Raw genomic sequence first — 57,671 nt, forward strand, 5'->3', positions numbered from 1 at the left:
AAAAGCCATCGCCATGGTTGTGCGGGCTGGGACCGCCTGGGAATAGCAGTTAATAGTTTACTGTTAATAGTTCACTGTTGATTTTGTAGTAATTGGCTGATAACTTGCAGATTTCTTGTGATTTTCTTGGTGGATTCAAGAAAAAAGCGTAATTTTGGCGGCATCTAACATAAAATACAAAAGTATGGAAGGAAATAAATATAAAATAACAGAAGATAATGCTGAGGCTGGTATGGTTGCTGAGCCAACTCCAGTCGTAAGGCCTCCTTTGTCTGTTCAGGAAATGAGACATTGTCTTATGGATGCAATATATTCTTCTAAGGATATTGATAAATTATACACCTGCTTAGTTATTCTTAATGGTAAGCCGGTAAAAGAATATCGTAGTAAATATCGTACTAAGACGGATGCAGAACTTTCCGCAGAGTTGTCACAATTCCCATCTTGGGATGAAATGGAACGTCCTGATTTGTCGAATATTGATTATCGGCAGTATAAACATAAGAAATCTCCAAGAACAATTAAAGCAATATCAAAATGGCTGTAACTAGAGTGCTCGTTACTTTGATTATGTTGTTGATGAAATTATCAAGAATGTAATTGGTGGAAAAGATGAATAATTGATATGTAATGGTGGAATTTTCTCTGTTTATGATAAATAATAGGAGATAAGATTATGGCAATAGCTATTAAAACAATTCCAGTATTGACTGGTGATGTTGCTGAGCGTTTTATAGAGATTGCAGAGAGTAGTAGAAATACGCCTACAACTGTAACCCCTGAAGGTGCACAAGATGCAATCCGTCGTATGATGGAACGCTCAAAAAATGCAAAGATTAAACTTCCTCTTTAATACCTAATATATGAGAAACACAAAAGGATAAGACTTTAGATTTTTAATTATATACAATAAGATGGGCTGAGCTTTGAATAAAAGATCTGCTCATCCTGTTGGCTTATTTGCTTTTTAAATAAGGTAATGGACTGATTAACACAGATGATGGTACTGATTAGCAGATACTACCATCCATTTATAATATTTAATTTATGAATTCAGAGAGTAAAAGTAAATTCAATCTTTGGCTGTCTGAACATCCGGAGTCGTTTCATCCTAGTGATGAGGCCCGAATGTTCGACTTGGTCAATACCCTTTATGAAACGGAGGAAAGTGTTTGTATTGATGAAATTTTCAGTGGTTTTACCAAAAGTCATCCTGCTTATAACAAGGAGGAGGCGATGAGATTGAGCGACAAGTGGGAGGACCAGATCTCGCTCATCCTGAGATTCCTGGATTGGAAAAAACGAATCAATAAATAACAAATTTAAAAGAGAGTAACGGAATTATGTGTGGAATTGTTGGATATATTGGTCAGAATGATGCTTATCCTGTCCTTATCGATGGCTTGAAGAAGCTGGAATATCGTGGATATGACAGCGCTGGTGTGGCATTGATTAATAGTCAGAATCAACTGAATATTTACAAGACAAAGGGTAAGGTGATTAACCTGGAGGCGATGGCTGCCGAGAAGGATTGCAGTGGTCATGTAGGTATCGCTCATACCCGTTGGGCTACCCATGGTGAGCCTTCTGCTACCAATGCGCATCCTCATGTGAGCATGAGTGGTGACTTGGCGATGGTGCATAATGGCATCATCGAGAACTATCAGGTTTTGAAGGAACAGCTTATTGAGAAGGGCTATGAGTTTAAGAGTACTACCGATACCGAGGTGCTGGTGCAGCTGATTGATTTCTACTACCAACAGAATGGCAAGGACTTGGTTTCTGCCGTTTGTCAGGCGCTGAACGGTGCCATCGGTGCTTACGCCATTGCTGTTGTCGAGAAGAATAACCCTAGCCATCTGGTGGCTGCTCGCCAGTCTAGTCCGCTGGTAGTTGGTGTGGGGATGGATAATATGGATTTCTATATCGCCAGTGATGCGACTCCTATCGTGGAGCATACGGATAAAGTGGTGTATCTGGAAGATGGTCAGATTGCTGACGTCAGGGTAGGTGAGGAGTTGAATATCATCAACCTGGAGCATTCGGCATGTCATTATGATATCAAGACCGTGGATCTGGATATCAGCAAACTGAGCAAGGGTGGTTTTGATCACTTTATGCTGAAGGAAATTTATGACCAGCCTAACTGTCTGAAGGATTGTATGAGTGGTCGCCTCTTTGCTGACAAGGAACATCCTGAGAATAATCGCATTGTTCTTTCTGCGCTTCGTGATTATCGTGGCCGACTGGTTCAGGCGAAGCATATCATCATCGTGGCATGTGGTACCAGCTGGCATGCCGGACTGATTGGTAAGCAGCTGATTGAGAAGATGTGCCGCAAGAGAGTGGAGGTGGTGTATGCCAGTGAGTTCCGCTATGGCGACCCTGTGATTGAGCCGGAGGATGTGGTGATTGCAATCAGTCAGAGTGGTGAGACGGCGGATACCTTGGCGGCGATTAAGCTGGCGAAGGAGAAGGGTGCGCTGATATTCGGTATTGTGAATGGTGTTGGTTCTTCCATCGCCCGTGAAACGGATACGGGTATCTATATCCATGTGGGTCCAGAGATTGGTGTGGCAAGTACGAAGGCATTCACCGGTCAGGTAACGGTTCTTACACTTCTAGCCCTGGCCTTGGGACATGAGTTGGGAACCCTAAACAATGCTGACTACTATCAGATGATAGAGGAACTTTCTGAGATTCCGCAGAAGATGGAGAAGGTGTTGGAGCAGGCTCCGATGATCAAGGATATTTCGAGAATGTTTACCTATGCGCACAACTTCCTGTACTTGGGGCGTGGCGTAAACTATCCTGTGGCAATGGAGGGTGCGTTGAAATTGAAGGAAATCAGTTACATCCATGCCGAGGGCTATCCTGCTGCCGAAATGAAGCATGGTCCTATTGCTCTGGTAGATCAGGATATGCCGATTGTGTTCCTCGCAACCCATCATCAGCTATATGAGAAGATTATCTCGAACATGCAGGAGGTGAAGTCGAGAAACGGCCGCATCCTTGCCGTGGTAACGGAGGGTGACCAGCAGGTGAAGAAGATTGCGGATAATGTACTGGAGATTCCAAGAACCCTGAATGCGCTGGTTCCGCTGCTGAGCGTGGTTCCGCTGCAGCTGCTCGCATATTATGTGGCTGTGGATAAGGGACTGGATGTGGATATGCCGAGAAATCTGGCGAAGAGTGTGACGGTGGAATAAGGTTAATCTGTTACTCAGATATTTCCTGTAGTCTTAGTTTACTTGGACTTAATTGGTAAAATGTGTACTAGGTATGGAGGCTACTGTGGATTTCTCTATCTTGGATGATTCTCTCGGTATCGATTGGCGCATTCCTATGGAACACTCTAATCTTTCGGAAAAGGATACGAAACATGAGGTGCTGAAGGACTTTGAAAGTCCTTTCGAAAACTAAAAGGATTTTTTCCAAAAAATATTGAGGTGATATTTTTCGAATCCCTCCGTCTCCCTTTGGCCAAAAGGAGGTTTTTCTAAAATCATCCCGTCCTTCTTTACCATTAAAGAAGGCTCCACCTTTCTCACCAAGCCTCTCTTCAATAGTCTTTACGCCCCCTTCGGTTCCCCCAGTTCTGGGGGACAGAAACCCTCTGGGACGAGAGGATGTAACCGCCCTCCGGTGCTCAGAACCGCTACGCTATAAGGTTGGCGGGGCATCAAAGCCCTGCGCCATATTTTGCGGGATGGGACCGCCTGGGGATAACTTTATTTAGTGATATTTTGCTGGTAACTTGCAGATTTTTGGCATTTTCCTTGGTGGTTTCGCAGAAAATGCATAATTTTGCAACATAAGTTTAATCATTTAAAATGAAAGGTTATGGCATTAGAGATAAGAAGTATTCCTGTTTTGACAGGTGAGACCGCTAAACGATTTGTTCGTGAGGCAGAGGAGAATGAACGTAATCCGCAAAGAAAGGCTTTGCGAATGTCATTTGCTGATGTGGAGAAAATATTGGTTCGTTCAACTGCTAATTTGAAAGCGCATGGAGGAAAGAGTCCTTTTGCAAAGTAATTGCTCGCTTTATCGTGTTACGACAAAAAATGAGCTTGATTCTTTCTGTTGTGGCGATGAAGACCTTGATGATTTCTTTCATCAAGAGGCTTGTCTCTATGATGGACAATTATTGGGGAAAACATATTTCTTTGCTACAGAAAGAAGTGGTAGGAATGAAATAGTCTGTGCCTTTACTCTGGCTAACGACAGTATCAAGGCTGCTTTAATTCCAAATGCTTCAAGAAACAAAATACAAAGGAAAATTCCGAATTCCAAAAGAACAAGAAGTTATCCGGCGGTATTGATAGGAAGACTTGGAGTTGCGAAGAATTTTCAAGATACTAACGATGGTATTGGCTCACAAGCAATAGACTATATCATATCTTGGTTTTTGTTACCTGATAATAAGACTGGTTGCCGTTTTATTGTGGTTGATGCCTATAACAAGGAAAATGTATTACGTTTTTATGGAAAGAATGGCTTCAAATTCTTGTACTCAACAGAAGAATTAGAGAAAGAAGCAAATCATATTCCTGAAGATGAACACTTGGAGTCAAGGATGATGTATCTTGACTTGTTGGGCTATATAAGATAAAAGTTGTGCGGGATGGGACCGCCTTACTATAGCTTGCTGAGGTAGGGAACAGCTGTTTATAGTTTACAGTTAATAGTTAATAGTTTACGATTGATTTCTTGGTTATTTGCTGATAACTTGCAGATTTCTTGTGATTTTCTTGGTGGTTTCGAAGAAAAAAGCGTAACTTTGGTGGCAAGTTATAATATAAAAGATAATTTATCCTAAAAAGAAAGGACTTTTAACTAGTTATTGAATTAAATATATTATATTTGCACCATGATGGATAAGAATGAAATTTCACTAAGAATTATTGGCAAGAATGGGGATGAGCCGCTTTCTCCTGCCAATTTTGACATCGGGCAAATTCGTTTTCTGCTCGATGAAGTGGAGAATTTGTTGTATCCAGACAAGAAAAAACGAAAGGATCGCCCGACTATTTCCTATGAAATGAAGGCCGGTTCTGTCGTAAATATCTTTAGAACTTCCATGCAAAATGTACTCTTGGTCTCTTCTATGCTAGGTGTAATAGAAGAGGGAAATGGGTATATTGATAAGTTGGAGGTGGCAAGTGCGCAAGCTATAGAAAACCTACAGTCTTTTGCCTTGCGCTATAATTATAATATAGAGATTGGAACTTCCGACAAGCCAGATCGCATTTTTAAAATAACTCCTACTACTCATTATGTTCGTCATGAGAATATCATGGTGGATGTAGAGTGCTATTATTATGGGACTTTGACTGATGCTGGTGGTAAGGATAAGGCTAACATTCATTTGGATACTAAGGAGGCTGGTTCTTTGACCATTCGTACAGATAAGGAATATTTGGCAGGTTATCAGGGGAATCCTCTTTATAAGAAGTTTGGCGTGCGTGTTCGTGCCAAGAAGAATATTCTTACGGGCGACATTGATAAATCTACTTTATCTTTGGTGGAGTTATTGGATTATCAGCCGAAGTTCGATGAAGATTATCTTATGGGCTTGATTCATAAGGCCACTCCAAAATGGAGGGGTATCAATGCTGATGAATGGTTGAATGATGGAAGGGGAGGAATTGCCTAATGACACAAAAATGTTCGCACAGGCTGATGTAGAGTCTGATATCAATTTCTATGGTACAGCAGATGTGGAATGTAAGAAAGTTTATGATATGATAAAGAATGCTGAAGGTAATTTGTCTTTCAGCTTTATAGACATAACTATACCTCACTATCAATTCTTTGGAGAATTACACTTCGAAGACTAGAAAACAACAAGTTATCGTAAGTCGGTGAATGCCATATTGTGCGCCTAGATAAAGATTGGGTTATCTGTGGTCATAAGTTTGCTGACCCTGGCAGAAAGGATACCATTAAGGCTTGCATCTATGTAAAGGAGCTTGTCCGTTTTCTTTTGTGGAAAACGGAAGTGACTGGTTTGAGGATAATGACAGGATGGGGCTGAAATAAGGAGTAGCAATGGTATTGGTACTATGCTATCGCTGCAATCGGTACCATCGTATTGTTCCTTTAGGCAATATGCTTTCTCATCATAAAGGTATTGTTCTAAAATCATCCCGTCCTTCTTTACCATTAAAGAAGGCTCCACCTCTCTCACCAAGCCTCTCTCTTGCCCGAAGAGAGAGGATGTAACCGCCCTACAGTGCTGACTTTTCTACCTCTCCGTCTCTCCTGCAAGGAGAGCTCTACATCCTAACCAAGCCTTCCCTTCTCGAAAAGGGAAGGATGTAACCGCCCTACAGTGCTATATTTGCCCCACCTGTCTTCAATAGTCTTTACGACCCTTTCGGTTCCCCTTGTAGGGGACAGAAACCCCTGCGGGAGGGTCCTTACCCTATACCCAAGCCCTAAATCCCTACCATAGGGATTAGGGATGTAACCGCCCTCTGGAGCTCGGAACCGCTACGCTCTAAGGTTGGCGGGGCATCAAAGCCCTGCGCCATTTTGTGCGGGATGGGACCGCCGGGGGAATAGCAGTTTATAGTTTACAGTTAATAGTTTATAGTTTTCTGATTTTTGTGGTAATTTGCTGATGAGTTGCAGATTTCTTTCGATTTTCTTGGTGGTTTCGAGGAAAAAGCGTATATTTGCTGCAAAAAAAGATTATGTATTATATTTGGTTCGATGAAAGTGATAAAGAGGGGGCGTATTACTCCAATTTCTATGGCGGCATTCTCGTAGATTCTAAAAACTACGAGAATGTGTTAGCTATGTCTAAAACTTTTGTTGAAGAGTTTGGTATAACGGAGGAAATCAAATGGCAAAAAGTAAATGAATATTGGTATGAGAAGTATTTGACTCTGGTTGATTTCATCTTTGATTTGTTGGCTCAAGGTTATATCAAAATACGAATTTTTTTTCGTAATAACCAGTATACGGCTCCCTATTTAACAAGAGAACAAAGACATAAGGCTTATCCTTTGTTATACTATCAATTTATCAAGCATGCTTTTGGTTTCCAATATTCTAATCCTGAGAACAAACCTCAGTACTTAAAAATAATGTTGGATGATATTCCTTTGAAGGGTGAGGATAAGAAGGAGTTTAAGAAATTTATCTATGGACTCAACTATGATAAGGGATTTCAAAAGGCTAATATACATATTCGTGAGTCTGATATTTGTGAAATTGATTCTTCAGAACATCTTATGTTGCAATTTATGGACTTAATCTTGGGATCGATTTGCTTTCGTCTCAATAATAAGCATAAAATCAAGGATGGTACAACCAATCGCAGAGGTAAAAGAACTATTGTCAAGGAAAAGCTTTATAAATATATTAATTCCAAGATACGGGAATTGCATCCAGGATTTAATATTGGGGAAAGTACTGGCATCAGCCAAATTGAGGAAAGATGGACTTTGCCATACAGCCATTGGAGCTTCAAACCAAGTAATTATGTCCGTGATACTTCGAAAGCAAAAAAATAACTCCTGCGTATCTACACGAGTGAGCTACGACACACGTAGCCTTTCAATACGTCAAGAGTTATTTTTCTACTGCAAAGATAATACAAATATTTATATGTTGCAAATATTCAACTTGATTTTGGGGTAAGTTTAATCAAGATTAACAAAAATCCCTATCTATTAATGTATTTGCATAGTTTTTTGAAGGGAGTTCAAAAAAGATTTTAAAAGCATGTGAGGATTTCTTACATACTACCGCAGAACTTGTAAGGAAGCAGAATCATTTTGTGTGTTGTAAGAATGTAAAAATTAGATTTAGTCAGGATTAATAGTTGTGCACCATATTAATTAATGCATTTTTTCTCATTCGAGTGGCGACAAGCGCAGAGCGATACTGCGGTGGGGAGCAAATATAATTTTTTTCAAAAAACTGATAGGTGTAACTATTTGTAACTGAACTTCCTGATATGCGAAAGTTCAGTAAAAAATATAATGCAAAGGATAAATGATTAAAGCAAAGGTCGTATAGCAACCTGCTATACGACCTCGTAACTCCTTTAACAACTTGGTCAATGAGCTGCAGCAAAGTTACGGGTATTTTTTTTCTTAAACAAATTTATCCCATTGATTTTTACATATTTAAGACCAATTAACGAATAATTTACAATATTTATATGATATTTGTAGGCATTTTTGGCTTCCAAACGTTGCATGCTGTATCTTTTTAGTTGATGCATTACCGCAGCGAGGCAATCATGGAACAATTTGTTCTGTATCATAATGCTTAAATTTCAAAGGTTGCACTTTCTATGTCTGTTATCATATTCTTTTCAATGGTAATGAGCGTAATATACAATGAAAATCAAAATCAATGAACACAAACACTCAAATAGACAAGATAGATAAAGTACTCTCGAAAATATCGGGCAAGGAGATTAAAGCTTTTGTGTGGCAGTATGCAGCTACGCATGAGGACTTTGCTACCGCTTTAGTGGAAAAGTATTGGAAGCCGGAGCGTGGTAACTACAAGGAGCAGGTGGAGGCTTGCTTTGCTCATGCTGGTGTGTTGGGTAAGAGATTTGGGCAACCGCAATTGGACTGGAGGAAGATAGAGCAAGACCTGGGGGCAATGCTGAGGAAAGCCAAGGGCATGAAGAAGAAAGGGAATCTGATTGATGCTGCCTTGATAGCTGGATATGTGATGACCATCACTTGCCGAGAGTTCAAGCACGACCATCTGGCAACCGCTTCGCTTTATGGTTGGCGGACCAAAGCGGTCTGCGCCAGGTTGTGCGGGATGGGACCGCCGGGGGAAAGGGGGAGACTGAAGAATATAATTATTCTTTGTCTATTCGCTTAAGATCTGTTTTCATCTTTTTTCCATAGGCTTCGCCTCGTGGAGAAAGATATTGAAAGAATATAGTATTGCCAGAAAACTCGATTTCTAGAGTAAATAGTGCTCTATAGTCTCCTAAACGAATTCTATATATATTACGATACCCAACAAGTTTCTTGCAGTCAGTGATATCTTGAATGTCTTTGGCTGCTTTAACTTCTGCTATCGTACGTCTTAAAGAATCGAGCATCTTACCGGAAAGATGTTTGGAAGCTTTGATAAAGGCTTTAGAAAATTCGACTTTCATACGCCTAACCACTTTTCAAAATCTTCTTGTTCTTCTTTGTTGGCACGGATGAGGCCCTCTGGCTGCTCTTTTCTTAATTTGGCATAGAGCTTTGCATCTTCGTAATCCTCGGCTATACCATTAAGTATATCCTCAATATAGTTTTTGAGGTTGGTTCCCTTCTGAATAGCCATAATGGATAGGGTCTTAAAAGTTTCATCTTTTAAGTCGATGATCTTTCTTTTGGAAGGTGTTACTGAAACTGTACTCATAAATGTATTTATTTAAATGGTTCTACTTTTTTGCAAAGATACATAATATATTCTATATATATGATATATCTCTATGTAAAATTAACAAAGATTTAAAGTTGAAGGAATTTCTTGCCGTTTTAGAATATGTTTATTAGCATAGACCAATCAATGGGCTATGCTGATGAGTTTACTACCTAGAGCTGTAGTCATGGCATTCTCAAAGAGAATCTATTGGTATCGCTGATATTATCCGGAGTAGGCAACCAATATGGCGAAAATATAACAATATTTAATTATAATTTGAAAATATGAATGTAATCAAGCTTTTTGATTACCAAGAGGATATGAAGGAACGGATTGAGAAGGCGTTGCGCCTTCATCGGTCCGTGATGGCACAAATGCCAACGGGTACGGGTAAAACGGTTCTACTCGCTTCGGTCGTAGAATCGTTTTTGAGGGAACATTCCAATTGCAATGTTTGGATTGTTGCCCATAGAAGTGAGTTGGTGTCGCAGATAAAAGACACTTTGAATAAGTTTCTTTTGAATTTCAGTTTTTCGAATCACCCCGTCCCTCTTTCCAAAGAGGGCTCCACCTCCACCCCAAGCCCCTCCTCCTCAGAAGGAGGGGATGTAACCGCCCTCCGGTGCTCAGAACCGCTTCGCTCTAAGGTTGGCGGACCATCAAAGGTCTCGCCAGATTGTGCGGGATGGGACCGCCTGGGGATGAGTGGAGCATCAAAGGTCTCGCCAGATTGTGCGGGATGGGACCGCCTGGGGATGAGTGGAGCATCAAAGGTCTCGCCAGATTGTTTGTCGGCTAGCGCATTCAATGTTCCTATCAAGGCGGTGTCGATACAATGGTTGGCTAAACACTATGACGAGATAGAGGAAGAACCGGGGATGATAGTGATTGACGAGGCGCACCATGCGCTTGCCAAGACCTATAAGGAGATGTGGGAGAGATTCCCGAAGGCTAAGTTCCTGGGACTGACGGCTACTCCTTGCCGATTGAACGGTAAGGGTTTTACTGACCTGTTTGATGTCTTGGTGCAGTCATGGGATATTCCCGAGTTTATCAGCAAGGGAAGATTGGCGACATACGATTTCGTGAGCATCAAATCGGATGGTGTGACGCAACGGCTCATCGACTCCTTGCAGAAGCGAGGGGCAGATGGTGACTACCAGAACAAGGAAATGGATATGCTGCTGAATAAGAAGCCGAGTATCGAAAGGCTCTATCGGAGCTTGGAAGAATTTGGTAAAGACAGAAAGGGCATCGTGTATGCTATCAATATCAGTCATGCTAATGCTATTGCCGAGTTCTACAGAGAAAACGGCATAGCGGCTGTTGCTATTGACAGTAAAACGCCAAGTTCTTTACGAAAAGAACTTATTGAAAGGTTTAAATCTTCTAATACTTCTCAAAATTTTTCGAAAATCACCCCGTCTCTCTTTACCCTTAAAGAAGGAGATTTTTCGAATCACCCCGTCCCTCTTTCCAAAGAGGGCTCCACTTTCTCCCCAAGCCCCTCTTCCTCAGGAAGCGGGGATGTAACCGCTCCTCCTCGTCGCTCGGAACCGCTACGCTCTAAGGTTGGCGGACCATCAAAGGTCTCGCCAGATTGTGCGGGATGGGACCGCCTGGGGATGAGTGGAGCATCAAAGGTCTCGCCAGATTGTTTGTCGGCTAGCGCATCAAAGGATGTATCAGGTTATTCGCCAGATTGTTTGTGCGGTGTAAACCGCCTTGGCGATGGACTTGCTCCTATCCAAGTACTCGTGAATGTGGACATCTTCTCGGAGGGATTTGACTGTCCGGATGTGGAGTTTGTACAGTTGGCTCGACCTACCTTGTCGCTTGCCAAGTATCTGCAGATGGTGGGACGTGGACTGCGAGTGGCTAAGGGGAAGAAGAACTGCTTGATTATAGATAATGTGGGACTGTATCGGGTGTTTGGATTGCCTTCGCAAGTATGGAACTGGAATGCTATGTTCGAGGGAAAGCTGAAAGTTGGCAAGAAAAAGGAGACTCCTAAGGAAAGAGAGTTTTTCCTGATGTACGGAAAGCAAGAAACTATGCCTGTTGGTCAAGACTCTGAAATGATGATGGTAATGAGCCATGAGGAACTGATGCAGTCGCTAAAGTATCGGGAGTTTGTGGATTGCAATGATGATTTTGCCATTGTCAAGTTGAATGATGGAAAGATGACGGTGGTAAACCGGCAAGGCGAACAGGTGATAGAATCAGGCAACTATTATGACATGAAGTTCTTGCAAGGTAATATCTTATCCTATCGACCTCGCAGAAAGACGGTATGTTACTACGACCTCTTGGCGAGAGTTGTCATAGACGAGGACATTCATGCGAAAGATGCTCCAGAGGTAATCACCATCAATAAATGGGAATTTATCGAATATAATGGTCTCTTCAGATCTCGTACCTACGAGTACTTTGCTTTACCTTTTCTCCCTTCCCAATATGACCTATGGAATTATGGATATTATTTGATATACAACTTTCAACGCTCTACAGCCAGTGGTTGTCAGGAATGGATATATAAAGTGGAGGATGGCGGCTCTATGCGTATGTATAAAGAAAACAGTGAAAAGGCTTGTTTTTTACGTGGCGACCATACTCATGTATATTGGCTGTGCGCCGACCTATACGACAGTGGCATAGTGGTCATGGACAGCCATGAGGATTATTACTTCGTTGACTCCAGCTTGAAAAAGACCTATATAGGTTGCAATCAACCCAAAACAGAAAGCGAGAATTTGATGGTTGCGATGCCTCGGCTTGGCAAGCATATTTATGACATGGAAATGCAGCGCAGGAAAAAGCAAGAGGAACAGGAGTTATTGCTAATGCAAGAGAAGTCGGAGGCAGGGCATGTAGAATTGTATCAAGCAGGAAAGAAATGGGGTGTGAAGGTAGATGGCAAAGTTATCGTGCCACCTCTCTACCACAGTATAGCGCAACCTGTCGGTGCTTATTGCGCCTTTGAACAGATACCCCAACATTGGGGTGTTATGACATTGAAAGGAAAAGTGATTGTTGATGCCAAATATGAGAAGGTGGAGATTCGTGACAATGGAATCGCCGTGGTAACAGGCATTACGGGAAAAACACAGACAATCAAACTTTTAAAGGTAAAAGAGTAAAAAGGTAAAAGAGTAAAAGGGATTTTTGCTTTTTACTCAATTTGACGGCGAGGACTTGAAAATGACCCAAGAAGGATTTCCTTATACACCACTTGTGATAAAAACGTATAAAAGAAGTAGGTGGTTATGACAAAAACAGACCGATGTGAACGAGAGTTCATGTCGGTCTGTTTTTTGTTTATGTATGTTTCTTCGTAGAAGGATAGAACAGATGGTCTTTGTCCAAGAATACAGGATAGAATACAGATTCTATGATGTAACCTGCAAGCCTTGGCTTTTGACCGCCAATTTTCCGAATCGTCCCCCAAGAAACCTTGCCCTTGATATGCGGAGGAATTTTGAAGTGGCTGTTTTCAGGAAAATCACCATATACCTTCAAGAGTCCCTGCTGTACAGCTTCTTGTCTTGTAAAAGAGCATACTTCAACAAATCGCCCTACAAGTTTATCAAGCATTTTCTCTTCTTGCCATTTTTCAAGAGTCTGTCCTGGAGGGCATTGGTTGAAATCGAAATCCTTGAAGTTGAAAGATAACTTGGGCTGTTCATCTTTCACCTTACGCTCATCTCTTACATTGGCAGTACGGCTTTCGGAAGCAGCAGTGCTTCTGAACTTGTTCTCAAACTTACTTTTCTTTTTTGCTGCCATACTCCATGATGAATTTATCAATATTGCCGAAATAAGGAATAGCACCATAGCGTCCCAGCAGATAATCCTTAGAGAAAGACGCATCGTTACGGACGCTATTAGCCTGATTGATTTTGTATTCCACCAGAGAGTACAAATCAGATGCACCCTCAGAAGATTTCTCAGCGAACCATATCTGATCACGACGAAGCAAATCCTTACGCAAGAGGTTTGTATCGTGAGTTGTTATAATCAACTGTGCCCCCAAGGTATTCATCACACTATAGAATAGTTTGAGCAATTCTACCGACAACTGTGTATGAAGGCTTGCGCCAAACTCGTCAATCACAAGCACACCACCATTTTGGATGGTGTCGAAGAATGGTCCAAGAAGAGCAAACAGTTTGGTTGTACCCAAGGACTCAAATTTGAAATTCAACTGCTCCTTACCAATTACCGACCCATTGTCATACAGATCATGGGTTGAAAGAATTTCCAACTCATGTTGCTCTATCCGTTGGTTGGAATCTGTAGTGAAATGGATGCCCAAACGAGACAATATTTCAAAAGGAGTATCTTGCGTGTCAACTTCCTTGACATTCTCTTTAACGTTCATATCCTTGATGCAATTATCCACTATGCCAATCATGTTGAGGATTTGCTCACGAATCAAAGGATTGTGTATAAAAGTCCTTGCAGTATAAGCCAAGGTGTTATCGTCTAAACCTGAAAGAATATTGAAACGCTTGCGAAACCATTCTTTTACCTTCATTGCCACTTCCACATTGAATTGAGCTGCTGTGGAAAGGTATAGGGCATTACTTCTGGTTTTTGTGCCAACTCCTCTTGCACCCTTTACCACTTTTGAGTTGACCTTGATATTTTGTCCTTCACGCTTAAAACAATAGCTCTCTTTTGTACTCCCTTCAAGTAACACGAAGAGCCATTCGGTCAGCACTTTGTTCTGACAGACCTCAAATCCATATCTGTATCTTTCTCCATTGCAGATGAATCTCATTTGCATAGAAATAGGCTCTTTTGTACTTTCCACATCAAAACGATAATGAAGAAGAGAGAGACGCTTAACGATGCTCTCATCGACAAATGACCGTAGCACCATAGACTTGAAAATATCCATGGCTGCAATTACAGAACTCTTACCCGAACCATTTGCACCATAGATGGCGGCAGACCTTAAATAACGCTTGCCGTTATCCATGATGGAAACATTCGAGTAACCATCATTGCTCTCGCACTCCTTGACAGTAGTGCTAGCAACCATACTAAGCGAAACCTCATCCCTATATGACATAAAGTTTCTTATCGTAAATTCTATCAGCATTTGTTCATATGTTCTTGTTTGTTACGGATGCAAAAATACGAACAAATCTCCATATAACCATAAAATTTGAGATTATTTCACAAAAATCATAATAATATGTACAAGAAAACTACTTTTGATGACTTTTGATGTAACAAAAAAGAATTTTGGGATTGAAAATAATTCCTTTATGTTTGGTCACGATATGCAGATGCTCGCCTATAGCACGTCCTGTGGAGCCTGAACTACCAATAATGGTGCCGGCAAAAACAAGAATTTGCCAGAGCGAGCATCGTAGAGGAATAAGGCGTACAATGCTCAGAAATGGGTTTTGTACGCCTTTTTTGTTTCATTATGTTTTTTTATATCCCAATAGTTTGCTAATTCGCTGAAAATTATGTATATTTGCAAATTATGGGAGAAAAACATCCCCGAAAGAGATAGACAGTTTAGGGTAAATATAAAAGAAAGGAGAACGAGATATGACAAAGAAGAGACCAAAGGTAGCACTGGTTTATGATTTCGACGGCACACTGTCGCCGGGCAATATGCAGGAGTTTGGATTCATACAGGCTACAGGCAAGACAAAAGACGAGTTCTGGGAGAAAAACAGAAAGTTTGCAGAGGGTAAGGATGCCAATGGCATTTTGACCTATATGTATCTGATGCTCGACGAAGCCAAGAAGAACAATATCTCGCTCACCCGGGAATCTTTTCAGAAATTCGGCAAGGATGTGGAACTGTTCCGCGGCGTAAAACAATGGTTTTCGCTCGTGAATGAATATGGCAACAGTATCGGACTGGACGTAAAGCACTACATCAACTCCTCGGGACTGAAGGAGATGATAGAGGGCACACCTATCGCCCACGAATTTGAGAACATCTACGCCTGCTCCTTTCTCTACAACAAGGAGGGAATCGCCTACTGGCCAGCCGTAGCCGTAGACTATACTACCAAAACGCAATTCCTCTTCAAAATCAACAAAGGTATCAAACAGGTGAGCGACAACAGAAGAGTGAACCAGTATATCCCCGACGAAAAGCGCCCTATCCCTTTCCCCCGAATGATATACTTCGGAGATGGAGAAACCGATGTGCCTTGCATGAAGATGGTAAAGGAACATGGCGGTCACTCGATTGCTGTATATGATAACGAGGATAAACAGAAAACAGCCTGCCAGCTTGTCAAGGAGGGACGAGTAAACTTCATGTGCTCTGCCAACTACAGCAAAGGAAGCGTGATGAATATCATCGTAAAGAGAATATTGGATAAAATAAAAGCCGATTTTGAATTCGACCGTCTGATAGAGCTGAACCAGAAGAAGGCATGGAAGTGATTTAAAGGTAAAAGGGTAAAAAGGTAAAAGGGTAAAAGGGGAAAAAGGTAAAAGGGTAAAAAAGTAAAAGGGTAAAAAGGGAAAAGGGGAAAAAAGTAAAAAGGTAAAAGGGTAAAAGGGTAAAAAAGGTAAAAGGGTAAAAAGGGCAAAAAGTAAAAGGATAAAGGGACTCTTTTGTGAATTCCTTGAAACTTTTCTTGGTTTTATCGAGGATTATGCTTAATTTTGCACACAGAAATAATAATATCAAATCATATTAATGGGAAGAAATAAATACTCAGCAGGAGAAATCAAAGAAATCGGCAAGTTGCTGCGACTCAAGAACGCAGGCAACCGTTTACAACAGAAAATGATACGCCACGACCTTCGCGTGGATTATGAATTCAATATCTCTGACTTCAATGAGCCTGGCAAGGCTTTCGGCGAGGAGGAACTGCAGGATGCCATCAAGCGTGGAGCTATCCAGATTCTCGACGATGCCACCATCGAGGCTATGAAGGCAAAACGTGCAAGAGACAAGGCTCGCGACGAGGCTGAGAGACAGAAGGAAGCTGTAGCCTGCGGTGAACAGACCGACTGGCAGGAGGCTATGAAGCAGTGGAATGAGTATTATGAAAAGTAAAAAGGTAAAAAAGTAAAAAGGTAAAAAAGTAAAAAAGTAAAAAGGTAAAAAGAACATACTGATTACGACATATACTGATTACGACATATACCGATTACGACATATACCGATTACAACATATACCGATTAATAAAATATACTGATTATAAATTATTATGGCTAAAGTATTGATAAAGACATCAGAGGGCGATATCAAGGTTCGCCTCTACGACGAGACACCTCAGCATCGTGACAACTTCATCAAGTTGGCAAAGGAGGGATATTTCGATGGCACACTCTTCCACCGTGTCATCAAGGATTTTATGATCCAGGGCGGTGACCCAGAGAGCAAGGGCGCTCCTAAAGGCAAAATGCTGGGCACGGGAGGACCTGATTACACCATCCCTGCCGAGTTCGTTTATCCACAACTTTTCCACAAGCGTGGTGCCTTGAGCGCTGCACGCCTTGGCGACGAGGTGAACCCTAACCGTGAGAGCTGCGGCAGCCAGTTTTATATTGTATGGGGAAAGACCTACAAGCAGAACGAACTGAAACAAATGGAGAAGCAGATGGGCATGCAGATGGAGCAGAATATCTTCAACCAGCTTGCCAAGGAGCATCATGATGAAATTATGAACTTCCGCCGCAACCGCGACCGCGAAGGCTTAATGAAACTACAGGATAAACTGGTGGATGAAACCAAGAAGCGCTGCAAGGAGCAGGGCTACCCAAAGTTTACCGAGGAGCAGCAGAAGGCTTACACTGAAGTAGGCGGAACCCCATTCCTCGATAACCAATATACCGTATTTGGAGAGGTGGAAGAAGGCCTTGATGTCGTGGAGAAAATCCAGAACTGTGAAACCATGCGTGGTGATAGACCTAAGGAGGATATCAGCATGGATATCTCCGTTATAGAAGAATAAAAGGCATTTCTCGCAGTTCTTTCTACAAAACTGCGAGAAATCTTTATTCTGTATCTACAACTATTCATCCGTATTAAACAAAAACAAACAAATCAAAATGAAAAAGATTCATGGAAAAATGATGAAGGGCACCACGGCCAAGAGCCTGATGATGCTCCTGGCTTTGGCAGCTTCTAACTACTGCCATGCTCAGCAAGCCACTATCGTGGTAAGCAATCCTACTTCCGCATCACGCACAGAGCTTATCTCCCTCAGCATGAACGAGGTGAAGGAGAAACTGGGCAATGCTGCCCCTAAAAAGGGAGAGGCTTACATCGTGAAGAACAAACGAGGACAGCAGATTGGCTCGCAGATTACCCACGATGGCCTTCTGCTCATAGATGCAAGCATACGTCCTCACGGCTCTGCCACTTACTACGTGAGCATCGGCAAGCCTTACCAGCAGAAGGTTTATGCCACCGGCGCTCTCTATAAGATAAGAAAGGATGATATCGCATGGGAGAACGACCGATGCGCCTACCGCGTATATGGCCCTACCCTTCAGAAGACCGGCGAGCGTTCCTTCGGTACCGACATCTGGGTGAAGAATACTCCGGATACCGTGGTTTACGATCGATACATCAAGGATATGAACGGCAATATCAAGGGCGACAAGATTGATGCCAGGGTAAGAACTATGCAAAAGCAGGAAAAGGCAGAGAAGAACACAGCAAAGGCTGCTGCTCTTGCCAAGCAAATCAAGGCTCTGCAGGCAGAATCGCGCGAAATGGATATCCTCACCTCCTTCCATCTCGACCACGGAAACGGATTGGATCCTTATCGTGTGGGCGCTACCCTGGGATTGGGTGCACCAAGCCTCATGGTGGGCAAGAACCAGGTTCTGCCTTACTGCTACAAGGATTACAGGATATTGGATAACGGTCCGCTCCGCTTCACCGTAGAACTGACTTACAACCCATCTGCCGTAGGCGATATGAAGAACGTGGTGGAGCACCGCATCATCTCGCTCGACAAGGGCAGCAACTTCAACCGGATGACCGTATGGTACGACGGCTTGACCACTCCTACCGATTTCGCCACCGGTTTCCCTATCCACGAGGAGGATACCGAGAGCAAGACCTTCGCCAAGGATTACGTAAGCTATGCTGACCCTACGGACAATATCGAGGTAAACCATTCTCAAGTATATGTGGGAGTTCTCTTTCCGGAAGGCATCGACCATACCTACTATCAGCTCTTCGATAAGAAGCACGATGGTGCTACCGGTCATGCCCTCGGCTTGAAGCGTGGCTTGAAGAATGGGGAGAAATACAGCTACTACTTCGGTGCAGCATGGAGCAAATATGATGTAAGAAGCTATGCCGAATGGCAAATCCGCATCAAGGATTATCTGGATGCATTGAAGAATCCGCTCCTGATTGAGGTGAAATAGGAAATATATTAAACCGCAAAAGCGATAAGCCAAGATATAAAAATCGAAACAAAAAGCCGCCCTCATATCATTAGAAGAGGACGGCTTTATTGTTTTTTAAATAAAGATTATATTACTTTGTCATCTCGAAACCTACACGCATACCATCATAATTGTTGGCGATACTGCCTACGGCGCTCAATGTAGAGCTGCCCTTGAAGGCACTGAGGGCCTTGATGAGATTGAGCAGCTTCTTCTGGTCGAAGAGAAGACTGATGCCATTGGTTGTCTTGGTGGCATAGCCCGAAGCACTCAGCAGAAGGCCCTTCAGCTGGATGGCATGAGTCTTCTCATCAAAGGTATAGGTGCCATTCCATGCCTTGCCGTCAATCTTGGCAGAGAAAGTACCATCGGTATTAAAGGTGAAGTAGGTATTGGAACTGCTGAATCCAAACTTCTTGTAATAACCTTCCAGCTTATTCTCAACCTTGCTGGCAGCAATCTCGCCACCCGCCTTAGCCAGCAGGTTCTCTGAGGTGAAGGCGCACCCTGGCTTGCTGTATTTCCAGGTATGGCAGAGATCTGCCTGCTTAAATGTACCCGAACCGATTACATTGTTCAGGATTCCGTTGATTATACTTCCTGCATTACTGCTTGAGTTGCTGCCATTACCAGCATTACTACCACCCAGGATAGCGCCCAATACGCCTGCTACGGTTGCTGCAGAATTGACGGTAGCAGAAGTATTATTAGCGGTAGTAGTGGTTGCTGCAGATGCAGAAGAAGAAGTAGTAGTAGGAGCTGCAGATGCTGTAGACGCAGAAGCAGTAGATTTCTTAGCTGTCGTCTTCTTGGAAGAAGTTTTTTTAGTAGTCTTCTTGGTTGACTTCTTAGTAGTCTTCTTAGTTGACTTCTTAACCGGCATCAACTCAGAATTGGAAGCATTCAGCGCAGCTTCGTTCATAGCGCTAGCATTGCTGCCAGCTGTGCATGCAAGCACAAGGGCAGCGAAAAGAAATACCTTTTTCATTTTTACTTTCTATTTATTTGTTTAAATCTAATTCTCTTATATCATTCGCTTTCTTCACTTTCATATTTCCCATCATAAATGAGGAAAAACTATTATAATAGATGAAAAACAGGAGAAAAGGTTTAATTTGTTGCATAAATGTTTCATAAAACGAATGAAATGTGACGATTTTGTGTCAACGATTGCACATTTTTTTGACATAAATCAAAAAAGAACGAAAAATAGACATATTTTTTCAAAAAGTATCCCCGAAAATGAACAGAATATCCTATCTTTGCAACGTTTTAAAAATCACAATAGGTTATGAATGATTTAATTAAGGTAAATTCAGAGAATCAGAATCAGGCAATCGACAGATGCCAGCAGATTCTTAATGAACGCCGCGAGGCGCTTGCCTCTAAGGCAAGAAGAAGAGATTAAGTCTTTTGATTTTTAGCGAACAAGAGACAAGATTCTTCTTAGAAAGAGATTATTTTCAGAATGACATTCGGTTGAGAGATTCTGCTGAATCTATTTTTCCCAACAGGGAGAAAGAATGATTCAGGGAAACAGAACCCCGAAAACTGAAAATGAGAGAGATTTTTCAGAACGACTCTTAAATTTTAAGAGGAACTGAAATTTTTGGGAAAAACAAAAGTTAAAATCCCGTTGTCGTCCATCTTGCATGGTACGTACAACGGGATTTTTTCATTTTCTATCTAATATCCAGATATCCAAATCAGAATTATTTGTTCTTCTCGCCCTTCATGATAACCTCTACATGATTGCCACTCTTCAAGATAACATTCTTGAGGAAGTCTGAAATCTGAGCGCCATCGATTGACTTCACGAGATTCTTATAGTTGCTGTAATTATCAACCTTGTGAAGGTCGAACATACCCAAGGTCTGAATCCAGTAACCGTTGGTCTTCTCATCCACGCCAGCCTGCTTCAAGAGAATCTCCTTTACTTTCTGCAAATCGTCAGCATCAACCTTGGCAATCACCTCGTCCATACCCTTGAAGAAGCATGGGATGGCAACATCTGCCTTCTCTGGATTCAGCTGAGCCATACCGTTGATGGTAATCTGCACCTTGTTGTCTGCGTCAAAGAAAACGCCATAGATGGCACCTGCAGAATAAGCAGCACTCAACTCCTCGCGGATGCTGCGCAGATACTTCATCTCCAGGAGGCGTGCTGCCATATCTGCCAGCACACTGCTCTTCTGGGTATAAGGCATCTTGGCAAACCACATCTCGCGAGCCTGGCTCTGAGGATTCTCCATAGCCTTAGTGAATACATTGCTCACCTTGCCTGTAGCACAAGGCATTGGCTGGTTCTTGATCTTGATCTTCATGCCCTGGTTAGGGAGAGAGGCAATATACTGCTCGATGAGTGGGAGGAGCACCTTCTCATCATAGTTGCCTACAAAGTAGAAAGTGAAATCCTTGGCATTACTGTAGAGCTGATGCCACATTTCGAGACAGGCATCATAATCGATGCTCTGGATGTCGGAAGCCTCAGGAATGCGAGCCAGTTTGCTACCCAGGTAAAGGGTGCTCTGTACTGAGTCCTGATATACAAGCCTAGGGTTATTGCTCTTGTTGGCAAGAACTGTAGTATAGGTATTCTTCATGTTGTCGAATGCCTTCTGATCCTTAGTAACATTGGTCATATTGAGATAAACCAGCTGCATCATCGTCTCAAGATCCTTAGGAGTGGTAGTACCGCTCAAACCGTGACGGAAGGTAGAGAAAGAGAAATCTACACCACATTGCTTGCCGGCAAGTGCCTTCTCCAAATCATTGCTAGAGAATTCGCCCAAACCGCTCAATCCCCATACGGCACTGGCATTCTGCGCATTGATAGGGTCATTCTGATAAGCTGCATAACCGATGTTGGCAGAAGCAGCAAACTGAATCTCATCGTCCTTGAAGTCTGTCTTCTTGATAATTACTTTGGCTCCGTTGGAGAGGGTAAGCTTCTTGAAGCCCAACTGCTTGTTCTCCTCAGTCTTCTTGATTTTGCCTGCCTTAGGTGCCTGAGCCATCAGCGGCTCCTGCTTCACATTGTCCACATAAGCCTCAAGCTTCTCGCTGCGCACCTGCTTCACGATGTCGGCAAGTTCCTGTTCGGTTGGATAAACGGCACCCTCTGCCTCGTGCATGAACACCATGCTTACAAGGTTGGTATCGGTAGTACAGATCAACTGCTTCACGGCACTGTTAACCACATCTACAGAAAGGCGTGGCACTACCATCTTATAGATCTGAGTTTCATCCTCTACAGAAGGAATTGGCTCGTTAGAGATGAAATGGTCAACATACTGAGTGGTAAACTGCTCATTCTTCATCTTGGCACGGTTCTCGTAAGTCTTGTCAACATGACTCATGAATTCGTCCTTGGCACGCTGATATTCAGAAGCCGTAAAGCCGAAATCATGCACGCGCTTAGCTTCGCGCATCAAGGCAGCATATGCCTCCTTCACCTTGCCCGGCTTAGCCACGCCTACCACTGAGAAAGCATCCTTTGTACTGGAAACCAGATAGTTGCCAATATCACTACCTCCCTGCAGGAATGGACAATCTGCCTCACGGGCCATCTCAGAAAAACGAGCATTGAGCATAGAGGTTGCCACATTCTTCAAGTAACCCTCAAGCAGATATGGCAAAGTACCTTTCAATGAATCAGGAGTTGTCTCGTTCTTCATCATGATGTTGATGATGTCATACTGCTGCTCCTTGTTCTTATCCACTACGTAGATGGCAGTATCGTTATCAGCTACAGGAACAGGAATCACCTTAGCAGCATCCTTAGGCACCTTAATGCCTGAGAAAAGCTCCTTGATCTTGCCCTCAATATGGTTAACGTCTACATCACCAACAACGATAATAGCCTGATTATCCGGGCGATACCACTTACGATAGTAAGCACGGAGTGTTTCAGGCTTACATCCGTCGATAACGCTCATCAAACCGATAGGCAAACGATAGCCATACTTCTCGCCTTGATAGAGTTTAGGGAGAGCACGCTCCAACATGAGCTGCTGACCTACCATACGCATGCGATACTCGTTGTGAACCACATCGCGCTCATCCTCGATGGCCTTGGTGGTAAGCGAGATGCCATTGCTCCAATCCTTCAGGATGAGCATACATGAATCTACGGCAGAAACACGGGCAGTAGGCACATCGGTGAAGTAATAAACGGTCTTGTCAACACTGGTATAAGCGTTCAGATTACGACCATACTCCACACCGATGCTCTGCAGATAGCTCTGGAGGGTATTGTCCTTGAAGTGCTCAGTACCATTGAAGGCAAGGTGCTCAAGGAGGTGAGCCAAACCGCGCTGGTCATCGTTCTCATTAATAGAACCTACTTTCTGGGCGATATAGAAGCTGGCTACATGCTCAGGATAACTGTTGTGGCGAATGTAATAGGTCAATCCATTGTCAAGATGACCAATCTTCACATTCTTATCCACTGGGATAGGTGGCATCTGCTGCGCCATCGCTGTTCCCACAGAGAGCAGCAACAGTGCTGCTGCGAAAATTTTTCTTAATCTCATTCTTCTCTGTTTATTAATAAATATGTAATTATTAGCTATTTCTGCTGCAAAATTACATAAAAATTAAAAGATTTGCAAGCATTTGGAAGATTATCTTTCCAAATGCCTGCAATCTTAACATAAAACTAACATTGGAAGCTCTTCATCCATGAGCCACGGAAGAGGCGGATAAGAAAGAGGATGCCACGGAAGGTAAGCTCCGTAGCCATAGCTATCCAAACTCCCTCCAAGCCATAGCTTTTCGAAAGCCCATAAGCCAGGGTAAGGCGCACCAGCCACATCGTGCTCAAGTTGATGGCGGCAGGCTTCATCGTATCGCCCGCACCCACGCAAACGCTATAGGTCACGATACTCGCAGCAAAGAAAGGCTCTGCAAATGCCTCGATTCGGAGGCAGACTGTACCCAGTTCCCGAATACTCTCCACCGGTGACAGCACCCCTATCATCTCCGGCGCAAAGACATACATCACTACGCCCATCAATGCCATCACTCCCATGCCCAATCCTACCGTCATATAAGCAAAATTCTTGCAGAGATTCATGCGTCCGGCACCATGCGTCTGCCCCACAAGCGTAGATGCTGCGTCGCCGATACCGTAACCCGGCATATAACAAAGGCTCTCAGCAGTGATGGCAAACGAATGGGCAGCAATGGCAATATTGCCCAATGGTGCCACAATCATGGTGCTCACTATCTGCGCACCGCTCATCAGGATATTCTGTATGGCTATCGGGATACTTATCTTGCAGGCGTGCCTTACATATTCCTCTACCCATCTGAACGGTACCCTATCCTGACGGAAATTGAGCAGACGGTTTCTGAATGCCGAAAGATAGAGATTGGGCAAAGAGATGCTGATATACGCCAAAGCCGTACCCATCGCTGCTCCCACCACACCCATCTTCATAATATAAATGAAGAGATAATTGAAAGCCACGTCACACAGGCATATCAATACAGCCATGATGCTGGGCGTATGCATATTGCCTGCCGACTTGAGCATCATCTCGGAAATATGATACAGGAACACAAACGGCAATACTAGACTGTAAATCAGGAAATAGCGAGAGGAATTGGGAGCGATGTCCTCACCTCCACCCAGCCAATAAGGCAGATGGGAATGAATGCCTACACCGATAAGCGTAACGAAGAGGCTGAAAGCCACTCCACATATCAGGGCATGACGATATACCTGGCGAGCCTTCACCAGGTCGTTGGCACCAATGAAATGAGCTACCTGCACCGAGAAACCGGTGGCTGCTGCACTCAGCAAGCTACCTATCAACCAGGTTGTTGACTCGATAATTCCTATACTTGCCGAAGCCTCAGCGCCTAGATGCCCCACCATCGAAGCATCAATAAAAAACATCAGCACGGTAGAAATCTGTGCCAGCATGGAGGGTACACTCAAACCAGCGATGAGATTCAGCTTCTCACCGCCTGTCATCGGGCGCCCTAAGCGGATAGACTCCATCAGATAATCTGTCTTATTCTTGAATAGCATTTTTCTTCTATTTATGAATTTACACAATCTATTTATGAGTAAAACGTAAAATCTATCAATTTATGATTTAAACGTCACCTATTTATAATTTAAACGCAAAAAAAGGCGACTCCAAAAAGGAATCGCCATTTTTATTTTTTTAATACATGTTTCGTACCTTTGTTTTTCCCAAAACTTATCTCCCACTGAAGCGGGACAGTACTGTCATTAACCTAGAATAAACAACCTATTTAACCTAACAAACTAAATACCTGTCGTCCTTGAATAAACAATCTTTCTTTACCTTAACTAACACCTAATATAAAAAAACTAACAACCTTAAACCTAAAAACTAAACCTATAAAATCTATTACCTAACTAAAAACCTAAAACTCATTTTTTCTGATGCAAAGGTACAACTATTTTTTGAAACTGCAATACTTTTTCCCATAAAAATGCATGAATCCAACATTTTTTGACGTAAATCAAAGATTTGTGTGCGAACACGAACACTTGTTAACACATCAGAAAGGTCTCTTAACACAAAAAAGAAACGTTCCTGAGAATGCCATATCATGCAATCTCAGGAACGCTCCTCTTTATTTCCCTATATAAATAATTAAGGTATGAACTCCCATATATAATAGATATGAGCCCTATATATAAATAAGGTGTAATTTATGAAATCCTTACTCAGTAATCCAAGTACCCTGCTTCTTGCCTGCTTCTACTGCTCTCGAACCAGGTACTACCTGACCAATGCGGTAGTAGCTGTCCAATACTATCTCAAAGCGAAGCATTGAATAGGCAGGAATTGTGCTACTCGAACTCTGGGTTGTGCCATAAGCCAACTGATATGGCATGTAAACCATCCAGCGGTCGCCTATATGCATATTGAGCAATGCAGTGGTAAAACCATCCACAAGGCTATTTACCGCATAAGTTGCAACCTGAGCAGTCGTCTTATCGTATGTGCCATCAAAGGTCTTATCAAATACATAACCAGCAGGATAAGTATCTGTACCCAGCATTCTACCACGATAGCTCACCTTCACCGAATCGGTATACATCGGACAGCCGCTACCCTTGCCCTTATCCAGAACATGAACAACGATATAATCAACATCCTTGTAAGTAAGAGAAACTGTATTACCGTTGGCATCCTTGTTAGGCGTCTGGTTTTGCAACGACCAGTTGAGTATCACCTTCCATTCATCGCTGCCGTTGGCTATCTGCTGACGGGCATACGCCAAAGTATCGGCAAAAGCCTTCTCGTTACGCTCCTGCCAGTTTGCATACTCATCTACGGTGTTGTCATCCTCGCTACATGATGACAGTGCGAATACTGCCATCATGAGCAAGAAGAGATATTTAGAAATTCTTAATTTCATTACCAAGTTTCTTTAATACGCTAGTAATACTTACGCGTTCCTCGATGATGCTGCGGAGATCAGAGATTGCAACACGCTCCTGCTCCATGGTATCACGATAACGGAGAGTTACCTTATGATCATTTGGAGTCTCGTGGTCAACGGTAATACAGAATGGAGTACCGATGGCATCCTGACGGCGATAACGCTTACCGATGGAATCCTTAGGATCGCCATAGTGAGTGTTGAAGTGGAACTTCAACTCGTCAACAATCTCATGTGCCAACTCTGGCAAACCATACTTCTTATCCAATGGGAACACAGCACACTTAACAGGTGCCAAAGCCTCTGGCAAACGCAAAACAACACGTGTCTCGCCATTCTCCAGTTTCTCCTCGCAGTAAGAGTGGCACATTACGCTGAGGAACATACGGTCTACACCGATAGATGTCTCTACATCGTAAGGCACATAGCTCTCGTTCTTCTCTGGATCGAAGTACTTGATAGAGCGGCCGCTGTACTTCTCGTGCTGAGAAAGGTCGAAATTGGTACGGCTGTGGATACCCTCCACTTCCTTGAAGCCGAATGGCATCTTGAACTCGATGTCGGTAGCAGCATTAGCATAGTGAGCCAGCTTCTCGTGATCATGATAACGGTAGTTCTCGTTACCCATGCCCAGTGCCTCATGCCAAGCCAGACGAACCTTCTTCCAATACTCAAACCACTTCATCTCAGTACCAGGCTGGCAGAAGAACTGCATCTCCATCTGCTCGAACTCACGCATACGGAATACGAACTGACGGGCAACAACCTCGTTACGGAAAGCCTTACCAATCTGGCAGATACCGAATGGCAACTTCATACGACCGGTCTTCTGAACGCTCAAGTAATCTACGAAGATACCCTGAGCAGTCTCAGGACGGAGATATACCTTGCTTGTAGCATCGCTGGCAGCACCCATCTGGGTAGAGAACATCAGGTTGAACTGGCGAACGTCTGTCCAGTTCTTGGTACCGCTGATAGGGCAAACGATACCCTCGTCCTCGATAATCTGCTTCAGCATCTCCAGGTTAGGACCCTGCATAGCCTCAGTATAGCGGGCATGGAGATCATCAAACTTCTTCTGGTTCTCCAGAACGCGAGGATTAGTTGCACGGAACTGAGCCTCATCAAAGCTATCGCCGAAACGCTTCTGAGCCTTGGCAATCTCCTTGGCAATCTTCTCCTCATACTTAGCCATGTGATCCTCGATGAGCACATCGGCACGATAACGCTTCTTTGAATCGCGGTTATCAATCAATGGGTCGTTGAAAGCATCTACGTGTCCAGATGCCTTCCATACTGTAGGGTGCATGAAGATAGCTGCATCGAGACCAACAATGTTCTCGTGCAACAACACCATACTCTGCCACCAGTACTGCTTGATATTGTTCTTGAGCTCAACACCATTCTGACCATAGTCATAAACGGCAGCCAAGCCATCATAAATTTCACTACTTGGGAACACGAAGCCATATTCCTTGCAATGGCTTACAATTTTCTTAAAAACATCTTCCTGTGCCATGATTAAATCTTATTTTTTTCAAATTTTCGGCAAAGATACTCTTTTTTCTCGAAAAAAAGTTGTATTTTTGCCATAAATTAATAAAATAAGTATTAAAAGCTACATATGAGCGACGAAATTAAAGATAAAAACGAGATAAATGAGGAAAATACGCCTCAAGAACACTCCGATTACAAACCGGTGAACCGTTTTGATGCTTCTGCCGTACATCACCTCAGCGGAATGTATCAGAACTGGTTCCTCGACTATGCATCGTATGTGATCCTGGAGCGAGCCGTACCTCATATCGAAGACGGATTGAAACCCGTACAGCGACGCATCCTCCACTCCATGAAGCGCATGGATGACGGAAGATACAACAAGGTGGCTAACATCGTGGGACATACGATGCAGTTCCACCCTCACGGAGATGCATCTATCGGAGATGCCCTCGTACAAATGGGACAGAAAGACCTGCTCATCGACACACAGGGTAACTGGGGCAATATCCTCACGGGCGACCGTGCAGCCGCTCCCCGATACATCGAGGCACGACTCTCTAAATTCGCCCTGGATGTAGTATTCAACCCTAAAACTACCGATTGGCAACTCTCCTACGACGGAAGAAACAAAGAACCTATCACCCTGCCAGCCAAATTTCCACTGCTTTTGGCACAAGGTGCAGAGGGTATCGCCGTGGGATTGAGCAGCAAGGTATTGCCGCATAACTTCAACGACCTTTGCGATGCAGCCATCCACTATCTCAAGGGAGAACCTTTCAGTATCTACCCCGATTTCCCTACTGGTGGTGCCATCGACGTAAGCAAATACAACGATGGGCAGAGAGGTGGTGTTCTGAAGGTAAGAGCCAAGATTGACAAACTCGACAACAAGACGCTCGTCATCAGCGAGATACCATACAGCAAAACCACGGTAAGCCTCATCGAAAGCATTACCAAGGCAGTAGAAAAGGGAAAAATCAAGGCTCGTAAGATAGAAGACGTCACATCGGCGAATGTAGAAATCCTCGTACATCTTACTCCTGGTACTTCTTCGGATAAGACGATGGATGCACTCTATGCCTTCAGCGATTGCGAAATCAACATTTCGCCCAACTGCTGCGTCATAGAGGACAACAAACCAAAGTTCCTCACCGTGAGCGATGTACTCAGACATAGCGTTGACCGCACAATGGGATTGCTCCGCCGCGAATTGATGATACGTAAGGGTGAGCTGGAAGAGCAGCTCTTCTTCTCTTCGCTTGAACGCATCTTCATCGAGGAACGCATCTACAAGGAGCGCAAATTCGAGCAGAGCAAGAGTCAGGATGAGGTAGTGGCATTCATCGATTCAAAACTGGAGCCTTTCAAGGACCAGATCTTCACTGCAGAGGTTGATGGCAAGGGAAATGTGGAATACTCCTTCCACCGTGACATCACAAGGGAAGACATCCTCAAACTCCTGGAAATCAAAATGCAGCGCATCCTGAAATACAACAAGGATAAGGCTGATGAACTCCTGATGAAAATCAAGGCAGAATTGGCAGAAATCGAAAACGACCTCGCCCACATGACCGATGTTACCATCAACTGGTTTGAATATCTCAAGGGCAAGTACGGAAAGATGCATCCAAGAAGAACCGAAATCAGAAACTTCGATACCATAGAGGTAACCAAGGTGGTGGAAGCCAACCAGAAGCTCTACATCAACCGACAGGAAGGCTTCGTTGGTACAGGATTGAAGAAGGATGAATTCGTATGCAACTGCTCTGACCTCGACGACATCATCATCTTCTACAAGGATGGAAAATTCAAGGTAACCAAGGTTGCCGACAAGATATTCGTGGGCAAAAACATCCTCCACGTTCAGGTGTTCAAGAAGAACGACAAGCGAACCATCTACAACTGCGTATATCGTGATGGCAAGCAGGGCGACTACTTCATCAAGCGATTCAACGTAACCGCTATGACGCGCGACAAGCTCTACGACATCACGCAGGGAACTCCGGGAAGCCGCATTATCTACTTCACCGCCAATCCAAATGGCGAAGCAGAAATCATCAAGGTAACGATGGAACCGGATCTGAGCAAGAAACGCCAAAGCATCTTCCTGGAGAAAGATTTCTCTGAAATCCTCATCAAGGGACGTGCTGCCAAGGGCAACCTGCTCACCAAGCGCACCATCCGCCGCATCGGATTGAAGAGCCACGGACACAGCACCCTGGGAGGAAGGAAGGTATGGTTCGACCCTGATGTAAACCGCATCAATTATGATGAGAACGGCAGATTCCTGGGAGAATTCAACGATGATGACTCAATCCTTGTAGCATTAGACAATGGCGAATTCTACATCACCAACTTCGATGTGAATAACCATTACGAGGACAACATCCTGAGATTGGAGAAATGGGATGAGCACAAGATATGGACAGCCATCCTCTATGATGCCGACAATCAGGGTTATCCATACATCAAGCGATTTACGATGGATGCCACCAAGCGCCATCAGAATTTCATGGGTGAGAACCCTAACTGCAAGCTCATCCTCCTCACCGATACCCCATTCCCTCGTATCAAGGTCACCTATGGCGGTGTAGACGCCATTCGTCCTGCCGAGGAAATCGATGCCGAGCAATTCATCGCCCAGAAGAGCTTCAAGGCAAAGGGTAAGCGCCTGACGACATTCAAGCTGGAGAGCATAGAAGAACTGGAGCCGACAAGATTCCCGGAGCCATCACCAGCCGATGATGATTCATCGAATGATGACTCTAATGCATCTTCCTCTTCAGAAGTCTCAGAAGAAAATCTCGACCCTGATGCTGGCAAAAGCGAACAGCAGGTTATTGATGAGTTAACTGGTCAAACCAACCTCTTCTCCGAAAAGGATTTCGAAGAAGAAAAAAAAGACAAAGATTGGTTATCAAAGCAATAGAGACTCAAAAAAATTCCCGTAAAGGATTTCGATGTATAAAAAAAGGGAGCTTAAAGCATCAATTGCCTTAAGTTCCCCTTTTTTTCTTTATATATGATATATACGCTGCAGCAAAGAAAGCGCCTTTTACTTCTTATATTCCTGCAGCTTCCCCAGGCAATAAGCCTTGAAATCACTCCAGTGATAATAAGGTGCTATATCGCTCTTGATAGGAAGTGTTGCCTCATCCTCGCAAAGCAAAACCTTCACCAGCACATCGTTCGCCTTGTTGCGATAGAACACAAACTGAAGGTTAGTAGCCATCGGAGTAATCTTATAATCAAACCACTGGGTAGCCACCTTCTCCGGATCCTTGATCTCCTCGCCATATCCGTTCAGGTTCAGAAGACAAGTGAGCGGAGTGACCATCGTATCATGACCATATCTCAAGGTTGCACCCGGATGCTGAAGAGCAATACAGCTATCAGCCTTCTCGATGATATCCATGAGAAGATTACGCTGAGAGAATGGCTGAACATTGCCCGTATAAGGCGAATTGCCATAAGATACCTGCCATCCTAAATTGCTCTGCAACCAATTCTGATAAAGCTCCTCCTCTGTAAAGAGATCATAGAGAGATACCTTACCTCTCAACTCTGTACCCTGAATAGAGCTTGCCATCTCATAGAGACGCCAGTTAAGATCACTTTGGTCGATATTCTGCTTCACCCAAACAGGGTCGTTGAAAAGTTCCTGCATCACTCGGCTATAGCAGGCATGCTTTCGGGCAAAATCCTCTCTTACCACTCTTCTTCCCACACTATGCTTCAAGCTATCCAGATATCTATCGCCCTGATTCATGTAATACATGTCGTGGTCGCTGGCATCATGGAAGATATGGAGTTTCGGATTCATGCGAAGCATCTGATGTAAACCGTTCTCCATAGAAAGGATGCATCGGATAACCAATGTGCTTCGAGCCTCAATATTCGCATTACCGGCAAAAATCTCAGGGAATCGCTCCATCATTCTTCGGGTAATACCCTGATGCTGCAAAGCACCAAGTGGAGTCAACTCGCCATCGCGTCCCTTCGCCTCTTCACGAATCATCTTCACCTTTGCTAATGTCTCCTCACCTTTGGCGGTCAATTTACCCTCCTGCTTCGCCTTCAACAGAGAGAAATAAGGCACATCATACGCCTTTTTGCCAATCATGAATCGGGAGCCATGACGGCCATAGTGGCTCAGATAGAAAGGTTTGTATCCTTTAGGAGCAGGAGTCAACTGCTTCTGAGGTCCGCGATAAGCCACATAGTTACTACCTGAGAGCGTAATGTCTCTCTTAAAATCCTCCTGAGGAGTCTGGGCCGTCATAGGCATCGCAAAAGCAAGAGATGCCCACAATAATAGATTCTTTGCGTTCATTGTTACTACTTAATTTTATCTGTTATTTTCCTTCTTACCAGTTCATCAAATTCTTTAGGAATGGCAACAATTCCTTTGCCATCTTTTGATGCTGCAACTTGCTAGGATGCCAGCTGGCACCATATCCCAAGTCGCCTTTCTGAAAAGTGAAGTCAAAGCGATAAATCTCCTTATCCCCCAGCTTCTTCGCCTTCTTTATCTTGCCTTTTTTATCCACTACCGTCTGATTCACCAAAGTGAAACCGCTCTTGTTGGCATCTGCGCAGATTCTGTCAAGGGCAGCTCTCTGCTCGCTACTCTCCTTCTTCCCGAGCATAGGTCCTGTCAGGAGCACAATCTTGGCATCAGGATATTTACTTCTCACGGTAGTAAGGAACATGCGGTAATTCTTCTCATAAATCTGAATATCATAATTATCCGTAGAAAGGTCATTGGTACCTAGGTTGATGCAAACCAGTTGTGGCTGATACTTGGCAAAATCCCATTTCTCATCATGCTTATTAAATAAGGTATATTCATACTGCCAAGGCATATTCTCTGCAGAACCTGTCTTAGGACCATCATAGTTGCGATATACACCGATACCACTGCGGGAGATCGAAGTATGCTGCGCCTTCAGGCTATCGCTTACGATATTGGCATAAGTCAGCCAATGGTTCTCCGTCTCATCCTCAAAAGGATCGCTCATCTCGATGCTCTCTACACCATATCCGCAAGTGATAGAATTACCGATGAACTCTATCTTTCGCTCAGACAAAGCTGGAGCCTCAACGAGTTTACAACCCTTATCCAACACGAATCCACGGAACTCTGGGTTGCGGAACAATCCCTCTATCACATACATCACCTTCACATGATGCACGCCCTTTGGCAAGGCTGTAGCCAGCGTAACCACCGAATCACGTTCTGCATTGAATCCTACCTTAAAAGGTTCACTGCCATCAACTTGTGCCATGAAATATCCCGTCATCGGACGGCACATCATCTTCAAGGAAGCCCCCTGGAAGTTTGCCTCAATGGTAGTACCTGGGAAATTGAAGCTAGCCACATCCGGATTCTTCCCGAAGCTCACACGTCCCATGTATTGAATCATGGGATGAGATGCCTTCACCACCTCTCCCTCGACAGGAAGCGTGGTAGAAGTCTTTCCATTACCAGCGAAGGCAGCAGCGCTCAGCATTATTGCCATCAATAACAAATTCATTTTTTTCATCATGATTATTTTTAGTTTGCCTGCAAAAGTACCATTATTTCTTGTAAAAAACGAACAAAACCGCTTTTTTCTGCTCATTTCTTCTTTTTATTCATTTTTTTGTTGTACCTTTGCACTCACGAATGCGCTTGTGGCGAAATTGGTAGACGCGCTAGACTTAGGATCTAGTGGTTCAGGCCGTGTAGGTTCGAGTCCTATCAGGCGCACCCAAGAAAACCCTAACTGCTTGATAATAAGCAGTTAGGATTTTTTGTTTCTAGAAATTGCCAACATTTTGCCAACATAATTCCAAACTAAATTGAATCGGTTGGCAAAAGCAAGGCTTCATTTTACATACTTTCACACTATTTCTTGCGATTACACACACCACTTTAGTTTATCCCCATACATAGAGTTTTTCGCCCAAAACTGAAAAAATCACTAAGAAAATACATTTTCCTCCCAAAGATATGCCCTACTTTCAAAGAAAAATATTATCTTTGTATCAAAATAAACATTTTATTCATAATGGAGTATATTGATTTCAAAAGACTGATAGATGCTCTGACCGCCAAGCCAAAAGAGACGGAGTGGTTAGAGTTCAAACATAATTTTCATTCTAAGGAAGAGATTGGCGAAAGAATCTCTGCCCTGTCAAACAGTGCCTATTTGAGCAATATGCCGTTTGGTTACATAGTATTTGGCATTGATGACGAAAGCCATGACGTAATTGGCACAGACTTATATGGTAAACAGAAAATGGTTGGCAACGAAGAACTGGAATCCTGGTTATCAACCCGTCTGAATCCCCGTATTGACTTCGAAATAATCGATGATTTTGATTATGAAGCCAACGGGCATGTCTGCATCTTCAAAATACCAGCTACAACAAACCGCCCTGTAAGTTTCCTGCATGAGTCTTATATCAGAGTGGGTACCATTACCCGAAAGTTGAAAGACTTTCCGGCTAAAGAAGCCAAGATATGGAAAGGTGGTCAGAAGCCATTGGAAAAGATAGTCTTGAAAAAGGGCTTGTCAGGACAGGATGTGTTTTCTTTTCTCAGTGCAGAAGTGTACTTTGACATGATGAACTTGCCACTTCCACAAGATATCAATGGTATCTTAGATCGATTCCTGTCAGAGAACCTGATTACCAAAGATGAAATCGGATATGGAATTACCGAACTTGGCGCAATTCTGTTTGCCAAACACCTTTCCGACTTCGATGGCTTGAAAAGAAAAATGGTTAGGGTCATTGTCTATAAAGGTAAGGGAAAGATTGAAACAATTCGCGAAAAATCATTCGACAAAGGTTATGCCATTAGCTTCGAGGAAATGATTGCCTGGATAAACAGCCAACTTCCTGCCAACGAAGAAATCGGTCAAGCTCTAAGAAAAGATACGCGTATGTACCCAGAGATTGCGATACGTGAGCTAACTGCAAATATGATTATCCACCAGGATTTTGCAGAACAGGGATTTCCTATGATTGAAATATACTCCGACCGCATTGCGTTCTCCAATCCTGGGCAACCGCTTATCAGCGTAGAGCGTTTCATCGATGAGTATCAATCCCGAAACGACTCTCTTGCCGACATCATGCGCCGCATAGGTATCTGTGAAGAGAAGGGAAGCGGTTTGGATAAGACAATCTTCTATGTAGAATTATACCAGTTACCTCCTATCCGCATCCAACTTCAAGAAACCCGAACGGAAGCTACTGTATTCACCTACCGTAAGTTTGCCGATTTGGATAAGTCTGAAAGAGTGATGGCCTGCTATCAACACGCTTGCCTCAGGTATGTTTCAAACGAGAAGATGAACAACCAATCTCTCCGAGGTCGCTTGGGCATTGAAGACAAGAACTACCCGATGGCTTCCAGAATCATAAAGGATGCCTTGGAAGCAAAGATGATAAAAGAAGAAAACGCCGAGGGTAATAACCGACATAATTACATCCCGTATTGGGCATAACTCATGTAACTGGCATGTAACTGGGCGACTCGAAACAGCCCTTAAACAGAGCAAAAGCCCTTTAAAACAGTGCTTGGTGCATGTAACTGACATGTAACTGGCATGTAACTGAATAAAAAAAACTCGTATGGATTATACTAGTATTCATATATATGGTCATCTTCTCTCTGATGACATCTTACATCATATAGAGCGTGAAAACACGCTCAACGGCAACCGTGACCTTTCGGGCAACCTTTTGCCTTGAAGCAAAGTAAAGACCGTTTTTCCCCAGCATCTGTATTTTTTATATGAATTAATTTCACCTTTACGATATTTTTTTGTACTTTTGTCCAAAATTTGAATTTGGAAACAAAACAAGAAACAATATGAGTAAGAAAATATTCATCATACTTCTAGTTTGCTCTTTTTTCTTCAGGCTTCAAGCCCAAGAAAAAAGAGCACTACTAGTGGGCATATCCAAATATGACACAGCCCTGACAGGTTATCAGTGGAACAATATCAATGGAGCTAATGATGTAAAGTTGCTCGCACCTATTCTGAAAGCTAAGGGATTTAAGGTAACAACTCTCACAGATGAAAAAGCTACCCATAAGAACATCATAGAGGGTATCAATAAACTAATCGCAACATCCCAAAAAGGAGACATCGTCTATTTTCATTTCTCCGGCCATGGACAACCGGTTGAGGACATCAATGGAGATGAAGCTGATGGATGGGACGAAGCTATCATTCCTGTAGATGCTAGAAAGGTGTATAAAAAGGGTGTTTATGAAGGCCATAAACATATCCTGGATGATGACCTTGCCCCGTTGATTACCAGACTCAGAACTAAAATAGGACCAAAGGGAGTAGTCTATGCTGTTCTCGACGCATGCCATGCCGGTACGGCTTCCAAAGGTCTGGACGACGATGAAGATGAATGCCCTTCCAGAGGAACTATGCAGGGATTCACCTATACTAGAGGCAAATATTTCAAACCCAAGAAACTGGAGACGGCCAACTACTATAAAGTTCAAAAGACAAGACAGATCTCTCATGTCGTTTTCTTTGAAGCATGCCGTCCCTATCAGTTGAATCGAGAAATCAAGGCAAACAATAAGATCTACGGTCCCCTATCCTTCCATATGGCACAAGTGATTAAGAAGTTTGGACTTTCAACCAACGCAAGTACGGTTATCAACCAACTCAACAAGGAAATCACAAAAGAAGGACTATGGCCTATGAATCAGAATTTAGTAATCGAAAAAAGTTTTTAAATATGAACGTACCATCAGACAATACAGAACTTATCAGAATCGCAATCGAGCTAAGACCCAAAGTAATCAAAGCTCTAGCTTCGAAGTTTGAGCATACTCTAACTAAAGAAGACATTGATGATGTCTTCTATGAGTCATGTACAAGAGTGTGGGAAAAACTCATGCACGTAGAAAACAACTATCTGGAAGAGTTGGCCAGCAAAAGTGGAAACTTTGAAAGCTATTTTTTCGGAATCTGCAACTACACTGCCATGAACATGATCAGGAAGAGACAGATGACGATTCCAAAATCCAAGCACAAAGATGAAAATGGTAAAATCGTGGTGGATAAGACAGCCAGAGAAGTCTCTATGAGTTCTATGATCCAGGAAAACGAAGATGGTAGCGTTAACATGGACAAGCTGTCCTATTTGATGTCAGCCGCCATCGATGGACACGAAGGTGAAATTGAATTGAGCAAGATGGAAGAAGCCGTGAAAGAGATCATCACCCAACTTCCTGACAACTGCAAAAAAATCTTCCATGGCATATACTGGGATAACATGGAGAATCTGACAGCAGTAGCAGAGAAATATAATTTCAGCAATGCCAATTCTGTAAAGACAACCAAATCGCGCTGTGTCAAGAAGTTCAAGGATAAACTTGAATCCTTATTTCCAGAAGTATTCAAAATTTTAAAGAAGTAGCATCATGGAGCAGGACAATATACAAGAAGCTATCTTGCAAGACGAACTGATAGACAAGTTCATCAGAAACAAGATGACGCCAGAAGAGGAAGAAGCTTTCAAGACAAACCTGGCCAATGACCCTGGTTTGCGAGAAAGAGCTTTCGCTACAGCCATCATGGCTAAATGTATGAGAGAAAAGCGCCAGAAAGAAGAGAAGGCATTCATAGAGCAGCTGAACGAATCTGTTGCCATAGATCAGGATGACCGAATCGAACGCTTCATCCGAGACAACATGACACCGGAAGAAGAAGCAGAGTTCAAAGATGATCTTAACTATGATTCAAGCTTGAAAGAACGTGCCTTGGCTACCTCACTCATGGCAAAATCGATGAAAGAGAAGCGACAGAAAGAAGAGAAAGCCTTCACAGAACAGCTAAATTCTGCGGTAAAAGCCTCTTCACAGCGTGCAAGAATCATAAGTCTCAAAGAGTTTATGGCAATTGCTGCATCTTTGCTCATCTACATGGGATTCGGAGGCTATCTCCGCTTTACAGAATATGGCTACCAGCAGCGTAATAGCATTGTAGCTGAAAACATCAGCATGGGAGGTGCTCTAACTGAACGAGGAGAAGGCGATGAAGCCATGCTCAGCAAACTTGATTCCATAGCAACAACGATCAAGAAAGACCGCGACATGACAAAGGTTATCGCTGAACTCCAAGCTTTATATGACAAACGCCTCACAGACGTTGACTGTGCTCAAAATTCAGCAACCATTGGATGGTATCTTGCTCTGGCATATATCAAGGATGACCAGAAAGACAATGCCAAGGATGTGCTCATCATTCTGAAGAAAGAACAGCCACAGATGGCTACCCGTATCAATAAGCTGTTGAAAAGTATGGAATGATACACCATCAGATTAAAAGCTTTGCATGAATGGTAAAGCATCACTTAACAATAGTATACGCCCATGAAAATCATCATGGACGTATACTTCCTATATGATACTGGAACTAATCTATAATTACGAATGGTGCCCATAAAAGAGGATCTTGATATTTGAGTCTCAACCTTTTTTGAGCTATTCGGAAAGCTTCATGATATTCCAATCCTTCCTTAATCTGACCATAAAATTCACACATAAATTCTTTTGTTACAAGATCATTAACCTTCCACAACGTCATGACTATAGTATGAGCACCCGCAATTTTAAATGCCCTACTTAAACCATATACTCCATCTATAGATTCACAATCTCCCAAGCCTGTGTCACAAGCAGAGAGAACCACAAGTTCCGTATTGGATAAATCCATTTTTTCAACTTCAGCCGCTGTCAATATGCAATCTTCTTCAACATCTTGAGCGTAAATACCATTCCAGGCATTGTTTGCTCCAGAAAACAACAAACCACATTTAGACATTTTATACGTAATTTTAGAACTCAGCGACAAATTCTTGAAAAAAGGAGCTTTCAAGCCTTTACCTTTTAAATAAAATCCATGCGTTGAAATATGTATCACACTTGGTGAATGTCTTGACAGAAGCTTAAATTGAGACTCTGTAGCTTTTTGCCCCGAATAAACTGTCGTATTCATGACACCGCCAAGCAGATCAGATATATCAGTGACCTCATTAAGAGTTTCTGGTAAATAATCAAAACCGCTTCGGTCCAACTTTGTTTTCGAAGTGTCCTGAACATTCTTTTTATTGACAGAAATAGAAGCATCATAGTCTATACCACCAAAAAGAGCAATACTTTTCTTTGCACTATCTTTAACGCAATCCCTTTGAAATAAACTGTTTAAAGTTGAAATTGAAGCCAATTGATAAACATCACCTAATCTCTTTGCTCCACAAGAAATTGCTCCAAAGTTCACTTTATTCAAATTCAAGGTCGGAGATATCAATATCTTCTTTTTCTTTGAGATATACCGTTCTATCTTTTTCCAAATTTCTGAATAGAAAACAAGATTCTTAGCATCATACAGCTTACTATTGCGTAATAACTCGTCTATTTGTTCTAAACGACATAACTTCAAGAATTTAGGAACCTGAGACTCTTTTGTTGTAATAGATACCGCATAGTATACATGATATGTGTCGTAAGAGATGAACTCATAATATGGAAAAAAATCCAACATCACCTCATCTTCCCTCAAATTTTGCTTTAAAGAGACAAAAGTAGGAAAAGATACTGTACTAAAACCGGAAAGACTATTTGAAACAAGAGATTTCATTTTCTTGTCCAACAATCTTAACTGATTTTTTATACCTCCGACACTATCTTTAGAAAGGTGAGGATCATTCAATTCTTGATACAAACCTGATGCCTGAGAAGATAAAGCAGCTGCTTCTGTATCATTCTTTATCCTCTCAGAAATGGCCAGTTTATTGACAAGTACAAAATTTTTCAAAAACAACAAATAGTTGTAAGTATCTATAATCCCTTTGTTATCTATAGTTCCTTTGTTTCCTTGAAAAAAAGAATTTACCAATATTCCATTTACCGACAATGAAACAGAAGAAAGTGAAGCCCAATAGTCCTCAAATTCAATATCCGCAAAATGACTTGCCAATGAATAAGATTGCCTCATCATCTTATTGTTATAATCCTGTATATATTGAGAAACGTTTCCTTTGTTCAATAAATACGAAAGAGAAGCCTTCAATTCATACAGCCAAAGATTATCCCCATATTCAATATCAGATAATAAATCATAGGCCTGTTGATATTTTCCATCTAAAGTGTAAAAATAGGCAAGCTCTATCTTGATTTGCAAAATAGCACTTTGAGGAACATTCGGCGTTAAATTCTGTAATTCACGTTCCAATAGAGATATTGCGTTTTCTCTTTTACCAATCTCTTCATACAAATTTGCCAACGTAATACTGTAAGCACCCAAAGATGAACTTTTTGAAGTTTTTGAAAGAATATCATTTGCTTCATCTATATAGAGCTTAGCCTTAAGTTTCTGACCTAAAGCCAGTTTGACACCAGCCAATGAGAACAAGACGTTAACATACACATCATCAAAACGACTTTCGTAGTCAAAGTAAGACTTAGACGACATTAGCAATTGATTTGCTCCATTAAAATTATTCATGCATTGATATAAGTCTCCTTTTAAATAATCCAATGAAGCCAAATTTTCGTTTCGTTGTTTTGATGGTTCCCAAGAAATAATCTGATTAGATAATTTAGAAATGAAAGTATCAGCTACATCATAATCAGAAAGTGCAACATGGCAATAAGCTTTATAATAAGCAATCCCAAATAAATCTTGATTATTATTTTGCACTATATCTATATTTCCACACTCTTTCTCTATTTCATCAAGAGCAAGTTGATACCTACCTTGCAACACAAGGGTATTTACCTTGCGTTGCAAATCTTTCAAGTTCTGACTATACAATGAAGTACAAATACTTAACATTATGAAAAGGAAAACGAAGCGTCTCATTATTTCATGCATTCATTTATATAATTTGTAGTATTTTCCATCACATTACCAAACTGCTCTTTCTGAAGCTTTTCAGACATTTTTAATAGTTTAAGAGCATTTTGTTTATCATTAGTCAACATTACAGCTCTGCCCAAATTATGATAATAGAGATAAAGATTTCTTTCCTGTTTGGTAGAATCAGCAATACTTATAGCTTCCTTAAACTCAGCAATTGCTTCATTCAATTTGCCATCCCAAAGATATGCCAAACCAAGTTCATTGAGAAAATCCAAATAATACGGGTGATTCATACCTAAAGTACTTCTAATAAGAGGCATTTTATTAGTAAAAATATCAACCGCTAAATCATATTGCTGTAATGCTAAACAAGCCAACCCTTTCTGATAAGAACATAAAATATTACATAGAGTATCTTTGGGAGTAAGTATTTCTTCCAAGACCTGTACTATTTCTAATGTACGGGATGTCTCTTGCATGGCAGTCGTTGCTTGTGCCATACGTATCAAGCATGATTTCTCTATTTCTATCATATTACCCGGTTTATCATTTTCTAGCATATATTGATATGCTAAATTATAGAAAGTATATGCCTGCTGAGGATTATTTTCTTGTGCAAAAAAAGTTCCCAAATTCATATAAACATGAGGAGCCTGATATTTCAAGTTATCATCATCATCCTTAAAATAATCAGTAAGTGCTGGCAAAAATCCAATGAGTCCCTGATAATTCTGACTAAAAAGATAATACTGATATAATCCTTCATAAGCAGGTTTCAACTCTGGGATTTGCTGATTAAAATATTTATTTGCCTTATAAAAGGCACAATCAAGTTCATATTTTGCTTCATCAAACACATAAATATTTGACAGAGCCAAACCTAAGGCACTTAATTTCGCAATGTAATTTACAGAAATCGTATCTTTATCAAATTCCAGTCTTTGAACCTCCTCTAAAATATCATTGTAATCCTCTACATTTTGCTTCATATCTGGATGACCTTCTAAACAAAAAGCAGCCCACCATTTTTGAGCTTCTCTATGCACATCCCTAACTAAATCAACATCTCCTTTTTTTACATAGACATTAATTAGATTTTTGTATAGTTCATACTTGTCGAAAATGCCAATACTGCCCTTCAATCCATCAAAATATACGATACCTTGCCGACAATATTTTTCTGCTAAATTCAATGAGTCTAAACTTAAATAGCAGTTACCTAAAGCAGAATAAGCCTCCATCAAATCCACATCAATCTGATGGAGTTTTTGTTTCAAAGGAATATACTCTTTCAAATATGGAATTGCTTCTTTAAATTTTTCCAAGTTATAAAGAGAAGAACCATATAAATAAATATAACGACTCTTCTCTAAATCTTCCGTTAGACGTTTACTGGCATTCTTATTCATATAATATAATATTGCCTGATAATCCAAATCATGATGAAGAGAAATTTGTTCAATGCTATCTGCATAATGTACCCAATCTACTTGAGCAAAAGTAGAATTACAAACAAAGATAAACAATATATTTGAAAACAGTTGCTTCATACGATATTCTAACATTTTATTAAATACAAAGTTACTCGTTTTGTCTTTAAAAATAGGCAATTTTACAGTATTTAACCATTCAATAAGCATCAATAACTCAGTATATCTCCTTATTAAGGATGTTCTCATCAAAAACTGACCATTGGTCAAAAGAGAACATCCTTAATAATAAAATCACAATCAGCAATGAATCCACACTATTCAAAAACAAGCCTAGACTTAGTTACGTATCCTTTTCCTGCACAAGTAGGACATAATTCAGTATTTCCTAGCGATCCTTTGCATCGGGTACATTCTGCATATTCTTGCCTACCGGAACCACCACAATAAATGCACTTTGACCTTACTACACCAGTTCCCCCACACAAAGAACAGCCACCAGCCATACTTGGTCCTCCACAGATACAGCTTCTCTCAGTATATCCCCTTCCAAAACACTGAGGACAATTATGGGGACAATATGCTCTTCCTGTACCATGACAAACCTTACATGGAATTACTCCCTCGCCCTTGCAGGTAGTACATACTTCCTCACATTCCTCTGTCCTGTATGATGGAGTTGACTTAGCAGGCTCTGAAGAAACAGAAGTGTTGGAAGAATTCCCCTTTGGGGCATCACTGCTTATAGAAAAATCAGAAGCGGCATTATTTACATCCTGATAAGTAGAAGGAACATCCTGAGGGGTGGAAGTGCTTGAAGAACCATTTGTATCAGAACATGCCTGATAACAAATAAAGGCAAATGCACAACCTACCACAATCAGCACAAATAAGCTAATAAAAGATAAACACCCTCCAGGATCATCGCTCCCCAGAGAAGGAGATGGAGATGATGATGGTCTGCTTGGCTGGCTGCTTGCAGATGTGGTATGACTTCTCACTGTAGATGGTTTGTGTCCCCTATTCTCCTCTTCAAATTCTCCAGTCCTATCGTTATATTTCATTCCCATTGTCAATTCAGTTCAAAATCAATGTCTGTCAATTCAATCTGTCCTTCCAGTTTTGCCTCAATATCCTCCCCCAAGTCTAAGACGCTCATCGCAGGAGAACATACAGCACAAGAAGGATTCCTATCTATCCTGGCTCCATACCATCGCATAATGGTTGGCATATTACCTGCCCCAGGCAGAGCAGCCCAATTGGCATAGTGACGTTCTCGACGGTTTGCCCACATATAGTAGTCATAAACTAGCTCGTCTTCCAAAGAGGAGATTCCTGATTCACTACCTCTAGAAAGTTCCACAAGAGCCAACTTGACCATCATAGTGCAAATTGGCTGGATATCAGAAGACAAACCCACTTGTACCACAGCATCAGCATCTTCCGATGACATATATGCCGGAATGGCACCTGAGCGACGAGCAGACCTCTCATCAGCAATCTCTTCATTATGCGAGTTGAACCAATGATTGCCAATCAGACAGCAATAGCAAGGACCACCAGGGCGATATCTGAACACATCACCTCCCTCAGCCCGGGTAATCGCTCTACCAAAGATTCCAACCTTCTGATAATCAACGAGCGCTTTCGACAAGATGAAACGACTTGCATTATTATCTGTGGCACAGATAACCAGATCAGCCTTGCCCACTTCCTCTCTCATCAACTCTTCCTGCTGACTGATATCATAAGCGAACTTGTCAACCCGGGCATAAGGATTCTTGGCCAAGATAGCATCCTGGATGGCATTGGTCTTCAAACGACCCAATTCCTGGATACCACAGGTATGACGAGCCAAATTGTGCAACTCCACCCTATCAAAATCCCAAAGAGAATAACTCCCCACTCCAGCCTTGGCCAGTTCTATGGCTATCTGAGAGCCAAAACTACCCAAGCCAACAATCATCACCCGCTTCCCCTCCAATACATTCACTTCCAGAATACCTTTGCTTCTAGAGTAGAGTTCATCTTTAGCAGGGATATATTCAAAAGCTCTCGGTATCAGCTCTCCATTCACTTTTTCATATACATGGACATCATCTTCTGCCCTTACGATGAGGAAGAACTTTCCAGTGTAATCCTCATTCACCGCAGCAGTAGAAGTCGCAAAAAGAATGTGGCCGGCATCTCCATAAGCATGCAAGGCTTTCTTCAGGGAAAGATGAACCACCTGCTCACCCTCCCACTCATAAGAATAACCTTCAGCAACCTCGCCCCCTTCAGAAGCGAATTCAAGCACATCCTGCTTGCTCAGGTAAATGACAGGAGAACAGGCAAAGCCGTTCTCCGTCATATCTGTAACAATCTCACCAGTGAGAGGTTGGGTTCCCCGGGTAATCTGTCGGAACTCTCCTGTTTGTGAATCATAAACCAACTGTGTCATTGAAGCTTCCTGCTTCAATCCCTGTTCACGAACACTGTCTGCCAGTGCGCTCAACTCATTATCATTCATTCTCATATTGCTTGTCTTTTTAAATTTGACTAATGTAACAGTAAAAACTATGCCTGATGGTTCAAGAAAAAATCTATATTCTTGCCAGTACGAAGATGTGCTTCATACATTTCCAACCAAAGACGGCACTTGATATATATCTTGTATATAGAAACCATTGGCGTCCATGAGTTATACCCATAATGACAAATTCGCGTAAAACCATGTTCACTGCTCAATGTATGCATAGTAGCACTCGCAGAGTCCATCCGGCTACCAGTCTTTGTCAATAGCATCTTGGTAACAAAAGCCTTTGGCACCTCATTAGGAAACTGATCCAAGTCTATTCTAATGGTATAGATATTCTTACTGTTGGTGACAGCTCCTAACAGAATATAGGGCTTTGATGTATTCATATCCTGGAAAACATAGGCAGAGGCAGGCAACTTGCGAGCCAACACCTGCTTTTCCAATTGAAGTCTCTGATAATCCATCATATCATTCTCAATTTATAAGTTACTAACCAATTCCTGAGGCAAACTCATACCATAATAATAGGTGAAAGATCGATAAATATCACCATTATAGTTCCATTGTGCCTTCATCACTCTATCCTGCAGCTTCACCACAGGGGCTTCTTGCGGAAAACCTCCAGGAAAGTAAATTTCCTCAATGCTTCCATCCTGCTTATCCAGAAAAAGATGCACATGCCCTCTCCCATCCAATTTCACATCACATCCCCGGTTGTCGGCATACTGGTTAAGAAAATCAATAATCTTCTTCAATACAAGATTGTTCTGCTTGTCACGAAGCCAGTATTCCTGACTGAAGACAGGCTTTTCCTCACCCAATACTTTCAAGCCAACCATGTTAGGCTCCTGACAACAAGGATGTAGGAGAATGTCGTGAAGTTCCCGGTCCACGAGCTGACGGTATGGACTATCCATCTCTTTGATGAGCCATGAAGCATGCTGATAGTCTTGATGTCCCTCCAAGAAAGAGAAAGCATTCAGCGTAGAAGCATGCGCATCACAGTTGCCAATGCAAAGAAGGAACCTGCCAAGATGCTTCTGGTCAATTACCATCTGCATGTTGGAAGCATCATGACCGCTTGGATGAGCCAGTCCCAACTGATGATGAGAATGCCACTCACCGATATGCTGCAATCCATATCTCTGCAGAAGCATGTTTCCTACCTTTACCAGATAATCAACATCCTGATTAAAGAAGGTACACTGATGATTGGCGTGTGGTCCTGGACCAATGGCATAGAGTACAACAGGAATCCCTGTAGAAGTCCAGAAGCCAAAGAGCTGCCCACCCGTTTCAATCGTCTTTGAATCCAGAATGCATCGTGAGATGTAATCCAATTCACTGCGATATATCATGGCAACAGACGCAGAATCCGCTGATGCCTGACCGATGGTCTCAACAGGAGAAGCCTGACGCCTGCTCTGTTGTTTACTTTTGCAAAGTGAATGGATCATAACAAATCCTCTTCTTTGCATTTTTCTTTTCATCTTATTCATAAATTCGATAACTTGATTCATCATATAATACCTCGAGTTGTGAAAAGGTAAACATTCCTATTTCTTTTTCCCAAAAATCATCCCAATGACAGCAGCACCGATCTTTCTCTCGATACCAGTCTTCGTGGTGGGAATACCCGTAGCCTTTGTAAAGGCACGTTTAGCGGCAGTAATGCCAACAGCTCGTTTAAGGGAGAAGCTGAGTCCCGGAATCTTAGTATTTGTCATAACCATTATATCTTAATTTGTTCTATCTCACTACATAATCCGGATTTATCCAGACAGTAGTGTTATTGCATATTAAAAATAAGCAGTTTACACTCATGCTTAGGAGCTTGTCTTAAAAATGTGCGAATATTACTTAACTGAGTGCTTATCTACCCATTCCTGAGAGAACACAAAGTCTTCCGATACAATACTACTTTCTACATATTCTTTAATTAGAGAAGCATGTGACAATGGAGAAGACAAATCATTCAAATCACAATTAGTATTATAATCAAGTAATACTATTGTCTTATTGTGTTCATTTAAATAAGTCAGATAATCAGTTTCCTCGCGACAACGCCATAAAAGCATGTATTCATAAGCAGGCTTGTAAATACTGTCTCTTGCAGTAGCATAGTCTATTAGTTTTCCCCAAAACATGTGTCCTAAACATTTGCCAAAACGTCTACAGCTGCGCTTCAAATTACGCATAGTAGTGTTAGTAAAGCAAGAAGTATCAACACCTGCATGCTCAAACACCTTCAGACCTTGCCACATACCTTCTACAGAAGCAGAATAGTATTTAAATGGTCTCTGTTCTGCTGAACCGAGATATGGATCTCCATCCTTAGGTTCTTTGTCAGAACCAAATACTGGAATATTACCATGTGGATAGAATGGAGAGAGTGTTTTCAATGCACCTTTAGAAGTAACATCAAAAATTATTGCACCAGGATATTCTTTACGAATATTCTCCAACTTACATCTTTTGTTTTTAATAATTATCATAATCTATTATTTTTTATAATTCAACATATTTAATCTTCTAATAACACCATCAGATGTCTTACACTCCTATATAACATCAATCTGGAAAAGGTAAACACCCAAATAGTTTTTTTTGAATTTAAAAGAAAAATGACTGATTCCTTCCATATTCCAGATATTTTTCGTAACTTTGTCGGATAACTAACCAAAAAGATCGATATATGGCTAAATTATTAATTATTTTCCTGGTGGCATACTGGGGCTACAACTATTGGAAGTTCAGACGCGACTATCGGTATTACACCATCATGGCAGAACTCCTGAAGCAAGATATCCGTGAAAAACCGGATTATGTAAAAAAGATGAAACTTTCATCTGCATTGATCCATATCCAACAATACGCCAGTGCATACGAACTTTTGAATGAAATCATGAATTCTACCCCTTATGTTGTCAACGACAAGAATATACTCCTTATGAACATGGAATTTTGCAAGAATCCAACACCCACATTGCATGGTCCCAAGAACCTTCATCACAGCTATTGGCACCATTTTGTCTTGAACAGATTGGGCAAAAAAAGATATGATTTTCTCACGGAAGATGAGTATTTGAAGACAAATTCTATCTTGAGAAAAATGAAATCCAATCATTGAAAACAAACGGAGGATACACCGCCATGATGTATCCTCCGTTTGTTTAACTAGTTGGAACGAACAGTTTAATGAAGAAGGACAAAAGCCCCCCAGTCTTCTGGAGAAGGATACATCTTCCTAAGATGAGCCTTGCTTTTCTGCAAAGCTTCATCAGCATCTTCTCCACGCAGCAAGCCTTGATAAAACCCAGTCATCAACATATCCGTAGCCCTATCATCCACTGCCCACAAACTCATCAGAATCTGTTTGGCACCTGCGAGTTTAAAGGCTCTCTGCAATCCATACACTCCCTCGCTGGAATTGCTGTATCCCAAACCCGTTTCGCAAGCTGACAACACCACCAGTGAACAATCAGCCAAATTCAATGTGGCAATCTCGGCAGAACGCAAGATACCATCATCTGCATAAGGAGATAATTGCAGCGTGTCATTACACCAATACCTGTTTGCCCCTGCAAAGAACAATCCCGATTCCAACATCGGATTTTTGTTCGGAGCATTGTCTTTAAAGAAGCCGTGGGTAGATATATGTATGATGCTATTCTTCATCTTGCTTCTTGACTTAAAGGCAGCTTCTGTGGCATATTTACCCGTATAAACCCTATTCCTTACATTTTTAGCCCGAAACAAAGCTGAAATATCCATCACTTCATTATAGGCATAAGGCAAGTTGGAAAGCGTTTCTCCTCGCTTGATAGCCTGTCTCTTCACCGCTGGAAGAGTTACAGAACCCGGTCCATAATCAATACCACCCCATAACGTAGCACCATGACTGATTGCAGACAAGTTGAATGGCTTTGCCGTCTTTATATCCATAGGATTGGCCAATAGCTTCAACTGCCTTGTATCACATACATATTTGTTATTGCCCATATATAATGCACCCACAGCAATTTGATTGTAAATTCCCTTTGGTACATAATATAAGGTATGGATACCAGCAGCCGCATCCAACACCTTCCCCAAGAGTTTTTGGGTAAGCCCCGGATCATGATAGATTTCAAAGATCGGTCGCTGCAGCTGGCTCTGAATATCAGCAAGCTTTCCCATAGGGATATATGACACATCACCCTTGTGTTTCAGCATGAGTGCAAACAGCTGACCTTCGTTCTCAACCAGATTGACGAGTGCTTCACCAGAATCCAAACTCTTCTGTACCTGGTGATAATCCTGATTTTCCAGTTCATTCTTTGTCTTGAAATCTGTACATTTCAACGCCAGTTCCTTCTCAATATCATCAATTTTCTTCTGTATCTCATCTCTTTGATTAAACAGTTTCTTTCCTGAAATCTCCTGATAAGACAGGTTCTTCCGTAAATCACCCAGCTCATTGTACTTTTTCAGAATCTCAGGGTCTCCCATATTCTCGATACTATGTCTGATAGACAAATTGGAACGGAGAAGAAGTCCTGTTTTAAAAGTGATATTGTCAAAACACAAATTGGCCAATTCTGGCGTCGGATGTTTCTGCAATACATGAAAAGCATAATTATAGGCCACATCAAACTGCTGGGCAAAATGCTCACGCTGCTCTTCTGTCATTGACGGAATGTTCAAGGCAATCTGCTTTTTCATACCTTCACAGTAGAGTTGCAAATCAGATATGAGTCCATCCCAGTCTCCCTCTACCTCCTGAAATCTGAAACCTCTCACATAATTCACGATATATTCATAATCATTCTTGTCATGATAGCGATCCAGAAATCTCTGATATTTCTTAAACAGTACTTTACTCAAGGAAAGATCATGAATCCTGAAACAATAGTCAGACAGATCACCCAACTCTTCGCACTCAGCAAGTACATTCATCTGTTTTACCTGGTCCACAGCCTGAAGGATTCTGGGATAGGCATCAATCTCCTTACCATTTTCAAAATCCCACTTGATAAGCTGATTGAGACATTTAACCTTGTAACGTGGGGGATATTGCTGGTTACCTAATGTTTTATCAACATACTTCCCCATACTCCTGATGGCCAATTCCTTATTCTGATAATAGGAAACCACAATGGAATCATACTGTATAAGCTCTTTAGGAATGGCAATATCTAAAGTTGAAAACCACTCCTTTTCATTGTAGGCCTTTGCTACGAACCGGTCTATCTCCTGTTGTGCACCATCATAATACTTCTTGTAAATATGATAAAACTTGAGCTGATTATTGACATCACCTATCTTTTCGTAAAAGAGATAGATGATTCTGGCTGTAGCATAATACAATGCTTGCTTGGAAAACTGCACATCAGCATCTTCGGAATCACCATATTCCTTTATAAACTTTGGAAGCAGATTCCATATATCAAGATACATTTTTTCTGCCTTGCTATAGTCACCCACATGATAATAAGAATCTGCCAACCTTGACTTGTAGACAATCTCTTCGGGAGAATCATCAAGGATTTTACCCTTATACTCCATCAGATTAATCGCATCCTGATGACGATTAGCCTGCTGTAACTGGTCGAAGAGTTTCAAGGTGGTTTTATAATCAATGCTGCTCAGTTGTGAGGGAATCATCAAATCCATCACAATCAGAAAAAGCAGTATGGAAAAAGCCAAGCCTATTATTATAGAGGCTAGCAGTCTATAGAAGCAGAAGAAATAATAAATATTCATAAAAAAGCTATTCTTCCATGATATTTTTGGATGATCCTTCTGTGAAACCCGATTAATTTTCATATCTTTGCAAAATGATTATATCAATGATTAAATTCCTGCTGTTTGCAGGTGGCGTTTTGGCGGCATACCTTGTCATGTATGACCGCTGTGTACACAAAAAGGGATGGTGGGAGTCTGTCAAAGACCTTACCATAGGCTTTTTTGTGTCTCCCCTCTTCATTTGCCTGTTTAGGATTGTTGCCACATGCAGCATATTCTATCTGATTTATGCTTTGATGCACAACACCTCACTCTTCTAGGCAACTTTTGGCATTCCCCATGATTTCAATGGTATCATATAGGGATTGCTTCGGCGAATTGGCTTCCATCTGAGACAAACATAAAATCTTATAGCTATGCGTATCAACCAAAGAGGAGAATGACCAATACTTCTTTTTCCCCTTCCTGTTAAAATACTCATAAGTACTATAGTAAAATGTGGACCCGTTGATCTGTCTTTCTCCATAATCCACTTCCCGGAAATCAAGAGCATTCACTTTCGCCTGAAACACCAACTGATAAAAATCCAATCTCGACCTGCACTCGCCTAGAACTGTTGTCATCTGGATGATTGCGGCATTGGAAGAATGAAAGACCAATAAAGCTTCACCATCCTTACTTGATTTGATAGAGTCTTTTACCCAAGATTTCGGTGTTTGAAAAGCATAAAGACCATCTGTATAATGATGGCTATCCAATTCCATCTTAGCAACATTCATTCTTGAGCTGTTACTTTGCTTCATGATACTTTGCCAGATATTCATTCCATATAGGCCTCCAACCATTACATACAGAGAAAGACCACAAATACCATAAACTCCAAACGTTCTCATCTTGGGTGGCAAATAGACCATCAGACTCTTGGCCTTGAACAGATAAAGGAAGAAGAACCATTCAAAAACAGCAGCCATGCAAAAGTAAAGCTTAGGTGCCATTCCCACCGGACCCAAAGACTTGAAAGTATGCTGCAAAGCCAGATAGAAAACGGCCATCTTCAACATTCCTATGCCATAACTCTTTCTCTGTAATGTCTTATATATAGCTACGACTCCATACACATACATAAATATATCTATCAGAAATGAACTGACGACAACTATGGTATCATAGCCCATCAGGATTTGTTCTGACAATGAATCAATGGCATCATACTGTGCAAAGAAACACTTTACCAGTACCATCAAAAACAGGTACATCAGAATAGATAATCCTATGGAAGGCTTTACGATTTGCGTATTTTCATTCTCCATATAATAATTCCGAATATAACAATTAATAAAATGGTTGCTGCCAGATAAACATACCATGGATGTGCTACAGACTGCTCTTCTACCTGGTTCACAGGCTCGTCCATGGTGACCTCTGGAAATCTGTAATCCAAAGTAGTTCTTATCTGTGGATTCTGTGTAAAGGCCTTCGTTGCCATTTCATCATATACCCTGTCCAACCAACTCCTCACATCAGCAATCCCTCCATGCTGGAAAGCCAAAGCCATCGCATAGGACAAAGGACCGTAACTGACTCCCTTGACAGATATCTCCCGATTGCGCTGATAGGACTTACATGCACTGATGACTATGATTTCACTTGCCTTCTCCATATATTCCAAAGGCACATTATCCTGCAGCAATCTCCTGGCTTGCACCTTCTTTAAACTGTCAGGCGTTATGTAATTGGCACCGAAGATCTCTTCTCCACCTCTATATACTACATTCCGTGACTTCTTTTCTCCCTTGTTCATGGAATCACTGAAACAAGCATCCAAAGAAACAATCAGGAATCCATGTTCTCCCAGTTTCTTGCGAAAACGGTTGATGATGACACCCAGTTCATCATCAAGGAGATGATTTTCTCCATGATAACTGCTGGAACGTTTACTGCGGGCATCGTATGGTATGAGTGCCTCGTCCAACCCATCCTTCTCATCCTTGCCCTTGGTTAGAACCTGCTGGCCATGACAAGAAAAATGAATGAGAACTGTATCACCTTGCTCAATTTCAGAGAACAATCGGTTGATGGAAGCCAATATTCCATCATGGGTTGCTTCCTGATCTGTCAGGGGCTGAACAGAAAAGGCTGTCATTGACTTCTGCAAGAGCTTCACATCATTTACCGATCCTATTTCATGCCAACCGGTGGAGGATGGATAATGACCTATACCGATAAGCAAACACCTTTCTTTTCCCATGGTATGCAGACATGCGAGAGCCAGCATCCAGATAAGTATTACTCTCCTCATCATAAGAACATCTGGCTCATAGCCATCATTTTAGTCAAGGTTTGATCTACCACTTCCCTGGAGTAGCCAATTCTCTCAAAAGAACTATAGAATTTACTTTCCATTTCAGGATGATTGGAAACATTCAGCAAACTGACTGTTTGAGCAGAAGTCAACATCAGCATTGTAGCAGCACTTTCCTCCAAAGCATTGAGATCTTTGTAAATCTGCTCCTCCCCCATTGCCAATAATCTTTGTCTGCAATCCTCCCATTTTACATTTAAAGAAAGGATGAAGTTGGCCAACGGTGGTATTTCCAAGAAATCCTTCTCTGCAACCAACCCAGCTTCCTGAGCAATAGCTACCACAAAGTTGACCAAGGAGCAACGCATCTCGTTTGATACAGAAGCAAACATAATACTGAGAACATTAGTAGGATCACTCGGGTATCCAGTACCCTGATGAGGATGCTTCATACCATTGACGCTTTCATAAGATACCTTACGCTGATGCTCCATGATTTTCTCCTGGCATAATTCTATAAACTCATTGGCAACATCTTTCTGTTGGTATATACTAGCCTCCCGAAGATGATAGAACTCCTTTTTAAAGACCAGTTCTCTTTGATAATATTTATAGTTCAGAGTAATGGTAAGATTACCTGTTCCATAGAAGAACTGAATAAGAATATTCGCCTGATCTTTGGAAAACAGGTTCATGAGTTTTGGATTATCATCGAAAAGAGTGACCTCACCTCCACCGGCAAGAAGCGCATCATTGATGATACCCACAAGTATCCCAAACTTTTCGTTGATGGGATTGGCAGCCAATTCCATCTTGTCCTTTGCAAGCTGCCTAGCAAAGGGTACAAACAGCAATGCTGCTAAAAACAATATAATAAGAGGTATAATGGTAACCATACTTTTTGTGGCAAAGGTAACAAAATATTTTCTAATTATATGTCAAGAGAGTTGTTTTTTTATATTTTAAGGAGAAGAAAACCTTATATTCTCCTTTGAAAGGCACATTTTCTGTCTTCTTTAAAGTTTTATCAAGGTGATGTTTACCTTTCCCGAACTGATGGTATATATCTGTGTAAGATTTCAGTATGAATCTTTAAAACAGAGTATAAACAATAAAAATATAGAATTATGAATATCGCGGCAAATTTAACAGCAGTAGTAGAGCGTGCTTTACCTGCTCTTTCTGGAAGCAATGTTACTTATAACAAGCAGCATAATATTTATCTTTCAGATGCTTATACAAGTGCAATGGGCAACACCTACTATCAGGGTATTCGCCTGTCGAACCGAATCATCATCAGCTATAGTATTGGTGAAGGCTACTTCTACACTTTCCTCAATGGCATCAGAATCTACGGTTACAATGGAACCGACAAGAAACTCATTGCCACAAAAGATCTCAATTGCTGTATTTTCTCAGAAAGCAGCGCAAAGAGCATGTGTATCGGAATGCTGGAGGACTACATTGAAAGCCAGGCAAAACTCATCAATGCCTCCCTTGCAAAAAGTGATATCGAAGCTTTCTCCAACAAACTTGTAGAGGAAGCCATCAAGAATAACCCAACCAGATTGTTGAACTAAAGAATAGGAGAATATAGTTATGGCAAACATTTCAATCAATACTACATCGTTCATTGACGGCATCTTACCGGTTTATGGAAATCCAAGATGCAACATCCCTGTATGGAACGAAGGAGAAAAGATGTTCATCAGTGATGAATACCAGTCTGCAAAAGGAAACTGGTACTACAAGGGACTGCGTTTTTCTGACCGTCTGGCCATAGTAGAAAAGGTGGGACTATTCCATAGTTTTAAGTACATTGATGAGATTGAAGTCTATACCTTCAACGAGAAATCAAGAACGCTCATTGGTTCCCACAAATTCGAGAAGACCTTCTATGACAAGGACCTGATTCAAAACAAGGTCAAGGAAATGGTCTCTGATTATATTACCTCTCAGATGAAGTTGCAGAATCTGCCAGTCCGCAGGGATTCAATTGTAAGCGAAGTGGACAAAATTGTAGGAGCTACTTATGTAAGTTTGCTTTCTGATGACTACAACATCAATCTTCAGAACCTCCTACCGGTTTTGCAAACAGAGAACTAACATAATTCATATCATAAACATCAATAAAAATCAAGCATCATGACATACGACGTAAACAACAAGCAGCAGGAAATGGCTTATCAGCTCATCAAGGACACAAACGTAAGTTTTTTCTTGACAGGCAAGGCAGGTACAGGTAAAACCACATTCCTGAAGAAGATTCAAGAGGAAATCAACAAGAACTTCATCGTTCTTGCCCCAACAGGCATCGCAGCCATCAATGCAGGTGGTGATACCATCCACTCATTCTTTGGGCTTCCATTCAGTGTCATCACCTTCAAAGAGGTAGGCAAGGTAAGAAGTGCTAAAATTGAACTGCTAAGAAACGTTGATACTCTTATCATTGACGAGGTATCAATGTGCAGAGCAGACCTCATAGATGCCATTGACCGTACCTTGAAACACATCTGCCACTCCGGCCTTCCTTTTGGTGGCAAGCAGGTAGTTTTCGTGGGTGACATCTATCAGCTTCCTCCAGTGGTTAAGGCAGAAGACCAGGAAATTCTGTACGACATGTATGGTGAAGGTATCCCATTTTTCTTCAAGGCTAAAGCCTTCAGGGGCAAAAACCTGCCGACGATTGAGTTCCAGAAGGTATATCGTCAGGAAGATGCGAAGTTCCTCTCAACCCTCAACCGTATCAGAAATGGCATCTGCCTACAGGAAGATCTTGACCAGCTCAACTCCAGAATGCAAGAATGCAATGACAAATACGTCATTACCCTGAGTTCAGTAAATGCAGAAGCAGATAAACTCAACAAAGAGGAACTTGACAAACTCGATACGCCAGCATTTACCTACGAGGCATTGATTGAAAAGGAATTCAACGAGAAAAAATATCCTGTAAAGAAAAGTCTGACCTTGAAAGTGGGTGCCCAGGTCATGATGTGCAGGAATGATTCTGCCAAAAGATGGGCCAATGGCAGCATCGGTATCATTACCCATCTGGAGAACGACAAGATTGAAGTTGAGTTTGAAAATGGCCAGAAACATCAAATATCTCGGACTACTTGGGAAAACTGCAACTACAAGTATAACAAGAAAGAGATGAAAACAGAAAAAGAAGTGACAGGTACCTTCACCCAATATCCTATCCGACTGGCATGGGCTATCACCATCCACAAGAGCCAGGGGCTCACCTTTAGCAAGATGAAACTCAACTTGAATCGCGGCATATTCCAGGTGGGACAGCTGTATGTGGCACTCAGCCGTGTAAAATCACTGGAGGGATTGTTCCTGTCATCTGCCATTAAGCCGACTCACATCAAACCTTCAGGAGAAATCATGGAGTTTGCCAAAGGATTCAACAACGAGAAACAGCTTCAAAATGAATACGATTTCTCAAAAGTCATTTATCCTCTCCTCCATCAGGGTAAGTATGACGAGGCATCAGAGAAGTGCTTAGAGCTGATTGCTGAGGACGCCAAGGCATGCAGAATCAAGGAAGCCATCAATAAGATTGCCACCTTGCTCGACATTGTCATCGATGACTCGGTTCTCCTGCACAAAACATGTGAAGTTCCGGTCATTGAAAACAATTCAATCTGTGCCAATTTCATCAATGCTATCATCTGCCTCTACGGAGACCGGTATGAAGAAGCAATCTCCTATGCCAATCAAGTTTTGGCACAGAAAAAGGAGTGCAAGGATGCCATGTACATTCAGGCAAGAGCCTATGCGCTGAAAGAGGATTGGAAAACTGCAGATGAAATTCACAGTCAGATCTTTGCCCAGCTGAAAGAAAGGTTCGATGCAAAATACTTCTTTGCAGCAAGTGTAGTCAATGAATTGCATACTCCTGACAATGGTCTGAACATCATGCAATATGTAATAAACAGAAGACCCAACTACCTCCATGGAGTGGTTGTTCTGCGCAAGTTGATGCAAAGAAAAGATCTGCGCCTGGAAAATGAGTCGCAAGAAACCAACTCATTGGTTGATGCTTTCAACTCAGACATCTCTTCGGAGGAGTTCTTGAGCAAAATTGAAAAGACTGCTGCAGAAGCCTCCAAGATATATAATGAACTGATAGATATTATAATAGGTCAAGATCTATAAAAAAGATTCTTATGCAACATGATAAATATACTTTTGACGATGTATTTCACCAGGTGAATAAATATGTCCGAAACAATATGAGCAAACATGAAGAAACACTCTTCATCCAGGAAGTAAAGTCAAACAAAAGACTTGGTAAGCTGGTAGCTGTCATTTGCTCTTTCATAAAACATTCAAAGTAGTACTTTAACATTCAATTACGTATGAAAAGGCTCTGTTTAACAACTGTTCTTATACTCGCAATGAGCAACATGCTCTTTGCCAAATATCATATACGTCATCAACGCCCACATTATCATACGGAAACCAGACCCTCTGATGATAACCAGGATGACAATCATATAGCGCTACTAATATTAATAGGTGGACTGAGTATTGGCGGATATTTGCTATACCGAAAAAGAAAGATAAACAAATACCGAAGAGGATGACAAACTTGTATGGAAGGTGGTATTCCACTTCCATACAAGCTTTATACATTTAAATTGCATCTAAAAGAATGAACGAATTCCAATTCTCAGGATTCGACGGATACTTCTGTTTCATTTCATTGACCGTCAGCTGAAAAGATTTATGCATCGGAAAATGAACTAAGTTTCGATAAAAACAAGTCATAAACTCCGCCGTTTCCTTATCCTTGACAGAACGCAAACTCATGATAATAGCCTGGGCTCCAGCTTTCTTGAAACCTCGTTGCATAGAATCATTATGCAGTTTGATGGTTGGAAGTTGCATAGAATAGAAGAGGTGTAGATTGGGAAAGAATGAGCTGAGACGTTATTAAGAATGAGTTTTCTTTACATTAGCTTGCCTGAGATTCTCGTATTTTCAGACGCTTATTGTTCCTTTGAGAATATCGTAAATATGAAGAAGAATAAAAACTTGCTGATAATCAGGC

Annotated in this window: 47 protein-coding genes, 1 tRNA gene and 4 pseudogenes; 28 read left to right on the forward strand and 24 right to left on the reverse strand. The window is 41.8% G+C overall.

Annotation, left to right across the window (positions count from 1 at the left end; genetic code table 11):
• The first annotated feature begins 184 nt into the window (after window positions 1-184).
• The 11 genes and pseudogenes from ACQRBJ_RS10705 (at window position 185) to ACQRBJ_RS10755 (ending at window position 7,526) form a co-directional block, all read left to right on the forward strand.
• Window positions 185-547: a hypothetical protein gene (locus ACQRBJ_RS10705; RefSeq protein ID WP_445303604.1), complete on the forward strand. Its 363-nt coding sequence runs from the start codon at window positions 185-187 to the stop codon at window positions 545-547.
• A gap of 129 nt (window positions 548-676) precedes the next feature.
• Window positions 677-853 carry a hypothetical protein gene (locus ACQRBJ_RS10710; RefSeq protein ID WP_445303605.1) on the forward strand — a complete coding sequence of 59 codons (177 nt, stop codon included), beginning with the start codon at window positions 677-679 and terminating at the stop codon, window positions 851-853.
• Window positions 854-1,047: 194 nt separating this feature from the next.
• Entirely contained in the window at window positions 1,048-1,317 is a 270-nt protein-coding gene (locus ACQRBJ_RS10715) for a hypothetical protein (RefSeq protein ID WP_445303606.1), read from the forward strand.
• A 26-nt stretch (window positions 1,318-1,343) separates the two neighbouring features.
• Window positions 1,344-3,209, forward strand: a complete 1,866-nt coding sequence (gene glmS, locus ACQRBJ_RS10720; RefSeq protein WP_445303607.1) for a glutamine--fructose-6-phosphate transaminase (isomerizing) — start codon at window positions 1,344-1,346, stop codon at window positions 3,207-3,209.
• 76 nt (window positions 3,210-3,285) lie between these two features.
• A pseudogene (locus ACQRBJ_RS10725) lies at window positions 3,286-3,423 on the forward strand (dTDP-4-dehydrorhamnose 3,5-epimerase); the annotation flags it as partial.
• Window positions 3,424-3,843: 420 nt separating this feature from the next.
• Window positions 3,844-4,038, forward strand: a complete 195-nt coding sequence (locus ACQRBJ_RS10730; protein ID WP_154482375.1) for a hypothetical protein — start codon at window positions 3,844-3,846, stop codon at window positions 4,036-4,038.
• A complete protein-coding gene (locus ACQRBJ_RS10735; protein WP_235304853.1) occupies window positions 4,010-4,615 on the forward strand; it encodes an N-acetyltransferase in 606 nt (201 codons plus the stop codon). The genes ACQRBJ_RS10730 and ACQRBJ_RS10735 overlap by 29 nt, the downstream gene beginning before the upstream one ends.
• A gap of 261 nt (window positions 4,616-4,876) precedes the next feature.
• Entirely contained in the window at window positions 4,877-5,659 is a 783-nt protein-coding gene (locus ACQRBJ_RS10740; RefSeq protein ID WP_445303608.1) for a hypothetical protein, read from the forward strand.
• Window positions 5,634-5,843: a hypothetical protein gene (locus ACQRBJ_RS10745; RefSeq protein WP_445303609.1), complete on the forward strand. Its 210-nt coding sequence runs from the start codon at window positions 5,634-5,636 to the stop codon at window positions 5,841-5,843. The genes ACQRBJ_RS10740 and ACQRBJ_RS10745 overlap by 26 nt, the downstream gene beginning before the upstream one ends.
• 56 nt (window positions 5,844-5,899) lie before the next feature.
• Window positions 5,900-6,004, forward strand: a pseudogene (locus ACQRBJ_RS10750) (NAD-dependent epimerase/dehydratase family protein); the annotation flags it as partial.
• 697 nt (window positions 6,005-6,701) lie between these two features.
• Window positions 6,702-7,526, forward strand: coding sequence for a DUF3800 domain-containing protein (locus ACQRBJ_RS10755; protein ID WP_334560250.1), 825 nt, complete (start codon window positions 6,702-6,704; stop codon window positions 7,524-7,526).
• A gap of 548 nt (window positions 7,527-8,074) precedes the next feature.
• On the opposite strand, the gene ACQRBJ_RS10760 is transcribed toward ACQRBJ_RS10755, so the two are convergent.
• A complete protein-coding gene (locus tag ACQRBJ_RS10760; RefSeq protein WP_445303610.1) occupies window positions 8,075-8,284 on the reverse strand; it encodes a hypothetical protein in 210 nt (69 codons plus the stop codon).
• A 92-nt stretch (window positions 8,285-8,376) separates the two neighbouring features.
• Here ACQRBJ_RS10760 and ACQRBJ_RS10765 point away from each other — a divergent pair, with 92 nt between their 5' ends.
• Entirely contained in the window at window positions 8,377-8,865 is a 489-nt protein-coding gene (locus ACQRBJ_RS10765) for a hypothetical protein (RefSeq protein WP_445303611.1), read from the forward strand.
• On the opposite strand, the gene ACQRBJ_RS10770 is transcribed toward ACQRBJ_RS10765, so the two are convergent.
• A complete protein-coding gene (locus tag ACQRBJ_RS10770; protein WP_293629949.1) occupies window positions 8,843-9,148 on the reverse strand; it encodes a hypothetical protein in 306 nt (101 codons plus the stop codon). The two genes, ACQRBJ_RS10765 and ACQRBJ_RS10770, sit on opposite strands and share 23 nt — an antisense overlap.
• Entirely contained in the window at window positions 9,145-9,399 is a 255-nt protein-coding gene (locus tag ACQRBJ_RS10775; protein WP_445303612.1) for a hypothetical protein, read from the reverse strand. The genes ACQRBJ_RS10770 and ACQRBJ_RS10775 overlap by 4 nt, the downstream gene beginning before the upstream one ends.
• Before the next feature lie 290 nt (window positions 9,400-9,689).
• On the opposite strand from ACQRBJ_RS10775, the pseudogene ACQRBJ_RS10780 reads away from it, so the two are divergent.
• A pseudogene (locus ACQRBJ_RS10780) lies at window positions 9,690-9,917 on the forward strand (DEAD/DEAH box helicase family protein); the annotation flags it as partial.
• A 243-nt stretch (window positions 9,918-10,160) separates the two neighbouring features.
• Window positions 10,161-11,279, forward strand: a pseudogene (locus ACQRBJ_RS10785) (DEAD/DEAH box helicase); the annotation flags it as partial.
• 1,444 nt (window positions 11,280-12,723) lie between these two features.
• Here the strand turns inward: ACQRBJ_RS10785 and ACQRBJ_RS10790 are convergent.
• Both ACQRBJ_RS10790 and ACQRBJ_RS10795 read right to left on the reverse strand, forming a co-directional pair.
• A complete protein-coding gene (locus ACQRBJ_RS10790; protein WP_295347068.1) occupies window positions 12,724-13,191 on the reverse strand; it encodes a hypothetical protein in 468 nt (155 codons plus the stop codon).
• Window positions 13,169-14,482: an AAA family ATPase gene (locus ACQRBJ_RS10795; protein WP_445303613.1), complete on the reverse strand. Its 1,314-nt coding sequence runs from the start codon at window positions 14,480-14,482 to the stop codon at window positions 13,169-13,171. The genes ACQRBJ_RS10790 and ACQRBJ_RS10795 overlap by 23 nt, the downstream gene beginning before the upstream one ends.
• 491 nt (window positions 14,483-14,973) lie before the next feature.
• On the opposite strand from ACQRBJ_RS10795, the gene ACQRBJ_RS10800 reads away from it, so the two are divergent.
• From ACQRBJ_RS10800 to ACQRBJ_RS10815, 4 genes are all read left to right on the forward strand, one after another.
• Entirely contained in the window at window positions 14,974-15,828 is an 855-nt protein-coding gene (locus tag ACQRBJ_RS10800) for an HAD family hydrolase (protein ID WP_293632057.1), read from the forward strand.
• A 259-nt stretch (window positions 15,829-16,087) separates the two neighbouring features.
• Window positions 16,088-16,450, forward strand: coding sequence for a hypothetical protein (locus ACQRBJ_RS10805; RefSeq protein ID WP_294970965.1), 363 nt, complete (start codon window positions 16,088-16,090; stop codon window positions 16,448-16,450).
• Between the two features lie 155 nt (window positions 16,451-16,605).
• Window positions 16,606-17,352, forward strand: a complete 747-nt coding sequence (locus ACQRBJ_RS10810) for a peptidylprolyl isomerase (RefSeq protein WP_445303614.1) — start codon at window positions 16,606-16,608, stop codon at window positions 17,350-17,352.
• Between the two features lie 97 nt (window positions 17,353-17,449).
• Window positions 17,450-18,784: a DUF4861 domain-containing protein gene (locus ACQRBJ_RS10815; RefSeq protein ID WP_445303615.1), complete on the forward strand. Its 1,335-nt coding sequence runs from the start codon at window positions 17,450-17,452 to the stop codon at window positions 18,782-18,784.
• A gap of 112 nt (window positions 18,785-18,896) precedes the next feature.
• On the opposite strand, the gene ACQRBJ_RS10820 is transcribed toward ACQRBJ_RS10815, so the two are convergent.
• From ACQRBJ_RS10820 to ACQRBJ_RS10840, 5 genes are all read right to left on the reverse strand, one after another.
• Window positions 18,897-19,793 carry a DUF4923 family protein gene (locus tag ACQRBJ_RS10820; RefSeq protein WP_445303616.1) on the reverse strand — a complete coding sequence of 299 codons (897 nt, stop codon included), beginning with the start codon at window positions 19,791-19,793 and terminating at the stop codon, window positions 18,897-18,899.
• Between the two features lie 724 nt (window positions 19,794-20,517).
• Window positions 20,518-23,340 (reverse strand): M16 family metallopeptidase, encoded by a 2,823-nt coding sequence (locus ACQRBJ_RS10825; protein ID WP_445303617.1) that lies wholly within the window; start codon window positions 23,338-23,340, stop codon window positions 20,518-20,520.
• Window positions 23,341-23,465: 125 nt separating this feature from the next.
• Window positions 23,466-24,845 carry an MATE family efflux transporter gene (locus ACQRBJ_RS10830; protein WP_445303618.1) on the reverse strand — a complete coding sequence of 460 codons (1,380 nt, stop codon included), beginning with the start codon at window positions 24,843-24,845 and terminating at the stop codon, window positions 23,466-23,468.
• Window positions 24,846-25,513: 668 nt separating this feature from the next.
• Window positions 25,514-26,215 (reverse strand): FKBP-type peptidyl-prolyl cis-trans isomerase, encoded by a 702-nt coding sequence (locus tag ACQRBJ_RS10835; RefSeq protein ID WP_294970955.1) that lies wholly within the window; start codon window positions 26,213-26,215, stop codon window positions 25,514-25,516.
• Window positions 26,196-27,758, reverse strand: a complete 1,563-nt coding sequence (locus ACQRBJ_RS10840; RefSeq protein WP_294970953.1) for a glycine--tRNA ligase — start codon at window positions 27,756-27,758, stop codon at window positions 26,196-26,198. Before ACQRBJ_RS10840 ends, ACQRBJ_RS10835 begins: the two co-directional genes overlap by 20 nt.
• Before the next feature lie 105 nt (window positions 27,759-27,863).
• On the opposite strand from ACQRBJ_RS10840, the gene ACQRBJ_RS10845 reads away from it, so the two are divergent.
• Window positions 27,864-30,668, forward strand: coding sequence for a DNA gyrase/topoisomerase IV subunit A (locus tag ACQRBJ_RS10845; RefSeq protein WP_441935581.1), 2,805 nt, complete (start codon window positions 27,864-27,866; stop codon window positions 30,666-30,668).
• Window positions 30,669-30,794: 126 nt separating this feature from the next.
• On the opposite strand, the gene ACQRBJ_RS10850 is transcribed toward ACQRBJ_RS10845, so the two are convergent.
• On the reverse strand, window positions 30,795-32,072 hold the full coding sequence (locus ACQRBJ_RS10850) for a histidine-type phosphatase (protein WP_441934015.1): 1,278 nt from the start codon (window positions 32,070-32,072) through the stop codon (window positions 30,795-30,797).
• A 34-nt stretch (window positions 32,073-32,106) separates the two neighbouring features.
• Complete coding sequence (locus tag ACQRBJ_RS10855; protein WP_445303619.1) at window positions 32,107-33,276, reverse strand: SGNH/GDSL hydrolase family protein; 1,170 nt, start codon at window positions 33,274-33,276, stop codon at window positions 32,107-32,109.
• Between the two features lie 133 nt (window positions 33,277-33,409).
• Here ACQRBJ_RS10855 and ACQRBJ_RS10860 point away from each other — a divergent pair.
• The 5 genes from ACQRBJ_RS10860 to ACQRBJ_RS10880 all read left to right on the forward strand — a co-directional run bounded on the left by ACQRBJ_RS10860 (window position 33,410) and on the right by ACQRBJ_RS10880 (window position 38,075).
• Window positions 33,410-33,491: transfer RNA gene (locus tag ACQRBJ_RS10860), tRNA-Leu, on the forward strand.
• Window positions 33,492-33,792: 301 nt separating this feature from the next.
• Window positions 33,793-35,238, forward strand: a complete 1,446-nt coding sequence (locus ACQRBJ_RS10865) for an RNA-binding domain-containing protein (protein ID WP_445303620.1) — start codon at window positions 33,793-33,795, stop codon at window positions 35,236-35,238.
• 368 nt (window positions 35,239-35,606) lie between these two features.
• Window positions 35,607-36,497: a caspase family protein gene (locus ACQRBJ_RS10870; RefSeq protein ID WP_445303621.1), complete on the forward strand. Its 891-nt coding sequence runs from the start codon at window positions 35,607-35,609 to the stop codon at window positions 36,495-36,497.
• 2 nt (window positions 36,498-36,499) lie between these two features.
• Entirely contained in the window at window positions 36,500-37,183 is a 684-nt protein-coding gene (locus tag ACQRBJ_RS10875) for an RNA polymerase sigma factor (RefSeq protein ID WP_445303622.1), read from the forward strand.
• A 4-nt stretch (window positions 37,184-37,187) separates the two neighbouring features.
• The gene (locus tag ACQRBJ_RS10880) at window positions 37,188-38,075 is read left to right on the forward strand and encodes a hypothetical protein (RefSeq protein ID WP_445303623.1); all 888 of its coding nucleotides are present in this window, start codon (window positions 37,188-37,190) and stop codon (window positions 38,073-38,075) included.
• A 106-nt stretch (window positions 38,076-38,181) separates the two neighbouring features.
• On the opposite strand, the gene ACQRBJ_RS10885 is transcribed toward ACQRBJ_RS10880, so the two are convergent.
• From ACQRBJ_RS10885 to ACQRBJ_RS10915, 7 genes are all read right to left on the reverse strand, one after another.
• Window positions 38,182-40,566, reverse strand: a complete 2,385-nt coding sequence (locus ACQRBJ_RS10885) for a CHAT domain-containing protein (RefSeq protein WP_445303624.1) — start codon at window positions 40,564-40,566, stop codon at window positions 38,182-38,184.
• Between the two features lie 62 nt (window positions 40,567-40,628).
• Window positions 40,629-42,194 carry a hypothetical protein gene (locus tag ACQRBJ_RS10890; RefSeq protein WP_445303625.1) on the reverse strand — a complete coding sequence of 522 codons (1,566 nt, stop codon included), beginning with the start codon at window positions 42,192-42,194 and terminating at the stop codon, window positions 40,629-40,631.
• Between the two features lie 937 nt (window positions 42,195-43,131).
• Window positions 43,132-44,577 carry a HesA/MoeB/ThiF family protein gene (locus tag ACQRBJ_RS10895; RefSeq protein WP_445303626.1) on the reverse strand — a complete coding sequence of 482 codons (1,446 nt, stop codon included), beginning with the start codon at window positions 44,575-44,577 and terminating at the stop codon, window positions 43,132-43,134.
• A gap of 41 nt (window positions 44,578-44,618) precedes the next feature.
• Window positions 44,619-45,047: a hypothetical protein gene (locus ACQRBJ_RS10900; protein ID WP_427879843.1), complete on the reverse strand. Its 429-nt coding sequence runs from the start codon at window positions 45,045-45,047 to the stop codon at window positions 44,619-44,621.
• Window positions 45,048-45,059: 12 nt separating this feature from the next.
• Window positions 45,060-46,058, reverse strand: a complete 999-nt coding sequence (locus tag ACQRBJ_RS10905) for a hypothetical protein (RefSeq protein ID WP_445303627.1) — start codon at window positions 46,056-46,058, stop codon at window positions 45,060-45,062.
• Between the two features lie 78 nt (window positions 46,059-46,136).
• Window positions 46,137-46,307 carry a hypothetical protein gene (locus tag ACQRBJ_RS10910; RefSeq protein WP_441200695.1) on the reverse strand — a complete coding sequence of 57 codons (171 nt, stop codon included), beginning with the start codon at window positions 46,305-46,307 and terminating at the stop codon, window positions 46,137-46,139.
• A gap of 129 nt (window positions 46,308-46,436) precedes the next feature.
• A complete protein-coding gene (locus tag ACQRBJ_RS10915) occupies window positions 46,437-47,075 on the reverse strand; it encodes a DUF6939 family protein (RefSeq protein WP_445303628.1) in 639 nt (212 codons plus the stop codon).
• Between the two features lie 200 nt (window positions 47,076-47,275).
• On the opposite strand from ACQRBJ_RS10915, the gene ACQRBJ_RS10920 reads away from it, so the two are divergent.
• Entirely contained in the window at window positions 47,276-47,710 is a 435-nt protein-coding gene (locus tag ACQRBJ_RS10920; protein WP_445303629.1) for a hypothetical protein, read from the forward strand.
• A 65-nt stretch (window positions 47,711-47,775) separates the two neighbouring features.
• Here ACQRBJ_RS10920 and ACQRBJ_RS10925 read toward each other — a convergent pair whose 3' ends face one another.
• The 4 genes from ACQRBJ_RS10925 to ACQRBJ_RS10940 all read right to left on the reverse strand — a co-directional run bounded on the left by ACQRBJ_RS10925 (window position 47,776) and on the right by ACQRBJ_RS10940 (window position 53,505).
• Window positions 47,776-50,325 carry a CHAT domain-containing protein gene (locus ACQRBJ_RS10925; RefSeq protein ID WP_445303630.1) on the reverse strand — a complete coding sequence of 850 codons (2,550 nt, stop codon included), beginning with the start codon at window positions 50,323-50,325 and terminating at the stop codon, window positions 47,776-47,778.
• A 290-nt stretch (window positions 50,326-50,615) separates the two neighbouring features.
• Window positions 50,616-51,617: a hypothetical protein gene (locus tag ACQRBJ_RS10930; RefSeq protein WP_445303631.1), complete on the reverse strand. Its 1,002-nt coding sequence runs from the start codon at window positions 51,615-51,617 to the stop codon at window positions 50,616-50,618.
• Window positions 51,590-52,609, reverse strand: a complete 1,020-nt coding sequence (locus ACQRBJ_RS10935) for a caspase family protein (RefSeq protein WP_445303632.1) — start codon at window positions 52,607-52,609, stop codon at window positions 51,590-51,592. The genes ACQRBJ_RS10930 and ACQRBJ_RS10935 overlap by 28 nt, the downstream gene beginning before the upstream one ends.
• Window positions 52,606-53,505 carry a hypothetical protein gene (locus ACQRBJ_RS10940; RefSeq protein ID WP_445303633.1) on the reverse strand — a complete coding sequence of 300 codons (900 nt, stop codon included), beginning with the start codon at window positions 53,503-53,505 and terminating at the stop codon, window positions 52,606-52,608. Before ACQRBJ_RS10940 ends, ACQRBJ_RS10935 begins: the two co-directional genes overlap by 4 nt.
• Before the next feature lie 231 nt (window positions 53,506-53,736).
• Between ACQRBJ_RS10940 and ACQRBJ_RS10945 the strand changes: the two genes are divergently transcribed.
• The 3 genes from ACQRBJ_RS10945 to ACQRBJ_RS10955 are packed head-to-tail and all read left to right on the forward strand — an operon-like array spanning window position 53,737 to window position 56,773.
• Complete coding sequence (locus tag ACQRBJ_RS10945; protein ID WP_264909164.1) at window positions 53,737-54,189, forward strand: hypothetical protein; 453 nt, start codon at window positions 53,737-53,739, stop codon at window positions 54,187-54,189.
• 19 nt (window positions 54,190-54,208) lie between these two features.
• The gene (locus tag ACQRBJ_RS10950) at window positions 54,209-54,715 is read left to right on the forward strand and encodes a hypothetical protein (RefSeq protein WP_445303634.1); all 507 of its coding nucleotides are present in this window, start codon (window positions 54,209-54,211) and stop codon (window positions 54,713-54,715) included.
• 39 nt (window positions 54,716-54,754) lie between these two features.
• Entirely contained in the window at window positions 54,755-56,773 is a 2,019-nt protein-coding gene (locus ACQRBJ_RS10955) for an AAA family ATPase (protein ID WP_427879839.1), read from the forward strand.
• Between the two features lie 480 nt (window positions 56,774-57,253).
• Here the strand turns inward: ACQRBJ_RS10955 and ACQRBJ_RS10960 are convergent, their stop codons facing one another.
• A complete protein-coding gene (locus tag ACQRBJ_RS10960; protein ID WP_445303635.1) occupies window positions 57,254-57,508 on the reverse strand; it encodes a CHAT domain-containing protein in 255 nt (84 codons plus the stop codon).
• Window positions 57,509-57,671: the final 163 nt, after the last annotated feature.

The organism is Prevotella sp. SGI.167, assembly GCF_050313615.1.
Taxonomy (GTDB): Bacteria; Bacteroidota; Bacteroidia; order Bacteroidales; family Bacteroidaceae; genus Prevotella.

Excerpts from the sequence above, each read along its gene's own strand:
- ACQRBJ_RS10715 (WP_445303606.1), top strand. The coding sequence starts at position 1,048 with ATGAATTCAGAGAGTAAAAGTAAATTCAATCTTTGGCTGTCTGAACAT.
- ACQRBJ_RS10840 (WP_294970953.1), bottom strand. The coding sequence starts at position 27,758 with ATGGCACAGGAAGATGTTTTTAAGAAAATTGTAAGCCATTGCAAGGAA.
- ACQRBJ_RS10925 (WP_445303630.1), bottom strand. The coding sequence starts at position 50,325 with ATGAATATTTATTATTTCTTCTGCTTCTATAGACTGCTAGCCTCTATA.
- ACQRBJ_RS10740 (WP_445303608.1), top strand. The coding sequence starts at position 4,877 with ATGGATAAGAATGAAATTTCACTAAGAATTATTGGCAAGAATGGGGAT.
- ACQRBJ_RS10865 (WP_445303620.1), top strand. The coding sequence starts at position 33,793 with ATGGAGTATATTGATTTCAAAAGACTGATAGATGCTCTGACCGCCAAG.
- ACQRBJ_RS10905 (WP_445303627.1), bottom strand. The coding sequence starts at position 46,058 with ATGCAAAGAAGAGGATTTGTTATGATCCATTCACTTTGCAAAAGTAAA.
- ACQRBJ_RS10760 (WP_445303610.1), bottom strand. The coding sequence starts at position 8,284 with ATGATACAGAACAAATTGTTCCATGATTGCCTCGCTGCGGTAATGCAT.
- ACQRBJ_RS10955 (WP_427879839.1), top strand. The coding sequence starts at position 54,755 with ATGACATACGACGTAAACAACAAGCAGCAGGAAATGGCTTATCAGCTC.
- ACQRBJ_RS10945 (WP_264909164.1), top strand. The coding sequence starts at position 53,737 with ATGAATATCGCGGCAAATTTAACAGCAGTAGTAGAGCGTGCTTTACCT.
- ACQRBJ_RS10845 (WP_441935581.1), top strand. The coding sequence starts at position 27,864 with ATGAGCGACGAAATTAAAGATAAAAACGAGATAAATGAGGAAAATACG.
- ACQRBJ_RS10800 (WP_293632057.1), top strand. The coding sequence starts at position 14,974 with ATGACAAAGAAGAGACCAAAGGTAGCACTGGTTTATGATTTCGACGGC.
- ACQRBJ_RS10705 (WP_445303604.1), top strand. The coding sequence starts at position 185 with ATGGAAGGAAATAAATATAAAATAACAGAAGATAATGCTGAGGCTGGT.
- glmS (WP_445303607.1), top strand. The coding sequence starts at position 1,344 with ATGTGTGGAATTGTTGGATATATTGGTCAGAATGATGCTTATCCTGTC.
- ACQRBJ_RS10950 (WP_445303634.1), top strand. The coding sequence starts at position 54,209 with ATGGCAAACATTTCAATCAATACTACATCGTTCATTGACGGCATCTTA.
- ACQRBJ_RS10805 (WP_294970965.1), top strand. The coding sequence starts at position 16,088 with ATGGGAAGAAATAAATACTCAGCAGGAGAAATCAAAGAAATCGGCAAG.
- ACQRBJ_RS10855 (WP_445303619.1), bottom strand. The coding sequence starts at position 33,276 with ATGAATTTGTTATTGATGGCAATAATGCTGAGCGCTGCTGCCTTCGCT.
- ACQRBJ_RS10880 (WP_445303623.1), top strand. The coding sequence starts at position 37,188 with ATGGAGCAGGACAATATACAAGAAGCTATCTTGCAAGACGAACTGATA.
- ACQRBJ_RS10900 (WP_427879843.1), bottom strand. The coding sequence starts at position 45,047 with ATGATGGATTATCAGAGACTTCAATTGGAAAAGCAGGTGTTGGCTCGC.
- ACQRBJ_RS10765 (WP_445303611.1), top strand. The coding sequence starts at position 8,377 with ATGAACACAAACACTCAAATAGACAAGATAGATAAAGTACTCTCGAAA.
- ACQRBJ_RS10820 (WP_445303616.1), bottom strand. The coding sequence starts at position 19,793 with ATGAAAAAGGTATTTCTTTTCGCTGCCCTTGTGCTTGCATGCACAGCT.
- ACQRBJ_RS10850 (WP_441934015.1), bottom strand. The coding sequence starts at position 32,072 with ATGAACGCAAAGAATCTATTATTGTGGGCATCTCTTGCTTTTGCGATG.
- ACQRBJ_RS10810 (WP_445303614.1), top strand. The coding sequence starts at position 16,606 with ATGGCTAAAGTATTGATAAAGACATCAGAGGGCGATATCAAGGTTCGC.
- ACQRBJ_RS10755 (WP_334560250.1), top strand. The coding sequence starts at position 6,702 with ATGTATTATATTTGGTTCGATGAAAGTGATAAAGAGGGGGCGTATTAC.
- ACQRBJ_RS10795 (WP_445303613.1), bottom strand. The coding sequence starts at position 14,482 with ATGTCATATAGGGATGAGGTTTCGCTTAGTATGGTTGCTAGCACTACT.
- ACQRBJ_RS10835 (WP_294970955.1), bottom strand. The coding sequence starts at position 26,215 with ATGAAATTAAGAATTTCTAAATATCTCTTCTTGCTCATGATGGCAGTA.
- ACQRBJ_RS10735 (WP_235304853.1), top strand. The coding sequence starts at position 4,010 with ATGGAGGAAAGAGTCCTTTTGCAAAGTAATTGCTCGCTTTATCGTGTT.
- ACQRBJ_RS10745 (WP_445303609.1), top strand. The coding sequence starts at position 5,634 with ATGATGGAAGGGGAGGAATTGCCTAATGACACAAAAATGTTCGCACAG.
- ACQRBJ_RS10935 (WP_445303632.1), bottom strand. The coding sequence starts at position 52,609 with ATGATGAGGAGAGTAATACTTATCTGGATGCTGGCTCTCGCATGTCTG.
- ACQRBJ_RS10825 (WP_445303617.1), bottom strand. The coding sequence starts at position 23,340 with ATGAGATTAAGAAAAATTTTCGCAGCAGCACTGTTGCTGCTCTCTGTG.
- ACQRBJ_RS10830 (WP_445303618.1), bottom strand. The coding sequence starts at position 24,845 with ATGCTATTCAAGAATAAGACAGATTATCTGATGGAGTCTATCCGCTTA.
- ACQRBJ_RS10870 (WP_445303621.1), top strand. The coding sequence starts at position 35,607 with ATGAGTAAGAAAATATTCATCATACTTCTAGTTTGCTCTTTTTTCTTC.
- ACQRBJ_RS10940 (WP_445303633.1), bottom strand. The coding sequence starts at position 53,505 with ATGGTTACCATTATACCTCTTATTATATTGTTTTTAGCAGCATTGCTG.
- ACQRBJ_RS10815 (WP_445303615.1), top strand. The coding sequence starts at position 17,450 with ATGAAAAAGATTCATGGAAAAATGATGAAGGGCACCACGGCCAAGAGC.
- ACQRBJ_RS10910 (WP_441200695.1), bottom strand. The coding sequence starts at position 46,307 with ATGACAAATACTAAGATTCCGGGACTCAGCTTCTCCCTTAAACGAGCT.
- ACQRBJ_RS10790 (WP_295347068.1), bottom strand. The coding sequence starts at position 13,191 with ATGGCAGCAAAAAAGAAAAGTAAGTTTGAGAACAAGTTCAGAAGCACT.
- ACQRBJ_RS10775 (WP_445303612.1), bottom strand. The coding sequence starts at position 9,399 with ATGAGTACAGTTTCAGTAACACCTTCCAAAAGAAAGATCATCGACTTA.
- ACQRBJ_RS10915 (WP_445303628.1), bottom strand. The coding sequence starts at position 47,075 with ATGATAATTATTAAAAACAAAAGATGTAAGTTGGAGAATATTCGTAAA.
- ACQRBJ_RS10920 (WP_445303629.1), top strand. The coding sequence starts at position 47,276 with ATGGCTAAATTATTAATTATTTTCCTGGTGGCATACTGGGGCTACAAC.
- ACQRBJ_RS10875 (WP_445303622.1), top strand. The coding sequence starts at position 36,500 with ATGAACGTACCATCAGACAATACAGAACTTATCAGAATCGCAATCGAG.
- ACQRBJ_RS10770 (WP_293629949.1), bottom strand. The coding sequence starts at position 9,148 with ATGAAAGTCGAATTTTCTAAAGCCTTTATCAAAGCTTCCAAACATCTT.
- ACQRBJ_RS10710 (WP_445303605.1), top strand. The coding sequence starts at position 677 with ATGGCAATAGCTATTAAAACAATTCCAGTATTGACTGGTGATGTTGCT.
- ACQRBJ_RS10960 (WP_445303635.1), bottom strand. The coding sequence starts at position 57,508 with ATGCAACTTCCAACCATCAAACTGCATAATGATTCTATGCAACGAGGT.
- ACQRBJ_RS10930 (WP_445303631.1), bottom strand. The coding sequence starts at position 51,617 with ATGGAGAATGAAAATACGCAAATCGTAAAGCCTTCCATAGGATTATCT.
- ACQRBJ_RS10730 (WP_154482375.1), top strand. The coding sequence starts at position 3,844 with ATGGCATTAGAGATAAGAAGTATTCCTGTTTTGACAGGTGAGACCGCT.
- ACQRBJ_RS10895 (WP_445303626.1), bottom strand. The coding sequence starts at position 44,577 with ATGAGAATGAATGATAATGAGTTGAGCGCACTGGCAGACAGTGTTCGT.
- ACQRBJ_RS10890 (WP_445303625.1), bottom strand. The coding sequence starts at position 42,194 with ATGTTAGAATATCGTATGAAGCAACTGTTTTCAAATATATTGTTTATC.